A 56189-nucleotide genomic window follows, 5' to 3' on the forward strand; every position below is an offset into this window, starting at 1 on the left:
CCCTCGGGGTCGCTGTCGTTGTCCAGAACGTTGCCGATCACTACCGTCGGATCCTGATCCTCGGACACCGGGAATTCATCCATGACCGCCACGGGGGCGTCATTGGTCCCGGTCACGGTGATCGTCACCGTCGCCGTGTCCTCGGCCCCATCGGGGTCGGTTACGGTGTAGGTAAACGTCGTCGTGGCGGTTTCGCCCTCGCCCAGCTCTTCGAAATCGCCGGAGGGGTCGAATGTGACCGTGCCGTCCGGCGCGATGGTCACGGTGCCGCCGTTCGGCAAATCGACCGGCTGGCCGACATCACCCGGCACGCCGTTGACGGCGGAAACCGTCAGCGTGTCATTGTCGGGATCGGTATCGTTGCCCAGCACATTGCCGATGATGCCGCTTGCATCGTCCTCGCCAGCGGTCAGCAGGTCCTCGACCGCAACCGGTGCGCCATTCTCAGGCTCACCACCGCGGATTTCCTCGATCTCGGTGTAGTCGATGACGCCGCCGGTCGGGTTGCCGTTTCCGTCGGTAAACACGATCCGACCCGAGAAGCTGTCGCCATCCGCATCCAGCACCGGCAGGCCAGTGCCGCCAGGACCCGTGTTGATGAACGGCTGACCAGCGGGGATTTCCAGAATGTCGAAATCGGTGCCGGTCGTCGTGCCCGTGCCACCGTCGACCACATCGCCGGCCGTGGCGCGGATCGTGTCGGCATCATCGCCGCCAAAGATCACGTCATTGCCGCCGGTGCTGATGATCAGGTCATCGCCCGCATCGCCAAACAGCGTGTCGTCACCCAGGTCACCAACAAGGATGTCGTTGCCGTCACCGCCATAGGCGGTGTCATCGGCAAAGCCGAGCGATTCATTGGCCAGACCCTGTTCGCCATCGGCCCAGGACCCGACGTGGATTTCGTCATCGCCCGCACCGCCAAAGATGACATCGGACCCGTCAGCCTCTGGATCGAATGCCTCGCCCGTCTTGTCGGACACGCGGCTGTCGTCGTCACCGGTGATGATGTCGTCGCTAGCACCACCCGTGATGGTGTCGTCGCCCGACCCGCCCGCAAAGGCATTGTCGTATTCATCTGCCGGACGCGCGCCGGATGCGGCCTGACCACCGGTGCCGTCGGGATCACCCGCCCCTGCGGTGATCGTGTCGTTGCCGGCGCTGCCGCTGACGAAATCCTGACCACCGCCTGCGATGATGCTGTCGTCACCTTCGTCACCGACCAGCACGTCGTCGCCGTTGTCGCCGACCAGAATGTCGTCGCCTGCACCACCGAATGCGGTGTCTGCGGCATTGCCCAGCGATTCATTCGCCAGACCCTGCTCGCCGTCGGCCCAGGTACCGACGTGGATTTCGTCGTTGCCTTCGCCACCAAAGATCGTGTCGGACCCGTCCGCACCGGCGTCAAAGCCTTGGCCGGTCTTTTCGGAAACGCGGCTGTCGTCATCGCCGGTGATGATGTCGTCACCGACACCGCCCGTAATCACGTCGTCACCAGCACCGCCGGCATAGGCGTTCTGGTAGTCATCCGCCGGGCGCGCACCCGATGCGGGCGCGGTTGACGGATCAGCCTCATCGCCTGCACCGGCATTGATCACGTCGTTGCCTTCGCCGCCGTCGATAAAGTCCTGACCGCCATTGCCTTCGATGATGTCGTTGCCAGCGCCGCCGTCGATCACGTCGTCGCCATCAACGGCCACGATGGGCGTGCCACCCGTGCCGCCACCGATGGGCGTGCCGGTGCCTGCAGGCACGTTGTAGCTGGTCGCGATTTCGTTGAAGGGGATGTGCGGATGGGTGCTGATGCGGCCGATGACCTCATAGGTCTCGTCCTGGGTCAGCGGCTTGTCAGTCACGAAACCCACGGTCTCGTTGCCATTCAGCTCGACCGCATAGACGTCGATCACATTGCCTGCGCTGTCACGTACCGAATAGGCGTATTCGGGGGTAAAGCGTGTCCCGGCCTTGCCGAACTCACCGTCGATGGTGACGCTCTGCGCCAGTACCTGCGACGTGTCGCCATCACCGAACAGCAGGTCATTGTCGTTGACACCGACCGAAACCGGCTGCGTGCCCACGGGAATGGTGAACGTGTTGCCCACCACGTTGCTGTTACCCGACGTGCCGTCGGGGAATGTCGGATGCTTTCCAGCCGCCGTGGTCTGGTCGACCGTCGACAGGTCCCAGACAGCCAGTGTGAATTTCGCGCCCGCGACAGGTGCGATCTGCACCGTGTCGTCGGTCTGCGGCGGGGTCGGATCGACCGGGTCCGTGACAACGCCGTTGTCGCCACGGATCACGTCATCGCCGGAGCCGCCCAGAATGCTGTCATCGCCACCGTTACCGGCGATGATGTCGTCACCTGCCCCACCGTCGATGAAATCATTGCCTGCGTCGGCATTGTCGCCACCCACCAGTTCGGGGGCCGCGTTGAAATAGATGTCGGTGACGTTGATGCCGGAATTGTCGTGCCCGTCCTGCGTGTGGGTCAGCACGATTTTCGACACCGGCCCCTGCACCAGCACATTCAGGTTATAGTTGGGCGACGTGTCGTCCTGATACCCACCATTGCTGTCTGCGGTATCCGCACCCGCCACGGAATCCGTGTCCTTGAGTGTCAGATGGCTTCCGCCGGTCAGCGTCACGGGGATCGCGACACCGTTCGCGTCAAAGGCCTCGATCTTGACCACGCCGTCGCCGTCGATGTCGTTGACGTTGAACGACACGTTTTCGACGGGCTCCGAGAAGGCCCACTGGAACTGGCCCGTGTTGCCGAAACCGCTGGTTTCCGACGCCAGCGACGTGTCGTTGTCCACGACTTCGCCACCCGACAGGATGCCTTGGGTGTTCAGCGCATCATGGCTGAGTTCCGAGAAATGCGCGCCGGTGTCGATGGTGCGCGTGTAGGTCACGTCGATGGCACCGGTGTTCTGCGTCACGGTCGAATCGACCTCTGCATCGGTCACCAGATCCCAGTTGAAGGATTCACGCACCACGGGGCCCGGCGTGCCGCCAGTCTGACCCGAGGTGTCACCGTCGATCGTGTCGTTGCCTGCACCACCAAAGATGCTGTCGTCGCCACCGTTGCCTTCGATCAGGTCGTTGCCGGACCCGCCGAACAGGACGTCGTCGCCTGCCACGCCTTCGTCCACGATTGTGGACGCGCCGTCAAAATACACATCGGTGATGTTGATACCGGAATTGTTGTGGCCATCCTGCGAATGGAACACCTCGATGCGGGACACGGGACCGGGAATGGTCACGGTCGTCGAATAGGCGTCAGAGATGTCTTCGAGGTATCCGCCGTTGCTGTCGATGGTATCCGCACCGGCAACGCCGTCGGTGTTTTTCAGCGTGACATGCGACCCACCGTCCAGATTGACAGTGATCTGCTGACCATTGGCGTCGAACGCCTGGACCCGCACCACGCCGTCACCGTCCACGTCGTTGATGTTGAACGACACGTTGGTCACCGGCGTATCGAACGCCAGGTTGTATTGCGCATTCTTGTGCGACGCAGGCAGTTGCGACGACAAGGAGCTGGTGCCGTCGATCGCCTCGCCATCGCCATCGATGCCGTTGATGTTCTGGACGTTGCCAGCCAGCGTGGTGTCGATCTCGTGCGGGTAGTTTTCGCTGAAGGTAAAGCTGACGTTGACCGTGCCGGTATCCTGCGTGAAATGCTGGAGATGGCCGTTCGTGGCAATGCCGGGGGCCTTGTTCCATTCAAAGGATTCACGCGCGCCGACCGCAATCACGTCACCGCCTGCGTCGCCAAAAATCGTATCGTCGCCGCCCTGACCGAACACGGTGTCGTCACCGGCACCGCCGAACAGCGTGTCGTCGCCGTCAGCTGCGGTTTCGCCTCCACCAGCTGTGTCGCCAAACACGGTGTCCTCGCCCAGACCGGCCAGCACCGTGTCGTCGCCCAAACCTGCAACCACGACATCATCGTCAGGACCAGCGCCCGCGGCAATCGCGTCACCTGCGTCGATCCGGTCGCCTTCGGGGTCGCCGTTGTAGGCACCGTTGATCACATCGTCGCCGTCCGTGCCCAGCACGGTGCCGTCACCATCGGGTGCGGGGGGCGTGACGACGACGGGAGCGAACGTGGTGTTGTCGACGGTCTGGTCGGAGAACCAGCCCTTGGAGTCGGTTGTCTTGATGTCGGTGATTTCGATCTGCGCGATGGAGAGATTGTCGAGGGTGCCGCCGTTCAGCAGGTCGCTGGCGAACAGGTCGCCGTTGTCCTGCTGGACCAGCAGCGCGTCGATGTCGCGCACGGAACCATCCGACAGCGTCACGCGCAGCGTACCGGTCAGGGTGCTGTCGGTCTTGTTGTGGTAGGATGTGCCGTTGATCGTATAGGCAACAGTGTCGTGGCTGCTCTCGTTGTCAGAGATCACGCCGTCATGTTCTGCATCCCGCAGTGTCGCCTGAACCAGCGAGAGCTGATCGGCAGTGCGCGTGATACCTTCGAGGTTGGCTGCATGCTCTGCGTCGAAATTGACGGTCTTGAACAACAAAAGGGATGTGGTGAACTCGCTGACATCAACATCAGCGTAGTTGCCGAGATAAATAAGATTTACATTCGAAATAGCAGTCATGGTAGCTCTCCAAAGCCAAACTGTGCGCAGACACAGGCTTCCGCCCCCACGGGCGAAAACGCGAAATCGGCGTCAGCCGACCAATTAAAACTGCAAAACCAGGGATCGGACCCTGCCAGCAGACACCTCATTTCCCACGACGAAACGCGGGCCGGTCGTCCCCAAACGACCGGTTGCCCCCCCAAGGACACAATCTGAATACCCATCGCGACGGTCGTGAGAAAGTAAAAAAAGAGTATATGCACGCTTTACACGTAAAAGTTGTGCGCCTTTGCAGACCTTCAACACGTCGCCTGGCAAAATGCGTAACGCTATTGTTTCCAAATCAGAAACAGCCATTCAGGGCAAAGACACAAGTCGAGGCTTAAAGACCCGTTTTTCGCGTGTTTTTTCGCTTTTCAGGGCAAGACTCGACGAACAACTCGCCAATCAGTTGCGAAACACGAAACAGTCATACCGCCGCCACATTTCGGCCAAGATATTTTCCAGATCAACCAAAACCAAATCTCGATCAGGAAACAAACGGGCCCTGCCCGCGCCATTGTTCACACGCTTGGCCTGAATCAGGTCAGAATACGGCACGAGATCAATCAAACATGGGGGATCGGGGACAGCGCCAATGCGCTTGGTACCGGTGGTCGGACTCGAACCGACAAGCCCTTGCGGGCGGGGGATTTTGAATCCCCTGCGTCTACCATTCCGCCACACCGGCCGATGCGCAGGCTGTTACCCCCGCCCGGCGACCGCGTCAATCGCAGGTTACAGCTGCGGTGCGGAAAATGTATCGCAATCGGTCAACAGCCCGCTTTCGAACCCGCGTGCCAGCCAGCGCTGGCGCTGCGCACTGGTGCCGTGGGTGAAACTGTCGGGCCGCACGACGCCGCCTGCATTGCCCTGCAGGGTGTCGTCACCGATCGCAGCGGCAGCATTCATCGCCTCTTGCAGGTCGCCGCGTTCCAGAACGCCGAATGCCGCCTGCGCCCCGCGCGCCCAGATCCCGGCATAGCAATCCGCCTGCAATTCCGTGCGCACCGACAGCGCGTTGGAATCGGCCTGGCTGACCTGCGCGCGCAACCGGTTCACCTGCCCCAGGATACCCAACTCGTTCTGGACGTGATGGGCGACCTCATGGGCGATCACATAGGCCTGCGCAAAATCGCCGCCCGCCCCCAGCCGCTGCGCCAAGGTGCGAAAAAACGCGGTGTCCAGAAAAATCCGGTCCTCGGTCGGGCAGTAGAATGGTCCGGTGGCCGCATCCGCGGTTCCACATGCCGATTGCGTGATCCCGTCGAACAGCACCAGAACGGGCGGCTGATAGGGCTGGCCCACCTGCTGGTCAAAGGTCTGCGCCCAGACATCCTCTGTCAGACCCAGCACCGCGGCGACGAATTGTTCCATTTCGGGATCGTCCGCATCGATGGCGCTGGTGTCGATCTGCTGGGTCCCGCCCTGCCCGCCACCGTTCACCAAAGGCGAGACATCGACGCCGAAATACCAACCGATCAGCAGCACGAGGATCGCGCCGATTCCACCGATGCCACCCACGGCACGCCCGCCGCCACTGCGTCCGCGACGCTCGATATTGCGGCTGCTGCGCCGACCTTTCCACTGCATCGCGGCACTCCCTTGGTTTTGACACCGCCACCATAGCGTCAAAGTGTCGCCCCGCAACGGCCCTGCACCTTGACGCACTGTCGTCGCTGCGTGCATGTGGGCGCATAACCTGAAAGGCATGATGATGCTTCGCTCTCTCTACGACTGGACCATGGCGCTGTCGCGCTCGCCCTACGCACTGTGGGCGCTGTTCCTCGTGGCCTTTGTCGAAAGCAGCTTTTTCCCCATTCCGCCCGATGTGCTGATGATCCCGATGATCATCGCCGCCCCGCGCCGGGCCTTTGTGATCGCGGGGATCGCCACGATCGGATCGGTTCTGGGTGCCTTGCTGGGCTATTATATTGGCGCCGCCCTGTTCGAAACAGTCGGTCAGCCCGTGCTGGAATTTTATCACAAGTCCGAGGATTTCGCGGCCTTTGCCCTGAAGTACAACGAATGGGGGGCCTGGGCCGTGCTGGTGGCGGGTATCACCCCGTTCCCGTTCAAGGTCATCACGATCGCTTCCGGCGTCACCGGCCTGTCGCTGCCCGTATTCATCCTGTCGTCGATCATCGCGCGGGCATTCCGGTTTTTCCTCGTGGCGCTGCTGTTGTGGAAATTCGGCGAACCGATCCGCGATTTCATCGAACGGCGGCTTGGTCTGGTGTTCGTGTTGTTCTGTGTGCTGCTGATCGGCGGCTTTGTTCTGCTGGGGGTCGTATGACGCACAGGTTTCTCATTCTGACCGCCGCCAGCGGCTCGGCCCTGCTGCTGGCCGGCGCTTATCTGTTCCAGTTCCTGGGGTATCTGCCCTGTCAGATGTGCCTGTGGCAGCGTTGGCCGCATATGGCGGCGATTGTCATCGGTGTATTGGCCTTTGCGCTGCCGTTGCGCGTCTGGGCGTGGCTGGGTGCGCTGGCCACCGCGATCACATCGGGCATCGGTGTCTACCACACCGGCGTCGAACGCGACTGGTGGGAAGGCCCGAGCAGCTGTTCGGGCGGTGGCGGCAGCCCGCTGACGGGCGATCTGTTGTCAACAGACGGGCCGCGCCTGATCATGTGCGATCAGGTCAGCTGGGAATTGTTCACCCTCTCGATGGCCAGCTGGAACGCTCTGTTCTCGGCCCTGCTGTGCATCCTGTGGATCATGGCCGCGCGCCGGGCCTAGGCCCGCGTCGAAAGCAACAGCGATGTTTCCGACCGGGTGATCCCGTCGATCTGCCGGATTGCCGTCAGCACCGTATCAAATGCCTCCAGTGACACCGTGCCGATTTCCGCGATCAGGTCCCAGGTGCCATTGGTCGCATGCACACGGGCGACAGCAGGCATCGCCCGCAACGCGCGACTGATCTTGTCCGCCCCCCGTCCCTGCACCTCGAGCATCATCAGACCCCGCACCGGGTGGGGGGCCACATCGGCGCGGGTCAGCACGCTGTAGCCCACGATTTCACCGCCCGCCTCCAACCGGTTCAGCCGCGCCCGTATGGTCGCCCGTGTCACCCCCAGATCCGCGGCCAGCGTCTGCACCGGTGCACGGCCATCGCGTTTCAGGGCCCGGATCAGGCGATTGTCCAATTCGTCCATTTCGGCCATCCACTTTGTATATTCTGCACCCAATTTGCGCAAACTGTGCGCTGGTGACAAGGGGCGCGATCCGCAAGACTTGCCCGCATGAAACAGACACATTGCATCCTGATCGGCGCGCCCGTGGATTGCGGCAAACGCCGCCGGGGCTGCCTGATGGGCCCGGACGCCTACCGCACCGCAGGTCTGGCCGAGGCGATCACCGCCCTTGGCCACACCGTCGAGGACCTTGGAAACCTGACGCCCGCCAGCGTCACGGTGCCCGACCATCCCAACTCCGCCGTCCACAAGCTTGCCGAAAACATCGGCTGGACCCAGACGCTTGCACAGGCCGCACGGGACGCGGCCCCCCTCGGGCTTCCCATCTTTCTGGGGGGCGATCATGCGCTGGCGCTGGGCACCGTGGCCGGGATGGCCGCCCATGCGCAGGCGGCAGGCCGCCCGTTCTTTGCCCTCTGGCTTGATGCGCACAGTGATATCCACACGCCCTACACGACCGACAGCGGCAATCTGCACGGCACACCCGTGGGCTATGTCATCGGCCGTGACGGGTTCGACGGGTTCCCCCCCGTCACGGCCAGGGTCGATCCCGCCAACATCTGCATGCTCGGGTTGCGCAGTGTGGACGGCCCTGAACATGCCGCGCTGCTGGACATGGACGTGGATGTGGTCGACATGCGCCGCATCGACGAAGAAGGTATCCGCGCACCGCTTGCGGCCTTTCTTGACCGGGTGGCAGCCGTGGACGGCATGTTGCACGTCAGCCTTGATGTGGATTTCCTCGATCCTTCCGTCGCACCTGCCGTCGGCACCACCGTGCCGGGCGGTGCCACCGTCCGCGAAGGTCACCTTGTGATGGAGATGCTGTGCGACAGCGGCAGCGTGACCTCACTGGATCTGGTCGAACTCAACCCCTTTCTCGATGACCGGGGCAAGACGGCGTCGCTGATGGTCGATCTGACAGCCTCGCTGCTGGGCCGCCGCGTCTTTGATCGCCCCACAAGGAGCCACGGATGACACCTCCATCGAAACTGGCCATGGTGCCTTTCGTCAGCGTGGCCAATATGATGCGCCTCGTTCATCATGTGGGCCTGCCGGTATTTCTGGCTGAACTGACACAGGCCGTCACGGATGATTTCAAACGCTGGCCCGCCTTTGACAAGACGCCCCGCGTGCCCGCCCATTCGCCCGGCGGCGTGATCGAACTGATGCCGACCGCCGACGAAACCCTGTACGGGTTCAAATACGTCAACGGCCATCCGAAAAACATGGCAGAGGGCCTGCAAACCGTCACCGCCTTCGGTCTGTTGGCAGATATGGCGTCCGGTTATCCGCTGCTCTTGTCAGAGATGACGCTGCTGACCGCCCTGCGCACGGCGGCCACCTCGGCCATGGCGACCCGCGCCCTGGCGCGCCCGGACGCCCGGACCATGGCGATGATCGGCAACGGCGCGCAGTCCGAATTCCAGATCATCGCCCTTCAGGCGGTCTGCGGCATCACCGACGTGCGCCTGTTCGACGTCGATCCCGCCGCCACCGCCAAGGTCATGGCAAACCTGCGCGACACCGGCCTGAACCTGACGGCCTGCACATCAGCGCAGGATGCCGTGCTGGGGGCTGATGTCATCACCACCGCCACGGCAGACAAACGCAACCAGCAGGTGCTGACCGACAACATGGTGGGCGCAGGCGTGCACATCAACGCCATCGGCGGCGACTGCCCGGGCAAGACGGAACTGCACCGCGACATCGTGGCCCGCGCGGACATGTTCGTCGAATTTCCCGACCAGACCCGGATCGAGGGCGAGTTGCAGCAGATGCCGCTGGACCATCCCTATACCGAACTGTGGCAGGTCCTGACCGGACAGGCACCGGGTCGCAGCCGCCATGACCAGATCACGCTGTTTGACGGCGTGGGCTTTGCGATCGAGGATTTCAGCGCCCTGCGCTATGTCTATGACCGCGCCCGTGGCACCGATTTCGTCGAGAATCTCGATTTCATCGCCGACCCCGACGACCCGCGCGACCTGTTCGGAATGCTCGCGCGCGCGGCCTGACCCTTCTTCTGGTCGGAAATATCCCGGGGGTGCGGGGGCAGCGCCCCCGTTCCGCATGAAATGCGGACCAAAGCGGCCCCCGACCGTTGCACACTAGATGCTGTATCGTGTAGGTTGATGCGACCAATCTATGGCGCAGACCAACAAGGTGAGCAGGCGATATGACCGACACTCCGGACATCCCCGATTCCGACGACGACCAGCCGGCGCGCTACGTCTATGACGGCCCGTCCGTCAGCATCGAGGAAGAGCTGAAAACTGCCTATCTGGACTATGCCATGTCCGTCATCGTCAGCCGGGCGATCCCCGACCTGCGCGATGGTCTGAAACCGGTGCACCGCCGCATCCTCTATGCGATGCACGACACCAACAACACCTACGACAAACCCTACCGCAAATCCTCCCGTCCCGTGGCCGAGACCATGGGTAAATACCACCCGCACGGCGACAGCGCGATCTATGACGCACTGGTGCGCATGGCGCAGGATTTCTCCATGTCGCTGGTGCTGCTCGACGGTCAGGGCAACTTTGGCTCCATGGACGGGGACCGCGCTGCCGCCTACCGCTATACCGAAGTGCGGATGCAAAAGGTTGCGAACTACCTGCTGGACGACATCGACAAGGATACGGTCGATTTCCAGCTGAACTACGACGGCAAGGACCGCGAACCGTCTGTTCTGCCTGCAAAATATCCCAACATGCTGGTCAATGGCGCAGGCGGTATCGCCGTGGGCATGGCCACCAACATCCCGCCCCACAACCTGGGCGAGGTCATTGATGCAACGCTGGCGCTGATCGACAATCCGGACCTCACCTCCGAGGAGCTGATCGAATATATCCCGGCCCCCGATTTCCCCACCGGCGGAATAATTCTGGGCCGGTCCGGCGCGCGCAAGGCCTATCTGGAGGGGCGCGGTTCCGTCATCATGCGGTCGCGCACTCATACCGAGGAAATCCGCAAGGACCGCTGGGCCATCGTCATCGACGACGTGCCCTATCAGGTAAACAAATCGGTCATGATCGACCGCATCGCCGAGGCTGCCCGCGACAAGAAGATCGAAGGCATCGCCCATGTGCAGGACGAATCCGACCGCAACGGTGTGCGGGTCGTTGTCGAACTCAAACGCGACGCCACGGCCGAGGTCGTGCTGAACCAGTTGTTCCGGTTCACCCCGATGCAGACCAATTTCGCCTGTAACATGCTGGCGCTCAACGGGGGCAAGCCGGAAACGCTGACGCTGCGCCGGTTCCTGACCGCCTTTGTCGACTTCCGAGAGGATGTCGTCGCCCGCCGCACGGCGTTTTTGCTGCGCAAGGCCCGCGAACGGTCGCATATCCTGTGCGGTCTGGCCGTGGCCGTCACCAATATCGACGAAATCGTTGCCACGATCCGGTCCTCTGCCGACGCAGGCGAGGCCCGCGAAAAGCTGATGACCCGCAAATGGCCGGCACAGGACATCCTCGAATACATCGCGCTGATCGACGATCCGACCCATACCGCCAACGACGACGGCACCTACAACCTGTCAGAGGCGCAGGCCCGCGCGATCCTTGAGTTGCGTCTGCAACGCCTGACCCAGATCGGCGTCAAGGAAGTCACTGACGAGCTGAAGGAACTGGCCGCCAAGATCCGCGATTACCTCGATATTCTGGGGTCACGCGACCGGATCATGCAGATCATCCGGGACGAGCTGAAAGAGGTCCGCGACAACCACGCCGTCGACCGTCGCACCGAAATCGTCGACTGGGCCGGCGACATGGACGACGAGGACCTGATCGAGCGCGAGGACATGGTCGTGACCGTGACCTCTGGCGGTTACATCAAACGCACCGCCCTGGCCGATTTCCGCGCGCAGCGGCGCGGCGGCAAGGGCCTGTCGTCCATGCAGACCAAGGAAGAGGATGTTGTCACGACCCTCTTTGTGGCGAACACCCACACGCAGCTGCTGTTCTTTACGACCTCTGGCATGGTCTACAAACTGAAATGCTGGCAACTGCCGCTGGGCAGCCGCACGGCCAAGGGCAAGGCCATCGTCAACATCCTGCCGATTGATCCGGGCGTTTCCATCGCCGCGATCATGCCCGTGGACCGCGACGAAAGCGAATGGGACGATCTTCAGGTCGTTTTTGCCACGTCCAAGGGCACCGTGCGCCGCAACCGTCTGTCGGATTTCACGAACGTGAACCGCGCCGGCAAAATCGCCATGAAATTTGAGGACGGCGAGGACATTCGCATGATCAACGCCCGCATCGCGTCCAACGACGACGATGTGATGCTGGTGACGAATTCGGGCCGCGCGATCCGTTTCCCCGCCACGGATGTGCGAATTTTCAATTCGCGTGCCTCGACCGGGGTGCGCGGCATCCGCCTGACCGGCGATGACGAGGTCGTGTCAATGTCGATCATCCGCCATTTCGAGGCCGATCCCGCCGAACGCGCGGCCTATCTGAAAATGCGCCGCGCGATGGCTGGTCTGTCTGATGATGCGGAAACGTCCGAGGACGAGGACGACGTCGCGCCGGGTGCCATCAGCCAGGAGCGTTACGCCGAAATGTCCGCGGCCGAAAACCTGATCCTGACCATCACGGCACAGGGGTCCGGCAAATTGTCGTCCAGCCACGACTACCCCGTGCGCGGACGTGGCGGTCTGGGCGTCACCGCCATGGACAAGGCGATGCGCGGCGGACCACTGGTGACGTCGTTCCCCGTCGACCTGTCCGATCAGATCATGTTGGTCACGTCGACCGGCCAGTCGATCCGGGTGCCCGTCGATGGGATCAGCTTCCGGTCGCGGGGCGCTGGCGGGGTCAAGGTCTTTGACACGGCCAAGGGCGAATATGTCGTGTCTGTTGCATGGATTGCCGATCAGGGCGAAACCGACGAACAGCCCGAAGCAGGCGAATCCTGATCATCACACAAACTTGACTTATCTTAGTGAAATCAAACCCTTGGGGTCCTTTTCTCATCTTTGAAACGGGACTACCCAAGGGTTACGCGGCATCATTCGAGTCGCGCATAAGATGAGGAAGAACATGAACAAGATTTTCTGCGGCGCGTTGATCGTGCCGCTGTTTGCAGCCACCGGTGTGATGGCGCAATCGCTGACCGGAAGTGACCTGTCGCTTGGCTATACCACCGCCACCGACAGTGACCTGGATTCGTCCGGCCTGACACTTGGCGGTAGCGCTGAATTCGCGGCAAGCCGCGACATCGCGTTTCAGGGCGACCTGAGCTACACCGACGGCGAGGTGTTCGGCCTTGATGGTGACATCCTGTCGCTGGCTGGTCATGCGATCTATCACGCCAATGAACTGGCCTCATTTGGTGCCTACTACGGTATCGACAGCGATGGATCCGACGATATCGCATATTACGGTGTCGAGGCGGGCTATGATCTGCCCCGTGGCGACATCGAAGGCTATTTTGGTCTGACCGCAGTTGATGCAGGCCAGCTGGACGGCATCGACCTGGGCGATATCGACCTGAACCAATACGGTGCTTCCGTGTCCTTTGACATCAACGAAATCTTTGCCGTGTCGGGTCGCTATGACAACCTGCGGTTCTCGGATGTGGCAAGCGTGGACCGTTTTGGCCTGGGCCTTGGTGCATCGCTGGGCAACGGCTTTGGCGTGTCGGCTGAACTTGGCCGTCAAAGCATCGACATCGTGGCCCTGGGCGACGACAACCAGACCTATGCGAACGTCACCGCCTCTTACACCTTTGGTGCGGAACGCGGTGCCACTTTCGACCGTCGCGGTCTGGCCCACACCATCCTCGGTTTCTAGATCCTGAAGCCCTGAAGCAACAGATTGCGGCGTTGTGACCTGATGCGCCGCAATCAAACTTGTCCGACGCGGCCCTTGCGTCGATACTCGCTCCCAATGTCGCATCAAGCGGCAATGAAAAATCTAGAGGCGAGTAAAATGAAATCATCCGCAGCAATCGCTGCCGCACTCTTTGCGGTTGCATCAACAACAGCTTCTGCGCAGGGCATCACCGGCGGCCAGCTTGGTATCGAATACAATGCGCCGATTGACGGCAGCGATTTTGGTGGCACCACCTATTCGGGCGGCATCGAATACGGGATCAGCCGGTCCTACGCCCTGTCGCTGAACGCGGCCGGATACCGCCCTGACAATTTCGACACCGACGCTACCAATGTCACCCTGCACGGCACCTATCATTTCGATGATTTCAGCTCTGCGGGCATCTTTGTCTCGCATGACAACCTCGACGACGAGAGCATCACGCTATTCGGGATCGAAGGCGGCACCGACATCTATGGCGGCGACCTGACCACCTATCTCGCCCGGTCCAACGACGACGATGTGACCGTCATCGGTTTCGCCGGGGAATACGCCATCCGCGATGCAATCTCGGTCATCGGCGATCTGGACTATGCCGATCTTGACGACGGCTCCATCAGCCAGTTCGGGATTGGTGCAGCCTACGATCTGAACGGCGGGCCCACCTTCTATGCCAAGATCGGCAATGCCCGCTATGATGACGGCACCATCGACGAAAGCGCGGGTTTCGTGTCGATCGGCGTGGATGTAGCCTTTGGCGCGGAACGCGGCACGACCTTTGACACGCGCAGCATTTTCGACATCCTGCCGGGCTTCTGACCCTTTGCACAATTGCCCGCGATGTCCTACATCGCGGGCATGACACATACATTGAACATCGTCGGCGGCGGCATGGCCGGATCAGAGGCCGCCTGGCAGGCCGCGAATGCGGGCCTCAAGGTCGTCATTCATGAAATGCGGCCGAAGGTCGAAACCTTTGCCCACCGGACCGGCCATCTGGGCGAAATGGTCTGTTCCAACTCGTTCCGGTCCGATGACCACGAACAGAACGCCGTGGGCCTGTTGCACTGGGAAATGCGTGCAGCAAACGGCCTGATCATGCAGACAGCGGCGAAACACCGCCTGCCCGCCGGTGGTGCCTTGGCCGTGGACCGTGATCCCTTTGCCGAAAGCGTCACCGCCGCCCTGACAGCCCATCCCAACATCAGCGTCAGCTACGAGGAAATCACCGCACTGCCCGACAGCGGCGACTGGATCATCGCGACTGGCCCGCTGACCTCGGGCACCCTGGCCGAGGCGATCCGCGTGGAAACCGGCGCCGATCAGCTGGCCTTTTTCGACGCAATCGCTCCGATCGTCTATGCCGATACCGTAAACATGGACGTGGCGTGGATGCAGTCGCGTTACGATAAGGGCGAAACCGAGGAGGAGCGGACCGCCTACCTGAACTGCCCGATGACCCGCGACCAGTACGAGGCCTTCATCGACGCCCTCCTTGCCTCCGACAAGACCGAATTCAAAGAGGGCGAAACCGCGAAATATTTTGACGGCTGCCTGCCCATCGAGGTGATGGCCGAACGCGGTCGTGAAACCCTGCGGTTTGGCCCGATGAAACCCGTGGGCCTGACCAATGCCCATGATCCCGCGACCAAACCCTATGCGGTGGTGCAGCTGCGCCGGGACAATGCACTGGGCACGCTGTACAATATCGTCGGTTTTCAGACCAAGATGAAATACGGCGCACAAAAGGCTGTTTTCAAAACGATTCCCGGTCTGGAAGATGCTGAATTTGCCCGCCTCGGCGGGATCCACCGCAACACCTTCATCAACTCGCCTACGTTGCTGGACAGCCAGATGCGTCTGAAATCGCGGCCCAACATCCGCTTTGCCGGGCAGATCACGGGGGTCGAGGGCTATGTCGAATCCGCCGCGATGGGCTTACTGGCCGCGCGTATGGCAGTGGCACAGGCGCATGGGCTGACCCTGCCCGACGTGCCTGCCACCACGGCCATGGGCGCGCTGGTCACCCACATCACGGGCGGCGCCGACGCCAAGACCTTTCAGCCGATGAACGTGAATTTCGGCCTCTTTCCCCCGCTCGAAGGCACCGGGATCAAGGGCGGACGCCGCAACCGCAAGGACCGCTACAAGGCCTACACCGACCGGGCCAAGGCCGATTGGACGGACTGGCTGGCACGGACGGTTCCCGTGCCTGCGTGATCACGCGCTTTGCCCCGTCGCCCACCGGGCCGCTGCACCTTGGTCACGCCTTTTCGGCGCTGACTGCATGGGACATGGCGCAGGCCGCGGGCGGCACGTTCCTGCTGCGGATCGAGGACATCGACCGGTCCCGCGCCCGCCCCGCGTGGGAGGCGCAGATCTACGACGACCTGCGATGGCTGGGCCTGACATGGCCGCCCCCGGTGATGCGCCAATCGGACCGGCTGGACGCCTACGCAGCCGCGCTGGACCGTCTTTGGGACCGTGGTCTGCTCTATCCTTGTACCTGCAACCGGCGTGACATCCTTGCAGCGGCCAGCGCCCCGCAAGAGGGCGCACCAATGGGACCAGACGGGGTCGTCTATCCGGGGACCTGCCGGCATATGCCGCGCACAGGGCCACGCCCGACAGACACAGCAATCCGGCTCGACATGCAGCTCGCCCTGAAAGGCTTTGAAATAACGCATTTATCACAGGAAACGGCAGAGGCCATCGGCGATGTCGTCCTTGCGCGGCGCGACATGGGCACTTCCTATCACCTGTCGGTTGTCGTGGATGACGCGGCACAGGGTGTCACGGATGTGGTGCGTGGTCAGGACCTCGCGGATGCCACACCAATCCACATCCTGCTGCAACACCTGCTTGGCCTGCCCACACCTGCGTATCACCACCACCGACTGATCCGCGATCATCACGGCAAGCGTCTGGCGAAACGCGACGACGCCCGCGCCCTGTCACTCTACCGCGCGCAGGGGGCGACCCCCCGCGACATCCGGCACATGGTCGGCATGTGACGCCGGTCCGGGTTTCTTCTGGTCAAAAATATCCGCCCCGCCGGCGAGGCGTCCCGCAGCCGCAGTCAGACCGCCACCTGACGGTTACGCACCGTCCGCGACTACTTCCGCCCCATTCTCGACCGTCGTGTAAAAACACGACCTGCGCCCGGTGTGACAGGCCGGCCCGGTCTGGCGCACGGCAACCAACAGGCAATCCCGGTCGCAATCCAGCCGGAATTCCACCAGTTCCTGCACATTGCCCGATGTCTTGCCCTTGATCCAAAGCTCGGACCGCGACCGAGACCAATAGGTGACCTCGCGCGTGCGCAAGGTCCGTTCCACCGCGTCACGGTTCATCCAGGCCATCATCAGCACCTCGCCGGATGTGCTGTCCTGGGCAATCGCGGGGATCAGCCCGGCGTCATTGTAACGCAGGCTTGCGGGGTCGAATGTCATGGCCGTATCTTTCCAATGGGGATGCAGGGCCCTAACTAAGGGCCAAGCGATGAAAGGGCAAACCATGACCGCAGAAGCCGACATGATGAAACTCTATTCGACGCGCATTCTGGCGCTTGCGTCACAAGTGCCCCATGTCGGCCGGTTGAATGCGCCAGGCGGCACCGCCCGTCAGCGATCGCCACTGTGCGGCTCGACGGTGACCGTGGACGTGGTTGTGCAGGACGGCGTGATTTCGCAGTTCGCACAGGACGTTAAGGCCTGCGCGCTGGGTCAGGCAGCCGCTGCCGTGGTCGGTGCGGCGATCATCGGGCTGGACCGCGCCACCGTGCAACGTGGACGCGACGCCTTGGCGGCCATGCTCAAGGACGGTGGTCCGGTGCCGACCGCCCCCTTTGACGGGCTCGCCGTTCTTGAACCCGCCAAGGATTACAAGAACCGCCACGCCTCGATCCTGCTTTGCTTTGATGCAACGCTTGCGGCCCTGGACGCAGCGCAAGTCAGCGCCTGAAACCACCGCACGGCCAAACTTGGGGCCGTGAATAAATCCACATAGATCAGCATGACAGGCGCACCTTCAGCCGTTGGTCGCCGGGACCTTTGCGCATCGCGATTACCGTCGTTTCGCCATGGGGCGACCGGCCAGACAGTTGCCGTTGTAGGGGAATCTGCACCTTTTCCGCAGGCCCGGACCCAGCCCCCATGTGATCAGTTGCGGTCACAAGGCGGCAGCAGACAGACCCGACCGCTTTGCCAAAAAAAACCGCCGCGCGCTGTGACAGCGGCGGCGGGCAGTGATGCATCCTGTGTGGCGCGCGGCGTCGGTGGGATCAGGCAAATCCCGGACGCTGTGGACAGGCAAGTCGTGATTGCTGTGTGGGACAGGCAATGACGCGCGCCGTTGGATACGAGGCAGGTGTCAGAGAAATCCGGGCAAGGACAATCCAACACACAGCATGACGGTCAGGGCCAGAACACCCAGGGCATCCGACAGGATCGTGTCGCTGTTGCGGACAATCACTGATTTGATTTGCTGGCTCATCGTCTGGCTCCTTTCATCTCGCTGTGTTGCCTCTTTGTTCCATAATGCACGCAGCATGTAAAGAACTTTATGAGAACAAACGTGAACAAAAGTGATCGCTACGTGGAACATCCCTGTAAATCAGGGCTTTGGGTGTTCCGCTTTCTTGGACCAGGCCCCGCCGTCCTGCGCCCAGTATTGTGCGTTACAGCCTGCGGCGGTCAGGGTTTTCCATTGCTGGCGTGCAACCGCCAGTGCCTCACCGTCGTGTCCGTCGAACAGCACGCAGGCCCGGTCCGACAATCCCACTTCGGTCGCGCTCAGCGGTGCACCGTCGATGCTCATGATGCAGGCGAACCCACCTGCGGGGGTATCCACCCCCAGCAGGATCGGTTGGTCCGCATCATGCGGACCGCCCGCCAGCCCATGCGGACGAAAGCCATCCGCGGGCCCCTGCCACAGGACCTCATCCAGCCGCGCGAGGCGGGCGGGATCGGTCCCCCGCACCATCACGCGCCACCCCTGCCCGCGCGCCCGGTCCAGCAGCATGGGCAGCGCCTGTTCCAGCGGGCTGTCCGTCAGATGATAGAAATAGACGGCCCCCATCAGGATTCGTAGCGATCCGCGATCAGACGGTTCAGGGCCATGACACCCCAGCCTGTCGCTCCCTTGGGTGACAGGGCCGTTTCGGATTTGACCGATGCCGTGCCCGCAATGTCGAGGTGGCACCAAGGCGTATCATCCTTGACGAACCGGCCCAGGAATTGCGCCGCGGTGATGGACCCCGCATAGCGACCGCCGGTGTTTTTCATGTCCGCGATGGGGCTGTCGATCAGCTTGTCATAGGCCTTGCCCATCGGCATCCGCCATGCACCTTCGCCCTCGGACGCGCAGGCGTCCAGAAACGCGCCTGCCAGTTCATCGGAATTGCTGAACACGCCCGCGTTTTCGTTGCCCAGTGCGACCAGCATCGCCCCGGTCAGTGTCGCAAGGTTGATCATGCCCGTGGGCGCGAAACGGTCCTGCGCGTACCACAGCACATCGGCCAGCACCATGCGGCCCTCGGCGTCGGTGTTGATGACCTCGATCGTGTCGCCTTTCATGGATGTGATGACGTCGCCGGGTTTGTAGGCCTTGCCGTCGGGCATGTTTTCCACCAGCCCGACCAGACCCACGACGTTCGCCTTGGCCTTGCGCAGGGCCAGTGTGCGCATCACGCCTGACACGACGCCCGCGCCGCCCATGTCCATGGTCATGTCTTCCATGCCGGCACCCGGCTTGATCGAGATACCGCCCGTGTCGAACGTGACGCCTTTGCCCACCAACGCGAACGGGGCCTCGTCGCCGCCGCCGTTCCATTGCATCACCACCACCTTGGACGGGGCCGCGGACCCCTGACCCACGGCCAGCAGCGCCCGCATGCCCAGTTTCTCCAGGTCGGCCTCTTCAAGGATCTCGACCTCCAGCCCCAGTTCCTGCATGCCTGCCAGACGGGCCGCGAAATCATCGGTGGTCAGCACATTGCCCGGCGCATTGGTCAGATCGCGGGTGAAAAAGATGCCTTCGGCGATCGCCATGCCGACCCGTGCTGCCGAAGCCAGCGCCTCGGGATCGTCGGACTGAACAGTGATCGGGCCCTGCGGCTTGCCCTTGTCGGTCTTGTGATCGGTGAACCGGTAGCCGCGCAGCGCCAGCCCCAGTGCAATGTTTTCGGCGTTGCCAATGTCGCCCGCCAGAACCGTCAGCGCATCGCTGCCCTGCGCCTTGGCGAGGGCCGCGCCGATCTTGCGCGCGGTCACGGCATCAGGATCGGCGGGGGCCTTGACCACCAGTACCGCATCGGCGGCGGTGCCTGCGGCATAGTTCAGCCGCACGACGTGACCCGGTTCCGCCTTGTCAAAGGCCGTGTCCTGGGCCGCACGCGACACGGCCTTGTGGGTCGTGGCGTCCAGTTTCTGCGCGGCGGACGACAGTTGACCATCTGTTCCAACGAAAACGGCGATCAGACCAGCGGTTTTTTCCAGACCGTCATGGTCATTGGGCACAAAGCGGATGTCAGCGATATCAGTCATGGTCACGGGGCCTTTCGGGCAAGCGGAACGAATTTCCCTACAGGTAGCGGCGATGTGCCGGAATGGCCAGTTTCCAGTTTCGGATTGCCGGTCCTTGGTCTAGTTTGCCGCAAGGCACCAAGGACAGAATGTTTGGGACGGATCGACCGATATCTGCTGAGACAGCTCGTGCTGGTCTTCAACTTCTTTGGCCTGGTGCTGGTGATGGTCTATTGGATCAACGCGGCGGTGCGCCTGTTCGACCAGTTGATCGCGGACGGGCAGTCGGCCTCGGTCATCGGGCAACTGCTTGTGCTGACGCTGCCCAACGTGATCCGCGCGGTGGTGCCGATCGCCGCATTCGCCGCCGCCATCTATGTCACGAACCGTCTGTCGCAGGATTCCGAGCTGGTCGTGATCCAGGCCACCGGGTTTTCGGGCCGCAGACTGGCGCGACCGTTCATCTATTTCGGGCTGATGGTCTTTGTGGGCATGTCGTTGCTGGTGCATGTGCTGACCCCGCTTTCGGCGGCGGTGCTGAACGACAGGCAGGCGGAGATCGCACGTTCCGTCACCGCCCGCATCCTGACCGAAGGCCAGTTCATCGAACCCGCGACGGGTATCACCATCTACATCCGCGACATCGCCCCCAACGGGGAATTGCGCGACGTGATGCTGTCGGACATGCGCGATGCGGATACCAGCGTGACCTATACCGCCAGCCGCGCCTATCTGGTCAACACCGAAGACACCACGCAACTGGTCATGGTTGACGGCATGGCGCAGACGTTGCGCGCCGACACCCAGCGCCTGTTCGTCACCGAATTTGCGGATTTTTCCTATGGGATCGGTGATCTGATCACCACCGGTGATCCCGGCCCCCGCAGCTTGCGCCAGATCACCAGCCGGGAACTGTGGACTGACACAGCAGCCGTGGCCGCGGAAACCGACAGCACGCAGGCCCGCGTCATGGCCGAATTTCACGACCGCAACAGTCAGGCGCTGTTCGGGATCGTGGGGGCGCTGTTGGGCTATGCCACGCTGATGCTGGGCAGTTTCAGCCGGTTCGGGGTCTGGCCCCAGATCATCCTTGCGGTGGTGCTGCTGGTGGTGGTCAAGGCGCTGGAAACCATCGGGCTGGACGCAGCACAGACATCGGCTGCGCATTGGCCACTGGCCTATCTGGCAGTGGGGGTGGGCCTGCTGATCGTTGCCGTGCTCTTGTTCATCGCAGGCCGTCCGTACCTGTTTCACCGCAAACCGGGACAGATCGCATGATACTGGATCGCTATTTCGGCTGGCGGTTCGCCCGTGCCTTTGTCACCGTATTCGGCATCTTTGCGCTGCTTGTCGTGTTCATCGGCATGGCCGACACGCTGCGTCGGTTCGCCGATGACGCGGCAGGATTCGGCCAGATCCTGCGCCTGTCGCTGCTCAGCGCACCCGAGAGCCTGTACCAGATCCTGCCGCTGATCGTCATCATCGCCGCGATTTCGATGTTTCTGGGCCTTGCGCGCACATCCGAACTGGTGGTCGCCCGTGCTGCCGGACGTGCCGGGCTGCGGCTGCTGGTGGCCCCCTGCATCGTGGCGCTGGCGCTGGGCATCATCGTGGTCACGGTGTTCAATCCCATCGTCGCCGCCACCTCGCGCCAGTACGAGGCTGACGTGGCCGCGATCGAAGGCACCGGATCGGTGCTGGCCTTTAGCGATACGGGGCTGTGGTTGCGACAGGGCAACGCTGCGGGACAGACGGTCATTCACGCCAACGGGGCCGACCTGTCGGGCACCCAATTGTCGGATGTGACGTTTCTGAACTTTGGCGCTGACGGGCTGCCGCAGGCGCGGATCAAGGCGGCGACGGCGTGGCTGGCGGACGGCATGTGGCAATTGACCGATGCCAAATCCTGGCCCTTGTCCGGCGACGGCAACCCCGAGGCGCTGGCCACACTGGCCGCAACCGCCGCGATCCCATCGTCGCTGACAGCGGATGAAATCCGCAACAGTTTCGGCACGCCCTCGTCGATCCCGATCTGGGAACTGCCCGCATTCATCGACCGCCTGCAAGCCGCCGGGTTTTCGGCGCAGCGCCATCAGGTGTGGTTCCAGATGGAGCTGTCGCAGCCGGTCTTTTTCGTGACAATGTTGCTGACCGGCGCCGGTTTTACCATGCGGCCGCAACGCGGTGGCAAAACAGGTCTGAACATCATGCTGGCCGTGCTCGTCGCTTTTGGCGTTTATTTCGTGCGGAATTTCGCGCAGATCCTGGGCGACAACGGTGATATTCCCGCAGCCCTCGCGGCCTGGGCACCGACACTGGCCGCAACGGCGCTGGCACTGGGCCTTTTGCTGGAAAGAGAGGAAGCATGATCCGCGCGCTTGCCCTGATCCTGATGCTGTTGCCGGGTGCCGCAGCGCAGGCACAGATGGCCGCCACCCTGATTGCGGATGATGTGGTGGTCACGCCCGACAACCGCCTGATCGCCAGCGGCAATGTCGAGGCGCTGGCCGACGGCACCCGCCTGCGTGCGGAACGCGTGGTTTACGATCAGGCCAGTGACCGTCTGACCATCGACGGCCCGATCCTGATCACCGGACCCGCGGGCGAAATTCTGACCGCCGATCAGGCGACACTGGACCCGCGTCTGGAAAACGGCCTATTGCTGGGGGCGCGACTGGTGCTGAACCAGCAGCTGCAACTGGCCGCAGCCCAGATCGACCGCAGCGAGGGGCGGTTCAATCAGCTTTACAAGACGGCGATCACGTCCTGTCAGGTCTGCGGCACCGAGGACCCGCTGTGGTCGATCCGGGCAGAGCGGGTCGTTCTGGATGAACAAGAGGCGCAGATCTATCTGACGGGGGCATCGTTCAGGGTCAAAGGCGTGCCCATCGCGTATCTGCCGCAACTGCGCCTGCCCGCCCCCGACAACGGCCGGTCAACGGGCCTGCTGACACCGCGTTTCGTGACCACCGACCGACTGGGGTTCGGGGTGCGTCTGCCCTATTTCATCACGCTGGGCGATAGCCGTGACCTGACGCTCAGCCCCTATCTTGCGGCCGGGACCCGCACATTGGGCGCACGCTACCGGCAGGCCTTTGGCCGGGGCGGGTTCGAAATCGAGGGCGCGTTGTCCGATGACGACCTGACCGACGACGGCCTGCGCGGCTACCTCAATGCGCAAGGGTCGTTTCTGATCGCACCGGATCTGACGCTCAGTTTTGACGTGCAGGACACCTCGGACCAAAGCTATCTGAGTGACTACAACATTTCCGACGCCGACCGGCTGGCCAGCATCGTGGCGCTGACACGGGTCAAGGACGACAGCCTGTTTTCCATCTCTGGCAGCTATTATGAAACGCTGCGCGATGACGAAACCGACGCCACGCTGCCACCTGCGGTGCTGACCGCAGGCTATCTGCGGCAGTTCCAGCTGGCATCGGGTGGGCAGTTGACGCTGACCGCCAGCACCGACAGCCTGCTGCGCTATGCCAAGGAATCGACGGATCTGTCGCGCGATCTGTCGCGCGTGGGTTTCGCGCTGGGCTGGACGCAGGCCTGGGTCAGCCCCGGCGGGATCGAGACACGCACCACCGCCGCGCTGCGCGCGGACAGGTTCCAGATCGGTGACGGACCCGCCGCGCGTGACGCAGGTTTCAGCCGGGCCGTACCGACGGCACAGATCGTGCTGCGCTATCCGCTGGTGCGTGACAGCGGGGGCACCCGGAACCTGATCGAACCCGCAATCGCGCTGACCATTTCGGACGCGTTCGGCAAATCCCCACCCAATGAGGACAGCACCAGACAAGAGCTGGACGACGCGAACCTGCTGTCCGCCACGCATTTCCCCGGTGACGATACCGTCGAAACCGGGGTGCGGCTGGCCGCGGGCGTGACCTGGACACGGCAAGGCGCCGAAGGCATCCAGTCGCGCCTGACGTTTGGGCGGCTGGTCAAGACCCGCGATGATCCCGCCTTTACCGTCACGTCCGGGCTGTCGTCCAAGGCCTCGGACTGGCTGGTGGCGGGCCAGCTGACGCTACCGCGCGGGCTGACACTGGACGGTCGGACCCTGTTCGGGGATGACGGCAGCACGAACATGACGACCGCGCGGGCCTATTGGACGACCGCAGCCGTGCAATTGGCGGCAGGATATATCTATCAGCGCGCCGATGCCGCGATCGGTCGCCCGGATGCAATTTCGGAATACTCCTTTGACGGGCAGTTTCAGGTTTCGCCACGCTGGAACCTTGGCTTTGACGCGCGCTACGACATTGCGCAGGACAGCCCCGCACGCGCCGGAATTGGAATGGGCTGGTCCAACGAATGCGTCAATGTCACGCTTTCGGTCTCGCGCCGCTATGCGACTTCCACTACGGTGCAGCCAACGACGGATTACGGGCTGTCGGTCGATCTGCTGGGGTTTGCATCCAATGCAGGTGGCGTCAGTTCCGCGAAACGCTGCGATGCGTAAGATGACACTAGACGGGGGACCGCAACCATGCGCCTGACCACAATCCTGACCAGCCTTGTTCTGGCATGTGCCACGCCCGCAATTGCACAGGACCGGTTCGCGCCGGTGATCACGGTCAACGATGCGGCGATCACCGCCTATGAGCTGGACCAGCGTGCCCGGATGCTGCAATTGTTCCGCACGCCCGGCAATCTGACCGAACTCGCACGCGAGCAGCTGATCGAGGAACGGCTCAAGGCCGCCGAGCTGGACCGCCGCCGCATCCGCCTGTCGGCCGAAAACCTGGCGACCGAGGTCGATGCCTTTGCCGCGCGGGCCAATCTGACCACAGACCAGTTCATCCAGCTACTGAACCAGAACGGCGTCGACCGTGCGACACTGGAACAATTCGTGGCCATCGGCGTCAGCTGGCGCGACTACATCCGCCTGCGGTTCGGCAGTCAGGCCGAAATCTCGGACGAAGAAGTCCGTCGCGCGATGCGCCAGCCCGGCAGCAACCCCGATGCCATCGAGGTGCTGCTGTCGGAAATCATCATTCCTGCCCCGCCGCCCGAGGCAGCCCGCGCGAATGCCATTGCAAACCAGATTTCGCAAACCCGGTCGACGGCCGTGTTCGAAAACGCCGCCCGCCAGTATTCGGCGCTACCCAGCCGGAACAATGGCGGCCGCCTGAACTGGCTACCGCTGTCGAACTATCCGCCCGCACTTCAGGGTTTGCTGGGCAGCCTTGCCCCCGGTGAGGTGACGCAGCCGATCCTGATTCCCAACGGTGTGGCCCTGTTCCAGTCGCGTGGCATCCGCGAGGTGCCGCAACCGCGCCCTGCGCCGACGGCGATAGACTATGCGATGTTCGGCCTGCCGGGTGGCACGACCGAGGCCGGACTGGCCGCGGCACAGGCGCTGGATGCGCGCACCGACACCTGTGACGATCTATACGGCGCGGCCCGTGGCCTGCCGCAGGACATCCTGGCACGCCAGACCGCCAGCCCCGACAGCATCCCGCAGGATGTGGCGCTGGAACTGGCGCGGCTGGACCCGGGCGAGGCATCATGGAACCTGACCCGTGACAACGGGCAGACCCGCATTTACCTGATGCTGTGTGATCGCACCCTGGCGGGTGCCGAAAACAACGACCCCGACGCGGTGCGCAACGCGCTGCGCAGTCAGCGTCTGGGTGGGTTTGCCGATGCCTTGTTGGCGGATCTGCGGGCTGCGGCCACGATCCGTCCGTGACCGCCAGACCCATCGTCATCAGCTGCGGCGAACCTGCCGGCATCGGACCAGAGGTCGCGGCCAAGGCCTGGGCCGCCCTGGGGCGCGACATGGCCTTGGCCTGGATCGGCGACCCTGCGCATCTGCCAGCGGGCACGCCCGTGAGGGTCATCACAGACCTGTCAGAGGTGGTCGGTCCCTGCGCCGATGCGCTGCCCGTACTGGCGCGAGATTTCGGCAGCCCGCGCACGCCGGGCCGCGCTGATCCTGCCCATGCCAAGGGTGTGCTGAACGCGATTGCAGACGGCGTGACACTGGCTGCAAGCGGCAAGGCGGATGCCATCTGCACAGCCCCGATCCACAAGGCGGCCCTGATCGACGGCGCCGATTTTGCCTACCCCGGTCATACGGAGTTTCTGTCCGCCCTTGCCGGTGACGTGCCCGTTGTCATGATGCTGGCCTGCGACAGTCTGCGCGTTGTGCCTGCCACCATTCACATTCCGCTGCGGGCGGTGCCTGCCGCGTTGACCCCGGACCTGCTGCGCGGTGTCATCACCGTCACGCACAGCGGGCTGATCCGCGATTTCGGCATCAAGGATCCGGTCATCGCCGTCGCAGGGTTGAACCCCCACGCGGGCGAGGACGGCAAGATCGGTACTGAAGAGCTGGATTTCATCACCGCCGTGCTGGACGAGATGCGGGCTGATGGCATCAAGCTGACGGGCCCACTGCCTGCGGATACCATGTTCCACGCGGCAGCGCGCAAGCACTATGACGCGGCGATCTGCATGTACCACGACCAGGCGCTGATCCCGATCAAGACGATCGATTTTGCAGGCGGCGTGAATGTGACGTTGGGACTGCCCTTTGTGCGGACCTCGCCGGATCACGGCACCGCGTTCGATATCGCAGGCAAGGGTGTGGCTGATCCGACCTCGATGATCGCGGCCTTGCGGATGGCGCGCAGCATGGCTGACGCCCGTGCAATTTGACCCTGCGGGACGCCTGCCGCGGGCGAGTATTTAAGGCAAGATGATACGATGAGCCAGATTGATGGACTGCCCCCCCTGCGTGACGTGATTACGCGTCACGGTATCGCGGCGAAAAAATCCCTGGGGCAGAATTTCCTGCTGGACCTGAACCTGACGGCGAAAATCGCGCGGCTGGCCGGTGATCTGACCGGCGCGGATGTGCTGGAAATCGGGCCGGGACCGGGGGGGCTGACCCGTGGTCTGCTGGCCGAAGGCGCGCGCCGGGTCGTGGCGATCGAAAAGGATACGCGCTGCATTGCTGCGCTCGAGGAGATCGCCGCGATCTATCCCGGCCAGCTGCAGATCGTGAACGGTGACGCGCTGGAGGTGGATACCACGGCCCTGTTGAGGCCACCGGTCAAGATCGCGGCCAACCTGCCCTATAACGTCGGCACGGAACTGCTGGTGCGCTGGTTGACGCCGCCCAGCTGGCCGCCGTTCTGGGAGAGTCTGACGCTGATGTTCCAGCGCGAGGTGGCGCAACGTATCGTGGCCGCGCCGGGATCAAAGACCTATGGCAGGCTGGCGATCCTGTCCCAGTGGCGCACCGATCCCGCGATCGTGCTGGACCTGCCGCCCGAGGCCTTTACGCCCGCGCCCAAGGTCAGTTCCGCCGTGGTGCACCTGCGCGCCCTGCCCGCACCGCGCTATCCGGCTGATCCCGATGTGCTGAACCGCGTGGTGGCAACGGCGTTCAACCAGCGGCGCAAGATGCTGCGGTCGGCGCTCAAACCGCTGGGCCCGGATACAGAGGATCGCCTGAACCACGCAGGCATCAAGCCCACGGCGCGGGCCGAGGAGATCGATCTGGAAGGGTTCTGCGCGCTGGCCCGGGCCTATACGGCCTAGGCGCCGGGATCACATGCCGATGTTATTCGGACGGTGCTGCATCGGCGTTGCTGCTGTCTTCTGACGCCTCGGGCTTGGGTTTGGGCTTGCGCGGGGCACGCGGCTTGCGCTTGGGCTTGTCCTGCGCAGGCTGATCGTCCGATTTCGCCTCTGGTGTTTCGACCAGACCGCTGTCGGCGCTGTCGTCGCTGCCATTTGCCGCGTCTTCCTGCGCGCGCAGGCGTTCGTTGCGTTCACGGTCCCGTTCGGCCTGACGCTGGCGGTTCAGTTCTTCTTGTTCGGCGCGTTCCTTGTCGCGTTCGGCCTGACGCTGACGATTTTGTTCTTCTTGTTCCTCGCGCTGGCGATCGACCTCTTTCTGGGCCTCCGACAACATGCGCGTGTAATGTTCTGCGTGCTGGGCAAAGTTTTCGGCGTTCACGCGGTCATTGGACAGCTGCGCATCACGGTGCAGCTGGTTGTATTTGTCGATGATCTGTTGCGGGGTGCCGCGCACCTTGCCGTCGGGACCGCTGCTGTCAAAGACACGGTTGATGAGGCTGCCGCCGGACGGACGGGGGTTGCGGTTCTTATTGTTCCGCGAACGGGACTTCGAAGATCTCATGTGTGAACTCTCAGCAAGCCGAATAGGCTTCGTTACGCTTATCGATCCAGCCGCGCAAAAGCGCGATTTCGGGACCGGGCGGTGTCTGACGACGTACCGGGGGGAATGCTGCGCACTCGTCCCCGCGGTGCCTGTCACAAACCATGTTGTGCCGCGTGTGACAAGCAGATTCGGTGAAAACCGATGAAAAGCCCTTAATTCCGCAGTTTTCGGCCAAAAACGACACGGTCGCGGCCATCCAGATCACGGTGCACGGTGATTCCCGTCAATCCGGCCGCAGTCATCAGGTCGGACACGTCCTGCGCCTGGGTGGGTCCGATTTCGACCAGCACTGCGCCGCCACCGGACAGATGCGCAGGTGCCGCGCGGATGATGGCGCGGTAGGCGCCCAACCCGTCACCTTCGTCTGTGAGCGCCATACGCGGCTCGTAGAGGCCCACATCCGGTGCGAGGTCCGCGACCTCGTCCAGCGCGATATAGGGTGGGTTCGATACGATCAGATCAAAGGCCGCACAGCTGACCGGCAGGGCATCAAGCCAGTCGCCATCGTGGAACTGGACCCGGTCGCCCAGTCGCAGATCACCGGCATTGCGCATCGCCACGGCAAGTGCGGCTCGGGACAGATCGGTGCCGATACCAAAGGTCCCTGCCCGGCGTTCTGCAAGCAAAGTCAACAAGATACAGCCCGATCCCGTGCCAAGGTCCAGCACGCGGGTCCAGGGCAATGCAAGGGCCTGTTCGATCAGAACCTCGGTTTCGGGGCGCGGGTCCAGTACATCGGGGGTCACGGCGAAACGCCGCCCGTAGAACTGACGCACACCGGTCAGATGCGACACCGGCACGCGCCTGCTGCGCTGGTCGATCAGGTCATCGAACAGGCGCGTCAGGCCGGCTGGTGCCGTGTCCGCACCGATCAGCGACAAGCGTGCGGTCTCTACCCCGAGGATATGGGCCAATAGACGCCGCGCATCGCGCGCGGGGTCGGGAATACCGCCAAGGGTGAGTTTCTTTGTGGCCTGTCGCAGGACCTGGTCCCAGGTCATGCCCCGTTGCCCATTTCAGCAAGCAATGTCGCCTGGGCGTCCGATTGCAGCGCGTCGATCACTGTATCCAGATCGCCCTGCAACACCTGCCCCAGCGCATAAAGCGTGAGGTTGATCCGGTGATCCGTCAGGCGACCTTGCGGGAAATTATAGGTACGAATCCGCTCGGAGCGGTCGCCAGTGCCGACCATCGCCTTGCGATCAGCGGACCGCGCGCCGTCGATACGCTGGCGTTCAAGGTCGAACAATCGGGTCCGCAACACCTGCATCGCGATCTCTCGGTTGCGGTGCTGGGATTTTTCAGCGCTGACGACGATGATTCCCGTGGGAATATGGGTGATGCGTACAGCGGAATCGGTGGTGTTCACGTGCTGGCCACCCGCGCCACTGGCGCGCATCGTGTCGATGCGGATGTCGTTCGGTGCGATCTGCACATCGACCTCTTCGGCCTCTGGCAGCACGGCCACCGTGGCGGCAGAGGTATGGATACGCCCCCCGCTTTCGGTTTCGGGGACGCGCTGCACGCGGTGCACGCCGGATTCGTATTTCATGCGGGCAAAGACACCCTCGCCCGCGATCCGCGCGGTCACTTCCTTGATCCCGCCCAGCTCTGTCTGGCTTTCTTCGAGGATCTCGAATTTCCAGCCGCGCGCCTCGGCATAGCGTTGGTACATCCGCAACAGGTCGCCCGCGAACAACGATGCCTCGTCCCCGCCCGTGCCCGGCCGGATTTCCAGCAGCGCCGGGCGCGCGTCCGCGGCATCCTTGGGCAAGAGTGCCAGCCGCACATCCTTTTCCGATGTGGCCAGCGCCGCGCGCAGGTCAGGCAGTTCCATTTCCGCCAGTTCCCGCATTTCGGGGTCCGCCAGCATCGCCTCGGCATCGGCGATCTGGTTTTGCAGCGACTGGTATTGCTGCACCGTATCGACGACCGGTTTGAGGTCGGCGTATTCCTTGGCCAGGGCCGCGATATCGGCACCGGCCATGTCGCCTGACATCCGGGCCTCCAGAAACTGGAAGCGGTCGATAATCTGGGCCATGCGGTCTGTAGGGATCATGCCCGTCAGGTGGCGGGTTTCGCGCCAATCGTCAAGAGAGCGGAACCACCAGCGCCCCCATCTGGGTCAGCCATTCGCGCACCCGCGCCTGATTCACGCCCATGTCGCTCTTGCCGAAACGCGATTGCGCATGGATCACCAGCAGCGGTTCGGCCTCATCGGTGACGGTCACAGTGGTATAGTCGGGGTATCCCATCAGCCGCGAGCGTGTCTCGAAGGTCAGCAGGTTCTCCGCGACACTGCCTGCAATGAGCGTCGTGTCGTCGCGCGTTTCCGACAAGGTGACAAACGCCTGAAGCATTCCCTGCGGCGCGGTCGTGATGAAACGCGCCGCGGTAAAGCTGTTTTCCCCGGTCACGTCCGTGGGCTCGGTCGCGGCAGGGGCCACGTGAAACCGCGCAACATCGGTCGGGGACAGCCGCACGTAGGCGGCAAACGCCAGAACAGCGACAACGATGACGAGCACGATGGTCAGGGCAGCAGTTTTCAGCATGGGATGCCTTTCAGAACGACGGGCCACGGATCGGGCGTTGGCCCAGACATAGGGCTGCAAGGCGCGCACGCCAAGGCATCAGAGCGGCAACGCGCGTTCGATCAACCGTGCAAAGAAAGATGCACCATAGGCTGTTGTGTCATCGTTGTAGTCATATCGGGGGTGATGCAGTCCCGCGCTGTCGCCATTGCCGACGAACAGATAGGCACCCGGCCGGGCCTGCAGCATGTGGGAAAAATCCTCGGCCCCCATCTCGCGCGTGGCATTGGCGTCGCATTTGCTGACCTCTGCCGCGACGCTGGCGGCAAAGGCAGCACAACGCGGATCGTTGATCGTGGCGGGATCACCGTTGCCATAATCCAGGGTGGCGGTGACACCGAAACTGGCCGCCTGCCCGGTCACGATGTCCTGCAACCGCGTCATCACCATGGCCTGCACCGCCGGATCAAAGGTGCGCACGGTGCCGTTGATCATTGCCGTATCGGGAATGACGTTGAACACGGACCCCGCGTGGATCTGCGTCACCGACACCACCAGATCGTCCAGCGCATAATGGTTGCGGCTGACGATGGTCTGGATCGCCTGCACCATGCTGACAGCAGCACTGATCGGATCGACGGTATCATGCGGCATCGCCGCGTGACCGCCCTTGCCGCTGATGTGGATGCTGAATTCATCCACCGCCGCCATGATCGGTCCCGGTGTCGTATAGAATTCGCCAACCGGAATGCCCGGCGCGTTGTGCAGGGCATAAACCTCTGCGATATCAAAGGTGTCAAAGATTCCCGCATCGCACATGACCTTGGCCCCGGACCCGCCCTCTTCGGCCGGCTGAAAGATGAGCGCGACACGACCCGCGAAATTACGCGTCTCGGCCAGATATTTTGCCGCCGCCAGCAGCATCGTCGTATGGCCGTCATGACCACAGGCATGCATGGCACCGGCATGGGTGCTGGCGTGATCCAGTCCCGTCTCCTCGGTCATGGGCAGGGCATCCATATCGGCACGCAGGCCGATGGTGCGCCCGGCACCCTGCCCGTTGATGATGGCCACGATCCCGGTTTCCGCAATGCCCGTGTGCACCTCATCCACGCCGATCTCTGCCAGCCTGTCCGCGACAAAGGCTGCGGTCTGGTGCAGGTCGAACCGCACCTCGGGGATGCTGTGCAGGTGTCGCCGCCAGGTGGTCAGTGTCGGCTGGAAATCGGCGATGGAATTGAGGACGGGCATGGCTGGCACTCTGCGCTGGGGGAACCTACGGTGTTGTCGACCAGAACAAAGGCCCCTGCAATGCCCGACGACACCTTGATCAACGACCCCGACGGCGGAATGCCGCGCCTGCTGGAAATCATGCGCCGCCTGCGTGACCCCGAAACGGGCTGTCCTTGGGACATCGCACAGGATTTCGCCAGCATCGCGCCCTACACCATCGAAGAAGCCTACGAGGTGGCGGATGCCATCGAACGCGAGGCCTGGTCCGAACTGGAGGGCGAGTTGGGCGATCTGCTGTTCCAATCCGTGTTCCACGCCCAAATGGCGTCAGAGGCGGGGCATTTCGGTTTCGACGACGTGGTGCGTAACATCGCGGACAAGATGGTGGCGCGGCATCCGCATATCTTTGGTGACGAATCGCGGGACAAATCCGCCGAACAGCAGACCGTCGACTGGGAACGGGTCAAGGCCGCCGAACGCGGCAACGCCCGCACGCTGGACGGTGTGGCTCTGGGCCTGCCTGCCCTGATGCGCGCCGTCAAACTGCAAAAACGCGCAGCACGGGTGGGCTTTGACTGGCCCGATACAGCGCAGGTCGTGGACAAGATCGCGGAAGAAGCCGCCGAACTGGTCGAGGCCCGCGACACGCTGACACAGCAAAAGGTAGCCGAGGAATATGGCGACCTGTTGTTTGTCATGGCCAACCTCGGGCGTCATCTGGGCGTAGACCCCGAAGAGGCGCTGCGCGCCGCCAACGGAAAATTCACAAGACGTTTCAACATGATCGAGGACGCTCTTGCGGCCAGTGGACGCACGCCAGACGACAGTGACCTGGCCGAAATGGACGCGCTATGGGATGCGGCAAAAGCGGCGGAGCGATCCCGAGTAAAAGAATAGGGTATTGACCCGATCAAAAGAGTCGGGTTTAGAAAGCGGCATCAACGCAAGGAGAGACCCATGACGATCCGCACCCTTTTGATGGCCACCGCAGCAACGGCGATTGCAGCGCCCGCACTGGCCGATGTCACCATCTACACCACCCGCCAGCCCGAGCTGATTCAGCCGGTCATGGACGCCTTTACCGCCGACACCGGCATCGCCGTGAACCTGGAATTCGTCAACGAAGCCCTGATCGAACGGCTCAAGGCCGAGGGTGCCCGTTCCCCTGCCGATCTGGTCATGGACGTCGATATCGCCAACCTGCAACGCGTCGTGGACGAAGGCGTGACCCAGCCCGTCGACAGCCAGGTGCTGATGGACGCCATTCCCGCCAGCCTGCGCAGTGACGACAACCAGTGGTTCGGTCTGACGACCCGCGCCCGGATCGTCTATGCCAGCAAGGACCGCGTGGCCGATGGCGAAATCACCACCTACGAAGACCTGACCGACCCCAAGTGGGCTGGCCGCATCTGCACCCGGTCTGGCCTGAACAACTATAACCTGGCGCTGCTGTCGGCTGTCATTGCACACCACGGCGAAGAAGCGGCCAAGGAATGGGCCGAAGGCATCAAGGCCAACCTCGCCCGCAAGCCCGAAGGCAATGACCGCGCGCAGGTCAAGGCGATCTGGGCCGGTGAATGCGACATCAGCCTGGGCAACACCTATTACATGGGCAAGATGCTCGAGGATACAGAGCAGACCGAATGGGCCAATTCCGTGCGGATCGTGTTCCCCGAATTCGAGGACGGCGGCACCCATGTGAACGTCTCCGGCATCGCGATGACGCAAAGCGCGCCGAACAAGGAAGAAGCGCTGCAACTGATGGAATACCTCGTCAGCCCCGCCGCACAGGCGATCTATGCAGAGGAAAACCACGAATATCCCGTGCTGGCCTCGGCCGAGCTGTCCGACCTGGTGGCATCCTGGGGTGAATACACTGCCGATGACGTCGACCTGAGCGAGCTTGCAGGCCACCGCGCGACGGCACTGCGCATCGTCGAAGAAGTGAACTTTGACGGCTAAATAGCGAGTATATCTATAAAAAAAAGGCCGCGCAGGATGATCCTGCGCGGCCTTTTTCGTTTCTTGTCAATTGGCGTCGTGGTCCGGTCGGACGGCCGTTATTCCTGCGCTTTCTCTTCCAGCTCCAGCCACTCCGCCTCTGCCTCTTCCAGTTTGGCGTGGCGGTCGGTCAGGGCATCGGTGGCCTTTTCGAACTTGATCGGGTTCTGGGTGAACAGATCGGGGTCGGCCATCAGCTCTTCCAGTTTGGCAATCTCGGCCTCGAGCCGTGCAATCACGGCGGGCAGCTCTTCCAGACGGTGCTTTTCGGTGAATGACAGGCCCGTCTTGCGCGCGACCTGCTGGTTCTGTTTTCCCTTGGTAGACAATGGCTTGCCCACCGAACTTGGGGCCTTGACGCGGTCGCCGCGCTGGGCCTGATAATCGGTCCAGCCGCCCGCATAGACCGTCGCGCGACCGTCGCCTTCCATCGCGACCGTGGTGGTGGCGGTCCGGTCCAGAAAATCACGGTCGTGGCTGACCAGCAGCACGGTGCCGTCGTATTCGCCCAGCAAATCCTGCAACAGATCCAGCGTTTCGATGTCCAGATCGTTGGTCGGCTCGTCGAGGATCAGCAGGTTGGACGGTTTGGCCATCAGGCGAGCCAGCAGCAATCGCGCCTTTTCCCCACCTGACAGCGCCCGCACCGGCGCGCGGGCCTGCGCCTCGTCGAACAGGAACTCCTTGAGGTAGCCGACCACATGCTTTGGCGTGCCGCGCACCATGATCTGGTCGGCCTTGCCGCTGACACCCATTTCGGGGTCGTTCACCAGATTGTCCCACAGCGTCATGTCAGGATCCAGCTGCGCGCGCGACTGGTCAAAGACCGCAATTTCGAGGTTGGTGCCCAGCTTGACCTGACCTTGATCGGGTTCAACTTGGCCCAGCAACATTTTGATCAGCGTTGTTTTTCCAACGCCATTGGGTCCGACAAAGGCGATCCGGTCGCCGCGCTGCACGGTCAGGTCAAGGCCCTGCACGATGGTCTTGTCGTTGAACGCCTTGTGCAGGCCGAATGCTTCCATCACCTTCTTGCCGGATGTGGGTCCGCCCTCAAAGGCCATGGCGGCGGTGCCTTGCCGTTTGATCTGGCTCGCCCGTTCAGCGCGCAATTCCTGCAGCGCGCGCACACGGCCCTGATTGCGTTTGCGGCGTGCGGAAATGCCTTCGACAGCCCAGCGGGCCTCTGACTTGATCTTGCGGTTCAGTTTGTGGCGCTGCTGGTCCTCGTCTTCCCAGATCTTGTCGCGCCAGGCCTCGAATCCGTCGAACCCTTCTTCGGCGCGGCGCACTTGCCCGCGGTCGATCCACAGCGTCGCACGGGTCAGATTGCGCAGAAACGCCCGGTCGTGCGAGATCAGCACAAATCCCGCACGCGTCGATTTCAGCTCATTTTCCAGCCAGGCAATCGCCTCGATATCAAGGTGGTTGGTCGGTTCGTCCAGCAGCATCAGTTCCGGCGCCTCGGCCATCAGCTTGGCCAGGGCCGCGCGACGGCGTTCACCACCCGATGCGGTGGCAACCAGCCCGTTTGGGTCGAATTTCAGACCTTCGGCCACCATGTCGACGCGGTAGGCCTCGTCCGCGTCCATGCCGGATGCGGCGTATTCGCCCAGCGTCTCGAACCCTTCCATCGTCGGGTCCTGTTCCATGTATCCCACGCTGACGCCGGGGGCGGATACGCAGGTGCCGGAATCGGCCTCGACCAGGCCGGCCATGACCTTCATCAGGGTGGATTTGCCGGACCCGTTGCGCCCCACAAGGGCCACCCGGTCACCGGGTTGGACCACCAGTGAGAGGTCTTCGAAAATGGGATCGCCGCCAAATGTCAGGGCAATCTCGGAGAGCTGGAGTAAGGGTGTGCGTGCCATGGCTGCCAGCTACGCACGGTTGCGGCAACGCGCAAGGGGGCCCGTCTGGTTAGCGCGCAGATTCTGGTGTCAGACCACAAGGCGGCGCAGGGCGCTGGCACGTATGGCCGGAATGCGGTCCACCTCGACGCAGGTAAAGACGTGCACGGTATCCATCGCCGCATCTATGACGGCATGATCGCTGACCCAACCGCCCAGCCCCAGATAGCTGCGCAGCAGTGGCGGCAGGCTGGCGACAGCGCGCCTGCGGTCGGTCACCTGCCCGCCCAACGGCACGGTGGTCGTCGCCGCACGCAAGGGGCGCATCCTATCCGGTCCGACATGATGGCGACCCAACACCGCCAATGCGGCGGCATGGCGCGCAGGATCGGACCCGGCCAAGGATGTGCAGCCGATCATCAGACCGATGCCCGCACGGTCAACCAATCCCGCCAGCGCGCCCAGTGCCACCCGCATCACATGGGCGTCCAGCGCACCCGCACCGATGCAGAATCGCCCGATTTCCAGAACCGGCGCGGGATAATCACGCAAGGGTGACAGATCATAGCTTTGCGCCGTCAGCGTCCGGTCCAGATCGCGCCCGTCGTCCACCAGCAAGGTGCGCAAGGTGCCCCGCAGCACACCGTCCTGTTCGATCATCAGGTGATCGCAGATCGCGTCATGCCCATCGCTGTCGCAACCGTCCGTGCCGAAAAAACAACGGTGCCGCAGCATCTGACAGGCCAGCAGATCGACGGGCCCCGCAGCAGCCCGCACAGTCAGCGGGGGGGATTGCGTGTCATATGGGACGTTCATGGCCTCTCCTTGGCACAGCGTTCTGACACCCTACATAACATTCGAATATGACAAACAGGACGACAAGATGGACAAGATCATCAAATCAGACGCCGAGTGGAAGCAGGAACTCAGCCCCGAGGCCTTCAAGGTCATGCGCAAGCATGGGACTGAACGCGCTGGCACGCACGACGATTTCCCCAAGGATGCGGGGACATTCCGCTGCAAGGCCTGCGGCAATGCGCTGTTCGAGCAGGACACGAAATTCGAATCCGGCACGGGCTGGCCGTCATTCTATGCCCCCATCGACCCCGAGGCCGTGGGCGAACGCGAGGACCGCAGCCTGTTCATGCGCCGCACAGAGGTGCATTGCGCCCGCTGCGAGGGTCATCTGGGACACGTGTTTCCCGATGGCCCGGCACCGACAGGGCTGCGCTATTGTATGAATGGCGTCGCAATGACCTTCGAGCCCGACGCCGACTGATACGCCACCCGTCGCGGCACTGGCCGCGGCGGGCGCGCGGGTTACTGTCCGGGCTGGCTGATGAGATCAGCGGCCGTGACACGACCAACGCTGCCCATCAACTGACGCAGGAACGTGCTGTCTCGCACGTTGTCAGACGTGACCTCACGCGACAGCGTGACCACGCGACCGTCCTCAAGCCCGAAACGTTCGATGTTTTCCAGCGTGCCGTTGGGGGTGAAACTGATCGCCAGCACCTGCCGGTCGGTTTCGACCGGGGCCGCCGCCCCGCGGGTGACAAAACGGCTTTGGACATAATAGAGGCCGTCATCGCTGGTGACACCGCCGGTCACAGGGGGACCCACGGTTTCGATCACTTCGGCGCGCGTGGTCTGCCCGACGCTGAGCAGGGCCAGATCCTCTGGCACGGGAATATAGCCGTGATTGCGCACGATGGGGCTACAGGCCGCCGACAGGGCCAGACAGGCCCCTGCAATCAGCATGAAACCCTTGCGTTGCGTGGTCGTCTTGGTCATGTGCCGCCCCCTTGCGTTGGCGCAGTGCGCCCTTGTATTCCCCTTAACGAAGCCAGCCGCCCTTGCCAAGAATGGATGCCCTCATGTCGTCAGATCCCGCCCTGCCCGCCCAGATCATGCGCCTATCGGATCTGCGCAACCGCAGCGCCACCAGCTTTGAGGTGGTGCCGACGCCGACGCAACGGGACGCCATTGCGGCATCGCTCGGTATCATCGGTGTGAAAAAGCTGACGTTTGCGGGACAGATTGCGCCGCTGGGCCAGACCGATTGGCGATTGACCGCCCGCCTTGGTGCGACGGTCGTGCAGGCCTGCGTGGCCACGCTTGCCCCCGTCACGACCCGGCTGGACGAGGATGTATCACGCACCTACGCCGCCGATTTCGCCTATCCCGAGGGCGCCGAAACCGAGATGCCCGAGGATGACACCGTTGAGCCGCTACCGCAGTCGATCGATGTGGCCGCGCTGATGATCGAGGAATTGAGCCTGGCCCTTCCGCCCTTTCCCCGCGCGCCGGGGGCAGAGGTAGGTCAGGTCTTGGCCGCCGAGGACGGTGTGACGCCATTGACGGACGAGGATACCAAACCCTTTGCGGGGCTGGGCGCGTTGCGTGACAAACTGGCCAAGGGTCAGGACAACGGCGAATAGCGCCGAAAAACCACATATATCGGTTGCACTGGCGTCATTTAGCAGTATGTAGGCGGCCTTATCCGTGCCCCCTCGACAGGGCAGCGTGAATGTCCTAGGACCGCGCAAATCATTCGAACACCGGGCCACGTCACGGCCCCCCAACGTAAAATAGGGTGCGCCATGGCCGTCCAGCAGAATAAAGTCTCCAAGTCCCGCCGCAACAATCGTCGTGCGCACGATTCGCTGTCGGCGGCTAATCCCAACGAATGTGATAACTGCGGCGAGCTGAAGCGCCCGCACCACATCTGCCCGTCCTGCGGTCACTATGCGACCAAAGAAGTGGTCACTGCCGATATCGACCTGGACGAAGACGCCGCTTAAGCAGCGTTGTAGGGGGCTCGCATGGTAGCGACGGAAACCGTCACGACCGCAGACGACGCAACCCGCGTGTTATCCATCGACGCCATGGGCGGCGATAATGGGCCTGCAACGGTTGTTGCGGGCCTTGCGCTTTTCCTCAAGTCGCACCCCGGAACGCCCGTGTTGCTGCACGGACGCGCGGACGAATTGCGCCCCCTGCTGGCCACCCACGGGCTGACAGATCAGGTCACCCTGCGCGATGCGCCCGATGTGGTCACGATGCACGACAAACCCAGCCAGGTGGTGCGCCGGGGCAAACAGACCTCCATGTGGTCGGCGATCGACGCCGTGCGCAACGATGAGGCGGGCGTCGTCGTCAGCTGTGGCAACACCGGCGGGCTGATGGCCATGTCGATGCTGCGCCTGCGCAAGATCGACGGCGTGAATCGCCCTGCCATTGCCTGTCTGTGGCCATCGCGGAACCCGCAGGGGTTCAACGTGATGCTGGATGCCGGTGCTGACATCCGTGCCGATCAGGACGACCTGCTGACCTATGCGCTGATGGGCGCATCCTATGCGCGCAACGCCTTTGACCTGGTACAGCCGCGCGTCGGTCTGCTGAACGTCGGCACCGAGGAACACAAGGGCCGCGCGGAACTGAAGGTCGCGCACGAGCTTATCGCCGCGACCGCTGCCGCCGGCGAATTCGACTATACCGGTTTCGTCGAAGGCGGCGATCTGCCCGGCGATGTCTGCGACGTCATCGTGACGGACGGTTTCACCGGCAATGTCGCGCTGAAAACCGGCGAGGGAATCGCCAACCTGATTGCGGACCTCTTGCGTGAAAACCTGCGCAAGACCCCGTTCTCGATCCTGGGGGCCCTGCTTGCCCGTGGCGCATTGCGCCAGCTGAAACGCAAGGTCGATCCCCGCCGCGTCAACGGCGGCGTGTTTCTGGGCCTGACGAAAACGGTGATCAAGAGCCATGGGTCCGCCGATGCCACGGGGGTCGCCGCGGCGATCACTCTGGCGCACAGGCTGGCCGATCAGGGGTTCTCGGAACGTCTGGCCGCACGACTGGCCGCCGCCCTGCCCCATGACGACACGAAAGGATCCGACACATGACACGACGCGCCGTTGTTCAAGGTGTCGGCCACTACCTGCCTGACCGGGTGGTTGAAAACAGCCATTTCGAGGCAACACTCGATACATCCGACGCGTGGATCCGGGAACGGTCCGGCATCGAACGGCGGCATTTCGCGGCTGACGATCAGGCGACGTCGGATCTGGCAGCCTTTGCCGCACAGGCGGCGCTGGATGACGCCGGCATGACCGCTGACGAAATCGACCTGATCATCGTGGCGACATCGACCGCCGACATGACCTTTCCATCCGCTGCAACGATGGTGCAGAACAAACTGGGCATGACGCGCGGTTTCGCATTCGACGTGCAGGCCGTCTGTGCGGGTTTCGTGTTTGCGCTGGCCAATGCCGACGCATTGATCCAGTCGGGTCAGGCCAATACCGCGCTGGTGATCGGCGCAGAGACATTCAGCCGGATCATGGACTGGACCGACCGCAGCACCTGCGTGCTGTTCGGTGACGGTGCTGGTGCGCTGGTGCTACGGGCCGAGGACGGACAGGGCACGACCGACGACCGTGGCATTCTGGCGACCGACCTGAATTCGGACGGACGTTTCCGCGATCTTTTGTATGTCGATGGCGGTGTCGCCACGCAAAACACCGGCCAGCTCCGCATGGAAGGCAAGGAAGTGTTCCGCCATGCCGTCGAAAAGCTGGCCAAGACCGCCCATACCGCACTGGAAAAGGTCGGCCTGGGCGCTGACGATGTCGACTGGGTCGTGCCGCATCAGGCAAATATCCGCATCATCCAGTCCACCGCGAAACGTCTGGGCGTCGGCATGGACCGCGTCGTGGTGACCGTGCAGGATCATGGCAACACCTCTGCCGCGTCTATTCCGCTGGCGCTGTCGGTCGGCAAACAGCGCGGCCAGATCAAACCCGGCGATCTGCTTGTGACCGAGGCGATCGGTGGCGGGCTCGCCTGGGGATCGGTCATCCTGCGCTGGTAGCGATTCTTTGCGCTTGCGTCTGCACAAGGTTGACTTGCGCGGAACTCTACTTAAAGTTTTGCCGAATGCTTCGGGGGAAGAAAAATGTCTGACAAGACTCTGACGCGCATGGATTTGTCCGATGCGGTCCATGAACAGGTCGGCCTGTCGCGCAACGAAAGCGCCGATCTGGTGGAAAGCGTGCTGACGCACATATCCGACGCGCTTGTCGCAGGCGAACAGGTCAAGATTTCATCCTTTGGCACATTCAGTTGCCGCGACAAGGCGGCCCGCGTGGGCCGCAACCCCAAGACCGGCGAAGAAGTGCCCATTCATCCACGTCGGGTGCTGACGTTCCGTCCCAGCCACCTGATGAAGGAAAAGGTCGCGGCCGGAAACAAGGCCTGATCGCATGGCCAAGGCCCCCGACGCGTTTCGCACCATCAGCGAAGTGGCAGAGGCGTTGGATACGCCGACCCACGTCCTGCGGTTCTGGGAAAGCAAGTTCACACAGGTCAAACCCGTGAAACGCGCGGGCGGGCGTCGGTATTACCGGCCCGACGACCTGGCCTTGCTGGGCGGGATCAAGATCCTGCTGCATGAACAGGGCATGACGATCAAGGCCGCACAGAAAACCCTGCGCGAACAAGGGGTCAAATCCGTCAGCAAACTCTATTCCGACAGCCTGTCTGCACCGGATGACGATGGGGATGTGATCGACCACGATGACGTCCTATCCCGAGATCAGCCGCGCACAACGCCGCCTGCAGATACGCCTACGCAGGATGACACGCCGCAGGCCAACCGCGCGGCGCCCGCAACCCTCCAGCCCAATGTCGTGACCTTGCCGCGACAGGCTACGACGCGCCTGCCCGCACCTGCCGCTGCGCGTCCGGATCCCGGCCCGCGCGTGCTGGGACTTGCCGCACAGGCAGCCCAGACCGGTATCGCGCATCCCCAGCGGCTGGCCCCCCTGCTGGCCCGACTGGGTGATCTGCACCGCCGGATGACGGTCACGCAATAAATCCGCAGAACTGCGAAAACGATCCTTGCCCTCGACCGTCATTCGGGTAATTAAGCGCTCAGTCGGGCTATAGCGCAGCCTGGTAGCGCGTCCGTCTGGGGGACGGAAGGTCGCAGGTTCGAGTCCTGCTAGCCCGACCAACAAATCGCCCGTCCGCTCTTGCGGCGGGCGTTTTGCTATGGGGGTGGGCATGATTGATTTCGACACTGGCGTTCTGGCGGATCATCAGATCAGGGCCCTGATCGACGCGGGCCATGTGCAGGCCCCCGCGTTGGACGCTGGACAGATACAACCTGCATCGCTGGATCTGCGCCTCGGTGACGTGGCCTACCGTGTGCGCGCGTCGTTCCTGCCGGGCAAGACCCGCAGCGTCGCGGACCGCCTTGCGGATTTCACCATGCACGAGGTCCCGCTGACCGGCGGCGCGGTGCTGGAAAAAGGCTGCGTCTATGTCGTCCCCTTGCGGGAATCGCTGTCATTGCCGGCGGGCATGACAGCCGCGGCCAGTGCCAAATCCTCGATCGGGCGGCTGGACCTGTTGACCCGCATAATCACCGACCAGGGGACCGAATTCGACCGCGTACCTGCGGGGTATGACGGCCCGCTCTATGTCGAAATCTGCCCGCGCAGCTTTTCGGTGGTGGCGCAGCCCAGACAGATGCTGAACCAGATCATCTTTCGCAACGGCCAGACGCGGATGTCGGATGCCGATCTGCGCGCGCTCCATGCCGCATCACCGATCGTGGACTGCGACCCGGTGATTTCGGACGGCCTGGGGTTTTCCGTCGATCTGCGCCCCGACAGCGGCACCCGCGTTGGCTACCGGGCCAAACCGCATACCGGCGTCGTCGATCTGTCGCGTCTCGCGCATTATGACCCGCGCGACTACTGGGAAGAGGTCCACACCGACAGCGGCTGGATCATCCTCGACCCCGGCGCGTTCTATATCCTCGTCAGCCGCGAATCCATTGCCATCCCACCGATGCAGGCCGCCGAGATGGCCCCCTATATCGCGATGGTCGGTGAATTCCGGGTCCATTACGCGGGATTTTTCGACCCCGGTTTCGGCTGGGCCGCCGCCGGCGGCACTGGATCGCGCGGCGTGCTCGAGGTGCGCTGCCACGAAGCGCCATTTGTGCTTGAACACGGACAGACCGTGGGACGGCTGGTCTATGAACACATGTCCAGTCATCCACAGGCGCTCTACGGGCAGGACATCAAATCAAACTATCAGGGCCAGGGTCTGAAACTGTCCAAGCATTTCAGGACCTGACAGCCGTATCATCTTGCCAGAAATACTCGCCCGCCGCAGGCGCCCCCACGCTGCCGGTTTGCGCTAGTCGCCGAACAATTGTTCCTGACCGTCGTCTTCTTCGGGTTCCCCGCCGGGCTGCGGGCGGTTATCCAGCAATCCGGCGGACCGCAGTTCCTTGAGCCCCGGCAGATCACGCGCGCTTTCCAGTCCAAAATGATCGAGAAAGGTCTGTGTCACGATGAATGTGACCGGCCTGCCTGGCGTCATGCGACGCCGTCCCAGCCGCACCCAGTCCAGTTCGATCAACTGGTCGATGGTGCCGCGCGACACGCTGACACCCCGAATTTCCTCGATCTCGGCGCGGGTTGTGGGCTGGTGATAGGCGATGATCGCCAGCGTTTCGATGGCCGCACGGCTCAGTTTGCGGGTCTCTGTCACCTCATGGCTCATGAGGTAGCCCAGATCAGGGGCCGTGCGCATGGCCCATGCATCACCCACGCGCACCAGTTGGACACCGCGCCCGTCGTAGCGTTTGCGCAGGCCTGCCAGTGCCGTCACCGGATCGCAACCATGCGGCATCCGGCCCGCCAGCTGGGCCGGTGTCATCGGATCGGCGGTGGCGAACAACAGCGCCTCGACCATGCGTTCCTGTTCGGCAATCGGTGGAGCCTTGAACAGGCCGGGTTCGTCGGTCATGGCCGCCCCTCGCGCGCGCGCAGCTGGATGGGGGCAAATGTCTCGCTCTGGCGCAGTTCCAGCCGCCCTTCCTTGACCAGTTCCAGCGACGCGGCAAAGGTGGCGGCGGTTGCCGTGCGGCGGCGCTGCGGATCATCGGTCCAGCCCGCCGGCAGATAGCTGGATATATCGGTCCAGTCGCCCGCGAATCCGATCAGCTTGCGCAGCGATCCCAGCGCATCCTCCATGGTCATCAGGTTATCGCGGTCCAACACGAATGGCCTGAAATCGTCCCGTGTCCTGATCCGCGCATAGCCCTGCATCAGGTCCAGCAGCGTGGCCGTATAGGTCACGCGCCGCACGCGTGTTACATCCTGCGTGATCCCGCGCGCAAAGAAATCCCGTCCCAATTGATCCCGCGCCATCAGCCGGGCGGATGCCTTGCGCATCGCCTCCAGCCGTTCAAGCTGAAAGGCCAGATGTGCCGCCAGTTCCGCACCTGACGGGCCATCCTCTTCGGGGTCGGGTGGCAGCAGCAGGCGCGATTTCAGGAACGCCAGCCATGCGGCCATGACCAGATAATCAGCGGCCAGTTCCAGCCGCAGCTGTCGTGCGCGTTCGACAAAGGCCAGATATTGCCGCGCCAGCGCCAGGATCGAGATTTCGCGCAGGTCCACCTTTTGCGTGCGCGACAGGGTCAGAAGCAGGTCCAGCGGCCCTTCAAAACCGTCGACATCGACGATCAGCGCCTCGGCGGCGACACGATCGGCAACGCTGGATTCTGGCGTGGTGTCTTGCGACATGGGCAGCCCTCAGGACAAAAGCGTCTCAAGTTCCGCCGCAAGCGCCGCAATGTCAACGCTGACGGGCGGACGACGCTGCCCCAGCGCACTGGCCGCGCGCGCCTGTGCCATGATGGTCATGGCCCCGGATGCGGCCACGGCCTGTTCCATCTCGGCGCGGTCGCCATTGCAATGCAGCACGATATCACACCCCGCCGCAATCGCGGCAGCAGACCGTTCGGCCGTGGTGCCGGACAGCGCCTCCATCGAGATGTCGTCGGTCATGATCAATCCGCCAAAGCCGATCTGGTCACGGATCAGCTGCATCATGGCGGGCGATGTCGTGGCAGGCAGGTCAGGGTCGATATCGGCAAAGACGATATGGGCCGTCATGCCCATCGCGATATCGTTCAGCGCGACAAAGGGCGCAAAGTCGCGCGCCATCACATCGGCCCGTGGTGCCGTGACCGTCGGCAGCGACTTGTGGCTGTCAACCGCCGCACGCCCGTAGCCGGGGATATGTTTCAAGACCGGCAACACGCCCCCGTCCAAAAAGGCCGCGGCGCAGACACGGGCGCATTCGGTCACAAGCGGGACTGTTTCCCCTGACAGACGGTTGCGCAGGACCGGATGGGTCTGCGCCTCAACAAGATCTGCCAGCGGGGCGCAATTCACGTCAATCCCCACATCATGCAATTCATGCGCGATCAGGCGGTTGCGGACCCAATGGGCGCGGATCGGATCACTGGCGCGTTCCATCTGGGTCAATGCCGGCAGGTATTCGCGCCAATGGGGCGCGCGCAGGCGCTGAACCCGCCCGCCTTCCTGGTCGATCAGGATCGGTGCATCGCGGCCCAGGGCATCGCGCAGATCGGCGGTCAGGGCGCGCAACTGGTCCGGTGTCTCGACGTTGCGCGCGAACAGAATGAACCCCCAGGGGTTCGCATCGGCGAAAAAGGCGCGTTCCTCCCCTGTCAGGCGCGGGCCCGACAGGCCGAGGATCGTGGCGTTAGCGGACAACGACGGGAATGCAGGCCGTGCGGGCTGCGTCCAATGTGGCACAGAACCGGCGCGCATCGGCCAGATCGTCAAAGCCGCTGGCGCGCAACCGATAGAACGTGGCCCCACCCGATGACGCCTGCTGGATCACCCGTGATTTGCCAGCCATGAAATCGACGAAACGCGTGGTCAGACGGTCCCATTCCGCACTGGCGGCATCCGCCGATGGAAAGGCCCCCAGCTGCACCAGCTTGGTCCCGACAGGCAGTTCGTCGGTCAAGAGCGCCTCGCTGGGCAAGGGCATCGTGTCCGTGGTCAGGGCCACGGGTGTCAGAACTGCCTCTGCGGGGGCAGCGGCCTGCGGTGCGACAGCGGCCTGCTGCGTGCCTGGACGCAGCATCGGACGCAGGACTTGCGTCATGGATGCTCCGGCGACAACGGCCGTGTCCAGACCCAGGGCTTCGGCCAAGGCGGCGGCGACGGGATCGACGGCTTCGACAGGGGCGGCTTGCGCCTGCTCTGCGCCGTCGACGGTCAGGACGGGGTTCACGGTTTCACCCTCGCTCAGGGCGGTCAGAGGTGCGGCCCCTGCGGCAATCTGATCGGCCAGCGCCAGCACATCGTCAGCCGACATGGCCTGCGCCTGTTGCGTGTCCTCGGGAATGATTTCGACCTCGGTCGCGGCCAGTGACGGCGCGATGGGTTCCGCATCCAGATCCTCGGCCGCAAGGCCGGTGCCACTGGGGGCAAGCAGCAGCAGATCCTCGGGACCGCCGGCCTCGCCCAGGGCTGCGACTTCGTTCACCGACAAACCACGGTGGTCGGCCACGTTGCCGCCCGCATGATCGGGGGCGCGGCGCATTTCGCCTTCGACCGCGCGCACGACCGGAACACCCGAAACATCGCGCATGATCGAATGCGTGCCCCAGACACCCACACCGATCATCAGCGTCAGACTCAACGCGGCACCCGCCATCTGCGTGTAGCGCGACGCGTCACGCACCTGTGGTGCGCCCAAATCTTCGTAAACTGCCATCACTGCCTCTTGTCCCGGACCTCTGACGGGTCCGCTGCTCTGCCTCGGGGCCGCGAATGCTTAGCGCATTTCTTCGACCGGTGTGACGCCAAGGATACCAAGGCCTGCAGCAATCACAACCTGCGCGGCACGAATCAAGGCGATCTTTGCCTGCGATGTGGCATTGTCGCCATCTTGCAGGAACCGCAAGGACGCATCGCTGTTGCCAGCGTTCCACAATCCATGCACGTCCGACGCCAGATCATAGAGGTAAAAGGCAACGCGGTGCGGCTCGTGGGTGCGCGCGGCGATTTCCACCAGGCGCGGCCATTCCGCGATTTTCGCAGCCAACGCCGTTTCAGCCGCATGCGACAGGACGGACAGATCGGCCCCGGCCAAGGCGGCATCATCCACCGCGATTTCTGCGTCACGCGCCTTGCGCAGGACCGAATTCACCCGCGCATGGGCGTATTGGACGTAGAACACCGGGTTGTCCTTGGACTGTTCGGTGACCTTGGCGAAATCGAAATCCAGCGGCGCGTCGTTCTTGCGCGTCAGCATGTGGAACCGGGTCACGTCGGGGCCAACCTGTTCGACCACGTCCGACAGGGTGATGAATGTCCCTGCCCGCTTGGACATCTTGAACGGCTCGCCGTTCTGATACAGCTTTACCAGCTGCGTCAGCTTGATATCCAGCGGCACACGGCCATTGGACAGGGCGCTGACCGCGGCCTTCATCCGTTTGACGTAGCCACCGTGATCGGCGCCGAACACGTCGATCAGCGCATCATAGCCGCGCTCGATCTTGTCATAGTGGTAGGCGATATCGGGCGCGAAATAGGTCCAGGCCCCGTCGGATTTTTGCACGGGCCGGTCCACGTCGTCGCCGTGGGCGGTCGATTTGAACAGCGTCTGTTCGCGGGGTTCCCAATCGTCGGGCATCTTGCCCTTGGGCGGTTCCAGCGTGCCGCGATAGATCAGACCAGCCGCATCCAGCCGTTCGATGGCCTTTTCGATCTTGCCAGAGCCATACAGCGACTTTTCCGAGAAAAAGACGTCCATCTCGATGCCAAGCAGCGCCAGATCACCCCGGATCAGGTCCATCATGGCATCGGTGGCAAAGCTGCGCACCTCTTCCAGCCAGACGGACTCTGGCTGGTCCAGATAGGCCTCACCCACCTTCGCCTTGAGCGCCTCACCGACCTCGATCAGATAGTCGCCGGGATAGGTGCCTTCGGGCCAGTCAACGCTCAGGTCGTGCGCCTCTTGGTAGCGCAGATAGACCGACCGCGCGAGGACATCGACCTGCGCGCCACCGTCGTTGATGTAATACTCGCGCGTCACGTCATAGCCCGCGTAGTCCAGCAGGCTGGCCAGCGCATCACCAAAGACCGCGCCACGGGTGTGACCCACGTGCAGCGGACCCGTGGGGTTGGCGCTGACATATTCGACCAGCGTGCGCTGGTTGTTGCCCATTTTCGACCGGCCATAGCCGGGATCGGTCAGTGCCGCGATCACGACGCCGCGCCAGATGCCAGCGTCCAGCCGCAGGTTCAGGAAACCAGGACCTGCCACATCGGCACTGGCGATCCGGTCGTCGGCCACCAGTCGCGCGGACAGGGCATCCGCGATGTCACGCGGTTTCAGGCCGGCAGGTTTCGCCAGCACCATGGCCGCATTGGTCGCCATGTCACCGTGTCCGGGATCGCGGGGCGGTTCGACCGTGACCGCATCGGTCGACAATCCGTCAGGCAGCACCCCGTCTCGCACCAGATCAGCAAGCGCGTCGATGACGAGTGTGCGGATATCGGCGAAAATGTTCATGGGACCTGTCTTTCGGTTTGTGCGGCTTGCGGTTTACCACCCCGCCGCCCCGCGTCAACGTCCCTTAGGCGCTGGCGGGTGGTTGCACGGTTGATCCTGTGGTTTCAGGCGGGCGCAGTGCGATCAGGCGGGTGTCGGGGATACCGCGGATCTCCTCGTCCTCTTGCAGCAGCTTGAAATCGCCATTGGGCAGGATGCGCCCCACCAGATGCGACCGCGGGCGTTTGTCGCGCCAGTCCTGCAGGGTGAATTCCTCGGTCAGGCGGGTCACGCGGAACGTCCAGCCCTGCCGGATCAGGCTGTTCCATTCGTCATGGGTCACCGCATGGCCGAATGGCCTGCCACCCAATGTCGCAGGCAAGGTGTGGCGCGCGCCGTCGTTTTTCACCCGTGCGACCTGAAACACGTTTTCCCGTCCGAATTCAGGAGCAAGGTCCGTCGCCACAAGGGTGTTGTAGGCATCGTTGTCGGTCGCGGCCAACAGCTTGTCGTAGCTGACCAGCTCCAGCCGCTGTTCGGCACCTTCGGACAGGATATCGCCGGTATAGGTGGTGATCCCGGCCGAACGCGCCGCGCGCAGGTGGCCAAAATTCGGGTCGGTCATCAGTACGGGCACTTCCGCCTTGATCAGCGCCTCGGCAAAGGCGGTGGTCCAGTCAGAACCGCCGACGATGATGACACCGGGGTTCCCCGCCCCCGCAAGGCCCAGCCAGCGGGCCATCGGTTTCAGCGTGAACCCGTGCAGGACCACCGTGGTCGCCACCAGCACAAAGGCCAGCGGTGCGATCAGATTGGCGTCCTCGAACCCCAGAGAGATCAGCCGTTCCGCAAACAGCCCCGCCACGGCGACCAGCACCACCCCGCGCGGACCGGTAAAGGCCACCAGCACCTTTTCCTGCCACGGCAGGCCCGTCCCGATCAGCGATATGAAAACCGTCAGCGGACGCGCCACGAGGATGATCAGCAGCACGAACACAACCGCCCTGCCCGAAAGCTGGCCAAGCTGCGCAAAATCCAGACTGGCCGCCAGCAGGATGAACACCCCCGACACAAGCAGAATGGTGGCATGTTCCTTGAAACGGCGCAGCTCGGCATAGCTGGGCAGGTTTGCATTGGCGATCACGATGCCCATGACGGTCACGGCCAACAGCCCGCTTTCGTGCAGGATCGCGTCGGAAATGCCGAAAATCCCCAGCAGCAGCGCGAACAGGATGCTGACCTTCATGTATTCGGGCACATGGCCGTTGCGGAACGCCCAAGCGAGGCCGAAACCACCCGCCAGACCCAGGATGATGGCAGCACCGATGCCCCAGATCAGCGCCAGAACGGCCGTGCCCACGGTGGTTGCGGTGTTCAGCACCAGCACGACCTCGAACGCCAGAACAGCGGCCAGCGCACCAAGGGGATCGTTGACGATCGCCTCCCATTGCAGCAGTTGCGCGGGCCTGCGCGACAGGCGCGCGGTGCGCAGCAATGGCGCAATCACGGTGGGCCCCGTCACGATCAGGATACCGCCGAAAACCCATGACGAGGACCACGACAGCCCCGCGCCGTAATGCAGCGTCAGCGCAGAGGCGACCCAGCCCACCGGTGCGCCTACGAAGACCAGACGCCGTACGCCGATGGCCGCATCGCGCAATTGGTGAAAGTTTAGCGTCAGACCGCCTTCGAACAGGATGATCGCAACGGCGATGGCGATGATCGGCCCCATCAGCGGCCCGATATCGCGGGCAGGATCGAACACGCCCAGCACCGGGCCGATGATGACCCCCGCCAGCAGCATCAACACGATGGCCGGCATCCGCATGCGCCACGCCAGCCACTGGCTGCCAACGCCCAGACCACCCACAAGGGCAATCGCGATCACCGGGTTCATCGCCCCGGCTGCTGTTTCAATTGCCATCAATCACCCCCGGCGGAACAGCCCGGCCACCAATCAGCCGTTCGTGTTCCTGAATTGCAAAACGATCCGTCATGCCCGCGATATAGTCCGCCACGATCCGCGCCAAGGTCTGACGATCCCCTGCTTCGGCCACCTCCTTGCGCCATTGCTTTGGCAGTTCGGTCGGCGTGTCGATGTAATAGGCAAAGAGTTCGTCCAGCATGCTGGTCACCACATGGCGCATCTCGACCACCGCGGGCGCGCGATACATGCGGGTGAACAGAAAGGCGCGGATCACCTTGAGGTCCTCCCACAGGGCGGGCGTGAACTGGATCATCATGTGACCCGCATGGCGCACCTCTGCCACGTTCTGCGCGTCCAGATCGGTCAGGTTCTTGCGGCTGACGGCAATCACGTCCTCGACCAGCACGCCAAAGAACCGCCGCAGGGCCTCGTGCCGGCGGCGATAGTAGTTCAGACCGGGGTATTTGGCATCAACCCTTGCAAAACAGTCCTTTAGCACCGGAAGTTCAGCTAACTCATCGGTGCTGAACAATTCCGCCCGCAGACCGTCGTGCAGGTCGTGGTTGTTATAGGCGATATCGTCGGACAGGGCCGCGACCTGCGCCTCTGGTCCGGCGTGGGTGTGCAGTTCCAGATCGTGCCGCGCGTTGTAGGCGGCCAGCGCATAGGGCCAGGGCTGGGCCACGGGACCGTTGTGTTTGGCGATCCCCTCCAGCGTTTCCCAGGTCAGGTTCAAGCCATCCCATTCGGCATAGTGGCGTTCCAGATCGGTCACGATCCGCAAGGCCTGCGCGTTGTGATCGAACCCGCCATAGGGCCGCATCAGACGATCCAGCGCCTCTTCGCCGGTGTGGCCAAAGGGCGTGTGCCCCAGATCATGGGCCAGCGCGATCGCCTCGGTCAGCTCCACGTTCAGGTCCAGCGCCGCCGCCACCGTCCGCGCCACCTGTGCCACCTCGATCGAATGGGTCAGCCGCGTGCGGAAATAATCGCCCTCGTGTTCGATGAACACCTGCGTCTTGTGCTTGAGCCGCCGGAACGCGCTGGAATGGATGATCCGGTCACGGTCGCGCTGAAAGGGAGAGCGATGCGCGCTCTCCTCTTCGGCATAAAGTCGCCCGCGCGGTGACGCGGGATTGGTCGCGTATCTTGCCGCCATGTTGCCCGTCTTGTGCCTGTTGCCTGCCCTCCCTATATTTCAGACAAGCCAAGACCGATAGGTATGATATGCTGACCCTGCCCCCCAAAGTGACCAGCCGCGCGTTCGAACGGCTTGCTGAAATCGGTGCCGCCGAACAGGGCAAGGCCCTGCGCATCGCCGTCGAAGGTGGCGGATGTTCCGGTTTTCAGTATGAAATCGCGCTGGATGACCCCCGCGATGACGACCTGAAACTGTCGGACCAGGGCGAAACCGTGGTGATCGATTCCGTGTCCCTGCCGTTTCTGACCGATGCCGTCATCGACTTTTCCGAAGAGTTGATCGGCGCGCGATTTGTCATCGAAAACCCGAATGCCACGTCGTCCTGCGGCTGTGGTACGTCTTTTTCCATCTGAAACCTGCGACGAATTGGAACTTTCTTTCGTCCAGTGCCGTTGCTAGTGTAACGCTGAACAAAAAGGAACGTGTGATGATTTACCTGATTGCGATGATCCTTGCGGGGCTTGCTGCCGCTGCGGCAGCGGGCCAGATGGCCGATCAGCCCGATGCAATCCCGGTCAAGGTCCGCGACGACCGCTGACCCCTTGTGCCTGCGCGGCCGGACTTTTAGCCTAGCCGCAAAAGAGGCACATCATGAAAATCGCGACATTCAACATCAATGGCGTCAAGGCGCGGATCGACGGTCTGCTGCATTGGCTGCAGGACAGTGCGCCTGACGTCGCCATCCTTCAGGAAATCAAATCCGTTGACGAGGGTTTCCCGCGCGATTTGATCGCGGACCTTGGTTACAACGTAGAGACCCACGGGCAAAAGGGGTTCAACGGCGTCGCAATCCTGTCAAAGCTGCCGCTGGAGGATGTGTCGCGTGGCCTGCCCGGCGACGACACCGACGAACAGGCCCGCTGGATCGAAGCCACCGTCGTGGGCGACACAGCCGTTCGGATCTGCGGGTTGTATCTGCCCAACGGCAATCCTGCACCCGGTCCCAAATATGATTACAAGCTGGCCTGGATGGAACGGCTGCGTGCCCGCGCGCAGGACTTGCTGGCGTCCGAGATGCCGGCGCTGATGGCAGGCGACTACAACATCATTCCACAGGCAGAGGATGCCGCCCGCCCCAAGGCGTGGCGCGATGACGCGCTTTTCCGTCTGGACAGCCGTGCGGCGTGGCGGCGCGTGCAGAACCTGGGGTTCACCGAGGCGTTTCGCGCCCGCACCCACGGCAGCGGACATTACTCGTTCTGGGATTATCAGGCCGGTGCATTCGACAAGAACGACGGCATCCGCATTGATCATTTCCTGCTGACACCGCAATGCGCGGACCTGCTGTCGGACTGCTGGATCGAAAAGGATCTGCGCGCCCGCGAGAAACCATCAGACCATGTGCCTGTCTGGGTCGATCTGGCCGCGTGACATTCAACTCATCCCGTAACGCATTGCTAGCAATCGGTTTTATACTGATAGCGGATGCAGCGACAGCACAATGCCGTATGGCGGCAATCGGCGCGGGCTGTGCCACAGCACCCATCCGCAAGGTGACGCCGCCTGCCCCGGAACCAGCCCCGGTCAACATCGGCGACGTGCTGGAACCGGGGCAATATTCCATGGTCATGAACGCGGCCTATTATGGCCTGCCGCTGCCGCGCGACGGCTGGGTCTATTTCAGGATCAGCCGCGACGTTTACCGTGTGGATTATCGCACCCTGACCGTTCTGGAACGCGCAACCGACGGGGCCGCACGCAACTGGCCCTAACCTGCGGGATCGTAGCCATAGAGCCAGTCCAGCCGGTTGATGAATGCCCCCGGTGCGACCCGCCCCAGCGCGGCAAGCCCCAAATGCGCCACACGCTGTCTGACGCCTGACAGGTGGTAATTGATCGCATTCGCATCCGCCGCGGCAATGGCACGCGTGACACGTTCCGCGCGCAAGGCCTGATACCGCGGCAGCCCATCCGCGATCCCATGCCGCGCCACACAGCGGGCCAGCACAACCGCGTCCTCCAGCGCCAGATTGGCGCCCTGCGCCAGAAACGGCAACGTCGGGTGGGCCGCATCACCGACCAGTACATGGGATGCATCATACCACCGGGCGGCCACGGGATGCCGGAACAACCCCCACAAAAGCGGCGTTTCGACCGCCCAGAGGATATCGTGCAAGGCAGGACAGGCATCGGCAAAGGCATCGCGCAGCGCCTGCGGCGTATCGGCGTGGTGCCAGCCTTCGGCGGCCCAGTCGTTACGTTCCTGCACAGCCACGATGTTCAGACGATTGCCGGGCAAGGGATAGGTCACCACATGCCGGCCCGGCATCATCCAGATCCGCGCCTGAGGTGCGGCCTTGGCCTGTACCACGGCACGCCATGCCACTTGCCCTGAAAACGCAGGCGCGTCAGCGCCGTTCAGCCGCGCCCGCAGCTGTGATTTGATCCCGTCGGCCCCGACCACCAGATCGGCGCGTGGATCATCCGCCCGCGTCCCAAGACACAGTTCCACGCCACGCGCGCGGCAGGCCTCGGCCAACATGGCGATCAGGTCGGGGCGTGCGACAAAGCGGTAGCGCGGCACCTGCCCTGTCAGATCGAACCGGGTGACGATCCGTCCCGTGACCCCATTGGTGGGCACCACAGCCTCTGACGGAAGGCTGATCCGGTCCAGCGCATCCGTCAGCCCGAGCGCCGCCAGTGCCCGCCCGCCATTGGGGCTGATCTGCAGCCCCGCGCCGATGTCGCCCAGTGTTTCGGCCTGTTCAAAAACACGAACGCTGGCCCCTTGCATCGCAAAGGCCAGCGCCGTGGTCAGTCCTGCCGGGCCGCCGCCAATGACGGCGACGTCGCGTTTGGCAATCATGTCAGTCCTTGCGGTGCACCCGTTCGCCACGCTCGTGGCGTTCCTGCGCCTCGAGCGTCATGGTCGCGATGGGGCGCGCATCCAGACGTTTGAGGCTGATCGGATCACCCGTGATCGCGCAATACCCGAATTCACCATCGTCGATACGGCGCAGGGCGGCGTCGATTTTCGCAACCAGCTTGCGCTGACGGTCGCGGGTGCGCAATTCGATGCTGCGGTCGGTTTCCTCGGAGGCACGATCGGCCACGTCGGGGATGTTGCGGGTCTGGTCCTTCATGCCGGCGACGGTGTCGCGCGTGTCCTCCAGCAAATCGGCCTTCCAGTCGAGCAGCTTGCGGCGGAAATATTCTGTCTGACGTTCGTTCATGAACGGTTCATCTTCGGCCGGACGATAGTCATCTGGCAGAAATGTTTCGGCTTTCATCGGGGTCCCCTCCAAGTTGTCGATTGTCATTGCGTCGTTTCCTGACATTCGACTCTCCTTCGTGTCGGCTGGGCATCACTTAGCCTCTCGCCCTGGCGGTGTCACTTGTTTTTTAAGGACGCCCATGTGGTTGTGGCCGGCGCGATGCACACATAACCTTGGCTGAAATGACCATAGGGAACCGCCATGCAATTCACCGGATCTGACAGCTACATCGCCACCGACGACCTGACGATGGCCGTCAACGCCGCCGTGACGCTTCAACGTCCGCTACTCGTCAAAGGCGAGCCAGGCACGGGAAAAACCGAACTTGCGCGGCAGGTTGCCGCCGGTCTGGGACTGCCGATGATCGAATGGCACATCAAATCAACGACGCGTGCGCAGCAAGGTTTGTATGAATACGACGCGGTCAGCCGGTTGCGCGACAGCCAGCTGGGTGATGCGCGCGTTCACGACATCGGGAACTACATCAAACGCGGCAAATTGTGGCAGGCGTTTGCGGCGGGCGAAAAGGTCGTGCTGCTGATCGACGAGATCGACAAGGCCGATATCGAGTTTCCAAACGACCTGTTGCAGGAACTCGACCGGATGGAATTTCACGTCTACGAGACCGGAGAGACGATCAAGGCAGACGTGCGCCCCATCGTCATCATCACCTCGAACAACGAAAAGGAACTGCCGGATGCATTCCTGCGCCGTTGTTTTTTCCACTATATCCGGTTTCCCGACATGGACACGATGCGTCGCATCGTCGAGGTGCATCACCCCGGCATCAAGGACCGTTTGCTGACCACCGCCCTGACCCAGTTCTACGAACTGCGCGACACCCCAGGTCTCAAGAAAAAACCATCAACGTCAGAGGTGCTGGACTGGCTCAAACTGCTGCTGGCCGAGGATCTGACACCCGAGGACCTGGCCCGTGACGGTGCCGATGCACTGCCGAAACTGCATGGCGCACTGCTGAAAAACGAACAGGACGTGCACCTGTTTGAACGCCTCGCCTTTATTGCGCGCGGTCGTAGATGACCGCATAGGTTGCGGCACGACAGCAACGCCTGCCGCAACCTTGAACGTCGGACCACTTTTTCCTCGCATTCCCGGCGGTGCTTTGACCTACTGACCAGACCCCCGCCTGATTCCGTCAATTTGTCGCAATCCGGTCCAGAAGGGGTCGCAGTCCGCAGGCAGACGGTACTGACGCAAACCGAGGAGAGCAGATGTGATCAGGACCGTTTTTCCGGTCGGTTGCCCATGGCGCTGCACGCCGTGCGACCAGCCATCAGACCTCGGTGCGCCATGTTTGACCAGTTCCGCCAACCGTCACCGTCACTGGTGCCTCTCATGAGACAGACCTTTGCCGTCTGGGCGCTTGCCTTTGCTGCATCCTGCGCGCCGGTGCAGCCTGTTGATACGATCACCCGCGCC

55 protein-coding genes and 2 tRNA genes (1 of these 57 running past the window's edge) are annotated in these 56189 nt (G+C 63.0%); 32 read left to right on the top strand and 25 right to left on the bottom strand.

The genetic code is table 11. From position 1 onward, the window contains the following. From AN189_RS08920 to AN189_RS08930, 3 genes are all read right to left on the bottom strand, one after another. The coding region (locus tag AN189_RS08920) for an Ig-like domain-containing protein (protein ID WP_172794890.1) at positions 1-4607 on the bottom strand (4607 nt) is incomplete at its 3' end. A gap of 626 nt (positions 4608-5233) precedes the next feature. Next, a tRNA-Leu gene (locus AN189_RS08925) sits at positions 5234-5319 on the bottom strand. 47 nt (positions 5320-5366) lie between these two features. Next, on the bottom strand, positions 5367-6221 hold the full coding sequence (locus AN189_RS08930; RefSeq protein WP_056034341.1) for a neutral zinc metallopeptidase: 855 nt from the start codon (positions 6219-6221) through the stop codon (positions 5367-5369). Between the two features lie 124 nt (positions 6222-6345). Here AN189_RS08930 and AN189_RS08935 point away from each other — a divergent pair, with 124 nt between their 5' ends. After that, positions 6346-6924 carry a YqaA family protein gene (locus tag AN189_RS08935; RefSeq protein WP_056034995.1) on the top strand — a complete coding sequence of 193 codons (579 nt, stop codon included), beginning with the start codon at positions 6346-6348 and terminating at the stop codon, positions 6922-6924. After that, positions 6921-7370 (top strand): disulfide bond formation protein B, encoded by a 450-nt coding sequence (locus tag AN189_RS08940; protein WP_056034345.1) that lies wholly within the window; start codon positions 6921-6923, stop codon positions 7368-7370. Before AN189_RS08935 ends, AN189_RS08940 begins: the two co-directional genes overlap by 4 nt. On the opposite strand, the gene AN189_RS08945 is transcribed toward AN189_RS08940, so the two are convergent. Further along, positions 7367-7786, bottom strand: a complete 420-nt coding sequence (locus AN189_RS08945; protein ID WP_056034999.1) for an Lrp/AsnC family transcriptional regulator — start codon at positions 7784-7786, stop codon at positions 7367-7369. The genes AN189_RS08940 and AN189_RS08945 overlap by 4 nt on opposite strands. A gap of 87 nt (positions 7787-7873) precedes the next feature. Here AN189_RS08945 and rocF point away from each other — a divergent pair, with 87 nt between their 5' ends. The 7 genes from rocF to gluQRS all read left to right on the top strand — a co-directional run bounded on the left by rocF (position 7874) and on the right by gluQRS (position 16664). Continuing rightward, entirely contained in the window at positions 7874-8803 is a 930-nt protein-coding gene (gene rocF / locus AN189_RS08950; protein ID WP_056034348.1) for an arginase, read from the top strand. After that, positions 8800-9843: an ornithine cyclodeaminase gene (locus AN189_RS08955; RefSeq protein WP_056034354.1), complete on the top strand. Its 1044-nt coding sequence runs from the start codon at positions 8800-8802 to the stop codon at positions 9841-9843. Before rocF ends, AN189_RS08955 begins: the two co-directional genes overlap by 4 nt. A 161-nt stretch (positions 9844-10004) precedes the next feature. Continuing rightward, a complete protein-coding gene (gene gyrA / locus AN189_RS08960) occupies positions 10005-12752 on the top strand; it encodes a DNA gyrase subunit A (RefSeq protein WP_056034355.1) in 2748 nt (915 codons plus the stop codon). A 124-nt stretch (positions 12753-12876) separates the two neighbouring features. Next, entirely contained in the window at positions 12877-13629 is a 753-nt protein-coding gene (locus tag AN189_RS08965; RefSeq protein WP_056034358.1) for a hypothetical protein, read from the top strand. Between the two features lie 138 nt (positions 13630-13767). Then, positions 13768-14469, top strand: a complete 702-nt coding sequence (locus AN189_RS08970; RefSeq protein ID WP_056034362.1) for a hypothetical protein — start codon at positions 13768-13770, stop codon at positions 14467-14469. A gap of 39 nt (positions 14470-14508) precedes the next feature. Then, complete coding sequence (gene trmFO, locus AN189_RS08975) at positions 14509-15870, top strand: methylenetetrahydrofolate--tRNA-(uracil(54)-C(5))-methyltransferase (FADH(2)-oxidizing) TrmFO (protein WP_056035003.1); 1362 nt, start codon at positions 14509-14511, stop codon at positions 15868-15870. Further along, entirely contained in the window at positions 15867-16664 is a 798-nt protein-coding gene (gluQRS, locus tag AN189_RS08980) for a tRNA glutamyl-Q(34) synthetase GluQRS (RefSeq protein WP_056034365.1), read from the top strand. Before trmFO ends, gluQRS begins: the two co-directional genes overlap by 4 nt. 84 nt (positions 16665-16748) lie before the next feature. Here gluQRS and hisI read toward each other — a convergent pair whose 3' ends face one another. Beyond that, positions 16749-17102, bottom strand: a complete 354-nt coding sequence (gene hisI / locus AN189_RS08985) for a phosphoribosyl-AMP cyclohydrolase (protein ID WP_056034368.1) — start codon at positions 17100-17102, stop codon at positions 16749-16751. A gap of 64 nt (positions 17103-17166) precedes the next feature. Between hisI and AN189_RS08990 the strand changes: the two genes are divergently transcribed. Further along, positions 17167-17613, top strand: coding sequence for a hypothetical protein (locus AN189_RS08990; RefSeq protein ID WP_056035005.1), 447 nt, complete (start codon positions 17167-17169; stop codon positions 17611-17613). Between the two features lie 408 nt (positions 17614-18021). On the opposite strand, the gene AN189_RS19680 is transcribed toward AN189_RS08990, so the two are convergent. The 3 genes from AN189_RS19680 to AN189_RS09005 all read right to left on the bottom strand — a co-directional run bounded on the left by AN189_RS19680 (position 18022) and on the right by AN189_RS09005 (position 20195). Further along, entirely contained in the window at positions 18022-18144 is a 123-nt protein-coding gene (locus AN189_RS19680; RefSeq protein ID WP_301281449.1) for a hypothetical protein, read from the bottom strand. A gap of 120 nt (positions 18145-18264) precedes the next feature. Beyond that, positions 18265-18729, bottom strand: coding sequence for a DNA polymerase III subunit chi (locus AN189_RS09000; RefSeq protein ID WP_056034376.1), 465 nt, complete (start codon positions 18727-18729; stop codon positions 18265-18267). After that, positions 18729-20195: a leucyl aminopeptidase gene (locus AN189_RS09005; RefSeq protein ID WP_056034379.1), complete on the bottom strand. Its 1467-nt coding sequence runs from the start codon at positions 20193-20195 to the stop codon at positions 18729-18731. The genes AN189_RS09000 and AN189_RS09005 overlap by 1 nt, the downstream gene beginning before the upstream one ends. Before the next feature lie 132 nt (positions 20196-20327). On the opposite strand from AN189_RS09005, the gene lptF reads away from it, so the two are divergent. From lptF to rsmA, 6 genes are read left to right on the top strand one after another with little or no spacing between them, the layout of a single operon-like run. After that, on the top strand, positions 20328-21452 hold the full coding sequence (gene lptF / locus AN189_RS09010; RefSeq protein WP_083484338.1) for an LPS export ABC transporter permease LptF: 1125 nt from the start codon (positions 20328-20330) through the stop codon (positions 21450-21452). Next, complete coding sequence (lptG, locus tag AN189_RS09015) at positions 21449-22543, top strand: LPS export ABC transporter permease LptG (RefSeq protein ID WP_056034382.1); 1095 nt, start codon at positions 21449-21451, stop codon at positions 22541-22543. Before lptF ends, lptG begins: the two co-directional genes overlap by 4 nt. Beyond that, positions 22540-24645 carry an LPS-assembly protein LptD gene (locus tag AN189_RS09020; protein ID WP_056034384.1) on the top strand — a complete coding sequence of 702 codons (2106 nt, stop codon included), beginning with the start codon at positions 22540-22542 and terminating at the stop codon, positions 24643-24645. The genes lptG and AN189_RS09020 overlap by 4 nt, the downstream gene beginning before the upstream one ends. Positions 24646-24672: 27 nt before the next feature. Then, positions 24673-25878: a peptidylprolyl isomerase gene (locus AN189_RS09025; protein WP_056034387.1), complete on the top strand. Its 1206-nt coding sequence runs from the start codon at positions 24673-24675 to the stop codon at positions 25876-25878. Next, positions 25875-26849 (top strand): 4-hydroxythreonine-4-phosphate dehydrogenase PdxA, encoded by a 975-nt coding sequence (gene pdxA / locus AN189_RS09030; RefSeq protein ID WP_056034389.1) that lies wholly within the window; start codon positions 25875-25877, stop codon positions 26847-26849. Before AN189_RS09025 ends, pdxA begins: the two co-directional genes overlap by 4 nt. 48 nt (positions 26850-26897) lie before the next feature. Beyond that, positions 26898-27737, top strand: a complete 840-nt coding sequence (gene rsmA, locus AN189_RS09035; RefSeq protein WP_056034393.1) for a 16S rRNA (adenine(1518)-N(6)/adenine(1519)-N(6))-dimethyltransferase RsmA — start codon at positions 26898-26900, stop codon at positions 27735-27737. A 22-nt stretch (positions 27738-27759) separates the two neighbouring features. Here rsmA and AN189_RS09040 read toward each other — a convergent pair whose 3' ends face one another. The 5 genes from AN189_RS09040 to AN189_RS09060 form a co-directional block, all read right to left on the bottom strand. Continuing rightward, complete coding sequence (locus tag AN189_RS09040) at positions 27760-28341, bottom strand: DUF4167 domain-containing protein (protein ID WP_056034397.1); 582 nt, start codon at positions 28339-28341, stop codon at positions 27760-27762. A gap of 194 nt (positions 28342-28535) precedes the next feature. Beyond that, positions 28536-29384 (bottom strand): peptide chain release factor N(5)-glutamine methyltransferase, encoded by an 849-nt coding sequence (prmC, locus tag AN189_RS09045; protein WP_056034400.1) that lies wholly within the window; start codon positions 29382-29384, stop codon positions 28536-28538. Next, on the bottom strand, positions 29381-30442 hold the full coding sequence (prfA, locus tag AN189_RS09050; RefSeq protein ID WP_056034403.1) for a peptide chain release factor 1: 1062 nt from the start codon (positions 30440-30442) through the stop codon (positions 29381-29383). Before prfA ends, prmC begins: the two co-directional genes overlap by 4 nt. Before the next feature lie 31 nt (positions 30443-30473). Beyond that, positions 30474-30935, bottom strand: a complete 462-nt coding sequence (locus AN189_RS09055; protein WP_056034406.1) for a DUF1499 domain-containing protein — start codon at positions 30933-30935, stop codon at positions 30474-30476. 78 nt (positions 30936-31013) lie between these two features. Then, complete coding sequence (locus AN189_RS09060) at positions 31014-32165, bottom strand: M20 aminoacylase family protein (protein WP_056034409.1); 1152 nt, start codon at positions 32163-32165, stop codon at positions 31014-31016. 60 nt (positions 32166-32225) lie between these two features. Between AN189_RS09060 and mazG the strand changes: the two genes are divergently transcribed. Both mazG and AN189_RS09070 read left to right on the top strand, forming a co-directional pair. Next, positions 32226-33044 carry a nucleoside triphosphate pyrophosphohydrolase gene (mazG, locus tag AN189_RS09065; protein WP_056034412.1) on the top strand — a complete coding sequence of 273 codons (819 nt, stop codon included), beginning with the start codon at positions 32226-32228 and terminating at the stop codon, positions 33042-33044. A 60-nt stretch (positions 33045-33104) separates the two neighbouring features. Next, on the top strand, positions 33105-34109 hold the full coding sequence (locus tag AN189_RS09070; RefSeq protein ID WP_056034415.1) for a Fe(3+) ABC transporter substrate-binding protein: 1005 nt from the start codon (positions 33105-33107) through the stop codon (positions 34107-34109). Positions 34110-34207: 98 nt separating this feature from the next. On the opposite strand, the gene AN189_RS09075 is transcribed toward AN189_RS09070, so the two are convergent. Further along, positions 34208-36019 carry an ABC-F family ATP-binding cassette domain-containing protein gene (locus AN189_RS09075; RefSeq protein WP_056034418.1) on the bottom strand — a complete coding sequence of 604 codons (1812 nt, stop codon included), beginning with the start codon at positions 36017-36019 and terminating at the stop codon, positions 34208-34210. Between the two features lie 69 nt (positions 36020-36088). Continuing rightward, entirely contained in the window at positions 36089-36814 is a 726-nt protein-coding gene (locus AN189_RS09080) for a GNAT family N-acetyltransferase (protein WP_056034421.1), read from the bottom strand. A 67-nt stretch (positions 36815-36881) separates the two neighbouring features. Between AN189_RS09080 and msrB the strand changes: the two genes are divergently transcribed. Next, positions 36882-37277 (top strand): peptide-methionine (R)-S-oxide reductase MsrB, encoded by a 396-nt coding sequence (msrB, locus tag AN189_RS09085; RefSeq protein WP_056035010.1) that lies wholly within the window; start codon positions 36882-36884, stop codon positions 37275-37277. Between the two features lie 41 nt (positions 37278-37318). Here the strand turns inward: msrB and AN189_RS09090 are convergent, their stop codons facing one another. Next, the gene (locus AN189_RS09090) at positions 37319-37792 is read right to left on the bottom strand and encodes an outer membrane protein assembly factor BamE (protein ID WP_056034423.1); all 474 of its coding nucleotides are present in this window, start codon (positions 37790-37792) and stop codon (positions 37319-37321) included. Between the two features lie 83 nt (positions 37793-37875). Between AN189_RS09090 and AN189_RS09095 the strand changes: the two genes are divergently transcribed. From AN189_RS09095 to AN189_RS09130, 8 genes are all read left to right on the top strand, one after another. After that, entirely contained in the window at positions 37876-38439 is a 564-nt protein-coding gene (locus AN189_RS09095; RefSeq protein ID WP_056035012.1) for a DUF177 domain-containing protein, read from the top strand. Positions 38440-38601: 162 nt separating this feature from the next. Continuing rightward, positions 38602-38802 carry a 50S ribosomal protein L32 gene (gene rpmF / locus AN189_RS09100; protein ID WP_056034425.1) on the top strand — a complete coding sequence of 67 codons (201 nt, stop codon included), beginning with the start codon at positions 38602-38604 and terminating at the stop codon, positions 38800-38802. A 21-nt stretch (positions 38803-38823) separates the two neighbouring features. After that, positions 38824-39906 (top strand): phosphate acyltransferase PlsX, encoded by a 1083-nt coding sequence (plsX, locus tag AN189_RS09105; protein WP_056034429.1) that lies wholly within the window; start codon positions 38824-38826, stop codon positions 39904-39906. Further along, positions 39903-40874: a beta-ketoacyl-ACP synthase III gene (locus AN189_RS09110; protein ID WP_056034432.1), complete on the top strand. Its 972-nt coding sequence runs from the start codon at positions 39903-39905 to the stop codon at positions 40872-40874. The genes plsX and AN189_RS09110 overlap by 4 nt, the downstream gene beginning before the upstream one ends. 84 nt (positions 40875-40958) lie before the next feature. Continuing rightward, positions 40959-41261: an integration host factor subunit alpha gene (gene ihfA / locus AN189_RS09115; RefSeq protein WP_083484339.1), complete on the top strand. Its 303-nt coding sequence runs from the start codon at positions 40959-40961 to the stop codon at positions 41259-41261. Between the two features lie 4 nt (positions 41262-41265). After that, the gene (locus AN189_RS18780; protein WP_083484340.1) at positions 41266-41877 is read left to right on the top strand and encodes a MerR family transcriptional regulator; all 612 of its coding nucleotides are present in this window, start codon (positions 41266-41268) and stop codon (positions 41875-41877) included. 63 nt (positions 41878-41940) lie between these two features. Further along, positions 41941-42017: transfer RNA gene (locus tag AN189_RS09125), tRNA-Pro, on the top strand. Positions 42018-42067: 50 nt separating this feature from the next. Continuing rightward, a complete protein-coding gene (locus AN189_RS09130) occupies positions 42068-43150 on the top strand; it encodes a 2'-deoxycytidine 5'-triphosphate deaminase (RefSeq protein ID WP_083484349.1) in 1083 nt (360 codons plus the stop codon). A gap of 63 nt (positions 43151-43213) precedes the next feature. On the opposite strand, the gene scpB is transcribed toward AN189_RS09130, so the two are convergent. From scpB to AN189_RS09165, 7 genes are all read right to left on the bottom strand, one after another. Then, positions 43214-43828, bottom strand: a complete 615-nt coding sequence (gene scpB, locus AN189_RS09135; RefSeq protein ID WP_056034442.1) for an SMC-Scp complex subunit ScpB — start codon at positions 43826-43828, stop codon at positions 43214-43216. Beyond that, positions 43825-44610 (bottom strand): ScpA family protein, encoded by a 786-nt coding sequence (locus tag AN189_RS09140; RefSeq protein ID WP_056034445.1) that lies wholly within the window; start codon positions 44608-44610, stop codon positions 43825-43827. The genes scpB and AN189_RS09140 overlap by 4 nt, the downstream gene beginning before the upstream one ends. A 9-nt stretch (positions 44611-44619) precedes the next feature. Beyond that, positions 44620-45666 (bottom strand): glycoside hydrolase family 3 N-terminal domain-containing protein, encoded by a 1047-nt coding sequence (locus AN189_RS09145; RefSeq protein WP_083484341.1) that lies wholly within the window; start codon positions 45664-45666, stop codon positions 44620-44622. Then, entirely contained in the window at positions 45599-46624 is a 1026-nt protein-coding gene (locus AN189_RS09150; protein WP_056034451.1) for an SPOR domain-containing protein, read from the bottom strand. The genes AN189_RS09145 and AN189_RS09150 overlap by 68 nt, the downstream gene beginning before the upstream one ends. Positions 46625-46684: 60 nt before the next feature. Then, positions 46685-48427 (bottom strand): arginine--tRNA ligase, encoded by a 1743-nt coding sequence (argS, locus tag AN189_RS09155; protein WP_056034454.1) that lies wholly within the window; start codon positions 48425-48427, stop codon positions 46685-46687. 64 nt (positions 48428-48491) lie between these two features. Then, on the bottom strand, positions 48492-50330 hold the full coding sequence (locus AN189_RS09160) for a sodium:proton antiporter (protein ID WP_056034457.1): 1839 nt from the start codon (positions 50328-50330) through the stop codon (positions 48492-48494). After that, positions 50320-51492 (bottom strand): deoxyguanosinetriphosphate triphosphohydrolase, encoded by a 1173-nt coding sequence (locus AN189_RS09165; RefSeq protein ID WP_056034459.1) that lies wholly within the window; start codon positions 51490-51492, stop codon positions 50320-50322. The genes AN189_RS09160 and AN189_RS09165 overlap by 11 nt, the downstream gene beginning before the upstream one ends. Positions 51493-51563: 71 nt before the next feature. On the opposite strand from AN189_RS09165, the gene AN189_RS09170 reads away from it, so the two are divergent. From AN189_RS09170 to AN189_RS09180, 3 genes are all read left to right on the top strand, one after another. Further along, complete coding sequence (locus AN189_RS09170; RefSeq protein WP_056035016.1) at positions 51564-51887, top strand: iron-sulfur cluster assembly accessory protein; 324 nt, start codon at positions 51564-51566, stop codon at positions 51885-51887. Positions 51888-52125: 238 nt separating this feature from the next. Beyond that, on the top strand, positions 52126-52905 hold the full coding sequence (xth, locus tag AN189_RS09175; protein WP_056034462.1) for an exodeoxyribonuclease III: 780 nt from the start codon (positions 52126-52128) through the stop codon (positions 52903-52905). A gap of 77 nt (positions 52906-52982) precedes the next feature. Then, positions 52983-53246 carry a hypothetical protein gene (locus AN189_RS09180; RefSeq protein ID WP_056034465.1) on the top strand — a complete coding sequence of 88 codons (264 nt, stop codon included), beginning with the start codon at positions 52983-52985 and terminating at the stop codon, positions 53244-53246. On the opposite strand, the gene AN189_RS09185 is transcribed toward AN189_RS09180, so the two are convergent. Both AN189_RS09185 and dksA read right to left on the bottom strand, forming a co-directional pair. Further along, positions 53243-54340, bottom strand: coding sequence for an FAD-dependent monooxygenase (locus AN189_RS09185; protein ID WP_056034468.1), 1098 nt, complete (start codon positions 54338-54340; stop codon positions 53243-53245). The genes AN189_RS09180 and AN189_RS09185 overlap by 4 nt on opposite strands. A 1-nt stretch (position 54341) precedes the next feature. Continuing rightward, positions 54342-54764, bottom strand: coding sequence for an RNA polymerase-binding protein DksA (gene dksA / locus AN189_RS09190; protein WP_056035019.1), 423 nt, complete (start codon positions 54762-54764; stop codon positions 54342-54344). 186 nt (positions 54765-54950) lie between these two features. Between dksA and AN189_RS09195 the strand changes: the two genes are divergently transcribed. After that, positions 54951-55790 carry a MoxR family ATPase gene (locus AN189_RS09195; protein WP_056034471.1) on the top strand — a complete coding sequence of 280 codons (840 nt, stop codon included), beginning with the start codon at positions 54951-54953 and terminating at the stop codon, positions 55788-55790. A 315-nt stretch (positions 55791-56105) separates the two neighbouring features. Then, positions 56106-56189: the 5' portion of a DUF2927 domain-containing protein gene (locus AN189_RS09200; protein WP_056034474.1), read on the top strand. It continues 1266 nt past the right edge of the window; the window shows 84 of its 1350 coding nt (coding positions 1-84); the start codon lies at positions 56106-56108; the stop codon falls past the right edge of the window.

The sequence above is a fragment of the Loktanella sp. 3ANDIMAR09 genome (assembly GCF_001420005.1).
In the GTDB taxonomy this organism is placed as follows: domain Bacteria; phylum Pseudomonadota; class Alphaproteobacteria; order Rhodobacterales; family Rhodobacteraceae; genus Loktanella.

Excerpts from the sequence above, each read along its gene's own strand:
- AN189_RS09150 (WP_056034451.1), bottom strand. The coding sequence starts at position 46,624 with ATGGCAGTTTACGAAGATTTGGGCGCACCACAGGTGCGTGACGCGTCG.
- AN189_RS09140 (WP_056034445.1), bottom strand. The coding sequence starts at position 44,610 with ATGTCGCAAGACACCACGCCAGAATCCAGCGTTGCCGATCGTGTCGCC.
- rocF (WP_056034348.1), top strand. The coding sequence starts at position 7,874 with ATGAAACAGACACATTGCATCCTGATCGGCGCGCCCGTGGATTGCGGC.
- AN189_RS08955 (WP_056034354.1), top strand. The coding sequence starts at position 8,800 with ATGACACCTCCATCGAAACTGGCCATGGTGCCTTTCGTCAGCGTGGCC.
- AN189_RS09000 (WP_056034376.1), bottom strand. The coding sequence starts at position 18,729 with ATGGGGGCCGTCTATTTCTATCATCTGACGGACAGCCCGCTGGAACAG.
- AN189_RS09040 (WP_056034397.1), bottom strand. The coding sequence starts at position 28,341 with ATGAGATCTTCGAAGTCCCGTTCGCGGAACAATAAGAACCGCAACCCC.
- msrB (WP_056035010.1), top strand. The coding sequence starts at position 36,882 with ATGGACAAGATCATCAAATCAGACGCCGAGTGGAAGCAGGAACTCAGC.
- AN189_RS09180 (WP_056034465.1), top strand. The coding sequence starts at position 52,983 with ATGGCGGCAATCGGCGCGGGCTGTGCCACAGCACCCATCCGCAAGGTG.
- AN189_RS08935 (WP_056034995.1), top strand. The coding sequence starts at position 6,346 with ATGCTTCGCTCTCTCTACGACTGGACCATGGCGCTGTCGCGCTCGCCC.
- AN189_RS08990 (WP_056035005.1), top strand. The coding sequence starts at position 17,167 with ATGACCGCAGAAGCCGACATGATGAAACTCTATTCGACGCGCATTCTG.
- scpB (WP_056034442.1), bottom strand. The coding sequence starts at position 43,828 with ATGACCGACGAACCCGGCCTGTTCAAGGCTCCACCGATTGCCGAACAG.
- gyrA (WP_056034355.1), top strand. The coding sequence starts at position 10,005 with ATGACCGACACTCCGGACATCCCCGATTCCGACGACGACCAGCCGGCG.
- AN189_RS09060 (WP_056034409.1), bottom strand. The coding sequence starts at position 32,165 with ATGCCCGTCCTCAATTCCATCGCCGATTTCCAGCCGACACTGACCACC.
- trmFO (WP_056035003.1), top strand. The coding sequence starts at position 14,509 with ATGACACATACATTGAACATCGTCGGCGGCGGCATGGCCGGATCAGAG.
- AN189_RS08930 (WP_056034341.1), bottom strand. The coding sequence starts at position 6,221 with ATGCAGTGGAAAGGTCGGCGCAGCAGCCGCAATATCGAGCGTCGCGGA.
- prfA (WP_056034403.1), bottom strand. The coding sequence starts at position 30,442 with ATGATCCCTACAGACCGCATGGCCCAGATTATCGACCGCTTCCAGTTT.
- argS (WP_056034454.1), bottom strand. The coding sequence starts at position 48,427 with ATGAACATTTTCGCCGATATCCGCACACTCGTCATCGACGCGCTTGCT.
- AN189_RS09075 (WP_056034418.1), bottom strand. The coding sequence starts at position 36,019 with ATGGCACGCACACCCTTACTCCAGCTCTCCGAGATTGCCCTGACATTT.
- AN189_RS09090 (WP_056034423.1), bottom strand. The coding sequence starts at position 37,792 with ATGACCAAGACGACCACGCAACGCAAGGGTTTCATGCTGATTGCAGGG.
- AN189_RS09110 (WP_056034432.1), top strand. The coding sequence starts at position 39,903 with ATGACACGACGCGCCGTTGTTCAAGGTGTCGGCCACTACCTGCCTGAC.
- AN189_RS09025 (WP_056034387.1), top strand. The coding sequence starts at position 24,673 with ATGCGCCTGACCACAATCCTGACCAGCCTTGTTCTGGCATGTGCCACG.
- AN189_RS09020 (WP_056034384.1), top strand. The coding sequence starts at position 22,540 with ATGATCCGCGCGCTTGCCCTGATCCTGATGCTGTTGCCGGGTGCCGCA.
- AN189_RS09165 (WP_056034459.1), bottom strand. The coding sequence starts at position 51,492 with ATGGCGGCAAGATACGCGACCAATCCCGCGTCACCGCGCGGGCGACTT.
- rsmA (WP_056034393.1), top strand. The coding sequence starts at position 26,898 with ATGAGCCAGATTGATGGACTGCCCCCCCTGCGTGACGTGATTACGCGT.
- ihfA (WP_083484339.1), top strand. The coding sequence starts at position 40,959 with ATGTCTGACAAGACTCTGACGCGCATGGATTTGTCCGATGCGGTCCAT.
- AN189_RS09005 (WP_056034379.1), bottom strand. The coding sequence starts at position 20,195 with ATGACTGATATCGCTGACATCCGCTTTGTGCCCAATGACCATGACGGT.
- AN189_RS09130 (WP_083484349.1), top strand. The coding sequence starts at position 42,068 with ATGATTGATTTCGACACTGGCGTTCTGGCGGATCATCAGATCAGGGCC.
- AN189_RS08940 (WP_056034345.1), top strand. The coding sequence starts at position 6,921 with ATGACGCACAGGTTTCTCATTCTGACCGCCGCCAGCGGCTCGGCCCTG.
- AN189_RS08965 (WP_056034358.1), top strand. The coding sequence starts at position 12,877 with ATGAACAAGATTTTCTGCGGCGCGTTGATCGTGCCGCTGTTTGCAGCC.
- AN189_RS09080 (WP_056034421.1), bottom strand. The coding sequence starts at position 36,814 with ATGAACGTCCCATATGACACGCAATCCCCCCCGCTGACTGTGCGGGCT.
- lptG (WP_056034382.1), top strand. The coding sequence starts at position 21,449 with ATGATACTGGATCGCTATTTCGGCTGGCGGTTCGCCCGTGCCTTTGTC.
- AN189_RS08945 (WP_056034999.1), bottom strand. The coding sequence starts at position 7,786 with ATGGACGAATTGGACAATCGCCTGATCCGGGCCCTGAAACGCGATGGC.
- plsX (WP_056034429.1), top strand. The coding sequence starts at position 38,824 with ATGGTAGCGACGGAAACCGTCACGACCGCAGACGACGCAACCCGCGTG.
- AN189_RS19680 (WP_301281449.1), bottom strand. The coding sequence starts at position 18,144 with ATGAGCCAGCAAATCAAATCAGTGATTGTCCGCAACAGCGACACGATC.
- xth (WP_056034462.1), top strand. The coding sequence starts at position 52,126 with ATGAAAATCGCGACATTCAACATCAATGGCGTCAAGGCGCGGATCGAC.
- AN189_RS09055 (WP_056034406.1), bottom strand. The coding sequence starts at position 30,935 with ATGCTGAAAACTGCTGCCCTGACCATCGTGCTCGTCATCGTTGTCGCT.
- mazG (WP_056034412.1), top strand. The coding sequence starts at position 32,226 with ATGCCCGACGACACCTTGATCAACGACCCCGACGGCGGAATGCCGCGC.
- AN189_RS09185 (WP_056034468.1), bottom strand. The coding sequence starts at position 54,340 with ATGATTGCCAAACGCGACGTCGCCGTCATTGGCGGCGGCCCGGCAGGA.
- rpmF (WP_056034425.1), top strand. The coding sequence starts at position 38,602 with ATGGCCGTCCAGCAGAATAAAGTCTCCAAGTCCCGCCGCAACAATCGT.
- AN189_RS09160 (WP_056034457.1), bottom strand. The coding sequence starts at position 50,330 with ATGGCAATTGAAACAGCAGCCGGGGCGATGAACCCGGTGATCGCGATT.
- AN189_RS18780 (WP_083484340.1), top strand. The coding sequence starts at position 41,266 with ATGGCCAAGGCCCCCGACGCGTTTCGCACCATCAGCGAAGTGGCAGAG.
- hisI (WP_056034368.1), bottom strand. The coding sequence starts at position 17,102 with ATGACATTCGACCCCGCAAGCCTGCGTTACAATGACGCCGGGCTGATC.
- prmC (WP_056034400.1), bottom strand. The coding sequence starts at position 29,384 with ATGACCTGGGACCAGGTCCTGCGACAGGCCACAAAGAAACTCACCCTT.
- AN189_RS09070 (WP_056034415.1), top strand. The coding sequence starts at position 33,105 with ATGACGATCCGCACCCTTTTGATGGCCACCGCAGCAACGGCGATTGCA.
- AN189_RS09195 (WP_056034471.1), top strand. The coding sequence starts at position 54,951 with ATGCAATTCACCGGATCTGACAGCTACATCGCCACCGACGACCTGACG.
- AN189_RS09095 (WP_056035012.1), top strand. The coding sequence starts at position 37,876 with ATGTCGTCAGATCCCGCCCTGCCCGCCCAGATCATGCGCCTATCGGAT.
- dksA (WP_056035019.1), bottom strand. The coding sequence starts at position 54,764 with ATGAAAGCCGAAACATTTCTGCCAGATGACTATCGTCCGGCCGAAGAT.
- AN189_RS09145 (WP_083484341.1), bottom strand. The coding sequence starts at position 45,666 with ATGCGCGCCGGTTCTGTGCCACATTGGACGCAGCCCGCACGGCCTGCA.
- AN189_RS08970 (WP_056034362.1), top strand. The coding sequence starts at position 13,768 with ATGAAATCATCCGCAGCAATCGCTGCCGCACTCTTTGCGGTTGCATCA.